Annotated in this window: 37 protein-coding genes (1 of these 37 running past the window's edge); 2 read left to right on the top strand and 35 right to left on the bottom strand. The window is 43.3% G+C overall.

Features of this window, described 5'->3' with window-relative positions; all coding sequences use genetic code 11:
- The coding region (locus H9565_RS14585; RefSeq protein WP_215440718.1) for an alpha-hydroxy acid oxidase at positions 1 to 816 on the top strand (816 nt) is incomplete at its 5' end.
- Between the two features lie 32 nt (positions 817 to 848).
- On the opposite strand, the gene H9565_RS14590 is transcribed toward H9565_RS14585, so the two are convergent.
- The 14 genes from H9565_RS14590 to H9565_RS14655 all read right to left on the bottom strand — a co-directional run bounded on the left by H9565_RS14590 (position 849) and on the right by H9565_RS14655 (position 20,965).
- Entirely contained in the window at positions 849 to 2,603 is a 1,755-nt protein-coding gene (locus H9565_RS14590; protein ID WP_215440720.1) for a sulfatase-like hydrolase/transferase, read from the bottom strand.
- 467 nt (positions 2,604 to 3,070) lie between these two features.
- Positions 3,071 to 3,580 (bottom strand): hypothetical protein, encoded by a 510-nt coding sequence (locus H9565_RS14595; protein WP_215440721.1) that lies wholly within the window; start codon positions 3,578 to 3,580, stop codon positions 3,071 to 3,073.
- A gap of 89 nt (positions 3,581 to 3,669) precedes the next feature.
- Entirely contained in the window at positions 3,670 to 4,146 is a 477-nt protein-coding gene (locus tag H9565_RS14600) for an Hsp20/alpha crystallin family protein (protein WP_215440723.1), read from the bottom strand.
- A gap of 412 nt (positions 4,147 to 4,558) precedes the next feature.
- Complete coding sequence (locus H9565_RS14605) at positions 4,559 to 4,924, bottom strand: Hsp20/alpha crystallin family protein (RefSeq protein WP_215440725.1); 366 nt, start codon at positions 4,922 to 4,924, stop codon at positions 4,559 to 4,561.
- Between the two features lie 814 nt (positions 4,925 to 5,738).
- The gene (locus tag H9565_RS14610; RefSeq protein ID WP_215440727.1) at positions 5,739 to 7,556 is read right to left on the bottom strand and encodes a hypothetical protein; all 1,818 of its coding nucleotides are present in this window, start codon (positions 7,554 to 7,556) and stop codon (positions 5,739 to 5,741) included.
- 97 nt (positions 7,557 to 7,653) lie between these two features.
- Positions 7,654 to 9,306, bottom strand: coding sequence for a RagB/SusD family nutrient uptake outer membrane protein (locus tag H9565_RS14615; RefSeq protein ID WP_215440729.1), 1,653 nt, complete (start codon positions 9,304 to 9,306; stop codon positions 7,654 to 7,656).
- Positions 9,307 to 9,317: 11 nt separating this feature from the next.
- Positions 9,318 to 12,455 (bottom strand): SusC/RagA family TonB-linked outer membrane protein, encoded by a 3,138-nt coding sequence (locus tag H9565_RS14620; RefSeq protein ID WP_215440731.1) that lies wholly within the window; start codon positions 12,453 to 12,455, stop codon positions 9,318 to 9,320.
- A gap of 410 nt (positions 12,456 to 12,865) precedes the next feature.
- A complete protein-coding gene (locus H9565_RS14625; RefSeq protein WP_215440733.1) occupies positions 12,866 to 14,764 on the bottom strand; it encodes a glycoside hydrolase family 97 protein in 1,899 nt (632 codons plus the stop codon).
- 64 nt (positions 14,765 to 14,828) lie between these two features.
- Entirely contained in the window at positions 14,829 to 15,383 is a 555-nt protein-coding gene (locus tag H9565_RS14630; protein ID WP_215440734.1) for an RNA polymerase sigma factor, read from the bottom strand.
- A gap of 44 nt (positions 15,384 to 15,427) precedes the next feature.
- The gene (locus H9565_RS14635) at positions 15,428 to 17,311 is read right to left on the bottom strand and encodes a glycoside hydrolase family 97 protein (protein WP_215440736.1); all 1,884 of its coding nucleotides are present in this window, start codon (positions 17,309 to 17,311) and stop codon (positions 15,428 to 15,430) included.
- 47 nt (positions 17,312 to 17,358) lie between these two features.
- Positions 17,359 to 18,147 (bottom strand): SDR family NAD(P)-dependent oxidoreductase, encoded by a 789-nt coding sequence (locus H9565_RS14640; protein ID WP_215440737.1) that lies wholly within the window; start codon positions 18,145 to 18,147, stop codon positions 17,359 to 17,361.
- Between the two features lie 12 nt (positions 18,148 to 18,159).
- Complete coding sequence (locus tag H9565_RS14645) at positions 18,160 to 19,047, bottom strand: SMP-30/gluconolactonase/LRE family protein (protein WP_215440738.1); 888 nt, start codon at positions 19,045 to 19,047, stop codon at positions 18,160 to 18,162.
- Positions 19,048 to 19,065: 18 nt separating this feature from the next.
- Positions 19,066 to 20,226 carry a mandelate racemase/muconate lactonizing enzyme family protein gene (locus H9565_RS14650; protein ID WP_215440739.1) on the bottom strand — a complete coding sequence of 387 codons (1,161 nt, stop codon included), beginning with the start codon at positions 20,224 to 20,226 and terminating at the stop codon, positions 19,066 to 19,068.
- 43 nt (positions 20,227 to 20,269) lie between these two features.
- Positions 20,270 to 20,965, bottom strand: coding sequence for an RraA family protein (locus H9565_RS14655; protein ID WP_215440740.1), 696 nt, complete (start codon positions 20,963 to 20,965; stop codon positions 20,270 to 20,272).
- 141 nt (positions 20,966 to 21,106) lie between these two features.
- Between H9565_RS14655 and H9565_RS14660 the strand changes: the two genes are divergently transcribed.
- Complete coding sequence (locus H9565_RS14660; RefSeq protein WP_215440741.1) at positions 21,107 to 21,982, top strand: AraC family transcriptional regulator; 876 nt, start codon at positions 21,107 to 21,109, stop codon at positions 21,980 to 21,982.
- A 66-nt stretch (positions 21,983 to 22,048) separates the two neighbouring features.
- Here the strand turns inward: H9565_RS14660 and H9565_RS14665 are convergent, their stop codons facing one another.
- The 21 genes from H9565_RS14665 to H9565_RS14765 all read right to left on the bottom strand — a co-directional run.
- A complete protein-coding gene (locus H9565_RS14665) occupies positions 22,049 to 22,975 on the bottom strand; it encodes an aldose 1-epimerase (RefSeq protein ID WP_215440742.1) in 927 nt (308 codons plus the stop codon).
- 12 nt (positions 22,976 to 22,987) lie between these two features.
- Positions 22,988 to 25,606, bottom strand: a complete 2,619-nt coding sequence (locus tag H9565_RS14670; RefSeq protein WP_215440743.1) for an alkaline phosphatase D family protein — start codon at positions 25,604 to 25,606, stop codon at positions 22,988 to 22,990.
- A 20-nt stretch (positions 25,607 to 25,626) separates the two neighbouring features.
- Positions 25,627 to 27,516, bottom strand: a complete 1,890-nt coding sequence (locus tag H9565_RS14675; RefSeq protein WP_215440744.1) for a beta-L-arabinofuranosidase domain-containing protein — start codon at positions 27,514 to 27,516, stop codon at positions 25,627 to 25,629.
- Between the two features lie 51 nt (positions 27,517 to 27,567).
- Positions 27,568 to 29,976 (bottom strand): glycosyl hydrolase family 95 catalytic domain-containing protein, encoded by a 2,409-nt coding sequence (locus tag H9565_RS14680; protein WP_215440745.1) that lies wholly within the window; start codon positions 29,974 to 29,976, stop codon positions 27,568 to 27,570.
- A gap of 160 nt (positions 29,977 to 30,136) precedes the next feature.
- Positions 30,137 to 31,816, bottom strand: coding sequence for a RagB/SusD family nutrient uptake outer membrane protein (locus tag H9565_RS14685; protein ID WP_215440746.1), 1,680 nt, complete (start codon positions 31,814 to 31,816; stop codon positions 30,137 to 30,139).
- An 18-nt stretch (positions 31,817 to 31,834) separates the two neighbouring features.
- Positions 31,835 to 35,317, bottom strand: a complete 3,483-nt coding sequence (locus H9565_RS14690) for a TonB-dependent receptor (protein ID WP_215440748.1) — start codon at positions 35,315 to 35,317, stop codon at positions 31,835 to 31,837.
- 167 nt (positions 35,318 to 35,484) lie between these two features.
- Complete coding sequence (locus H9565_RS14695) at positions 35,485 to 36,654, bottom strand: FecR family protein (RefSeq protein ID WP_215440749.1); 1,170 nt, start codon at positions 36,652 to 36,654, stop codon at positions 35,485 to 35,487.
- 105 nt (positions 36,655 to 36,759) lie between these two features.
- Positions 36,760 to 37,323, bottom strand: coding sequence for a sigma-70 family RNA polymerase sigma factor (locus H9565_RS14700; protein WP_215440751.1), 564 nt, complete (start codon positions 37,321 to 37,323; stop codon positions 36,760 to 36,762).
- 359 nt (positions 37,324 to 37,682) lie between these two features.
- Positions 37,683 to 39,071 (bottom strand): sugar porter family MFS transporter, encoded by a 1,389-nt coding sequence (locus H9565_RS14705; protein ID WP_215440752.1) that lies wholly within the window; start codon positions 39,069 to 39,071, stop codon positions 37,683 to 37,685.
- A gap of 153 nt (positions 39,072 to 39,224) precedes the next feature.
- A complete protein-coding gene (locus H9565_RS14710) occupies positions 39,225 to 42,635 on the bottom strand; it encodes a TIM-barrel domain-containing protein (protein WP_215440754.1) in 3,411 nt (1,136 codons plus the stop codon).
- Positions 42,636 to 42,883: 248 nt separating this feature from the next.
- Positions 42,884 to 43,567 carry a creatininase family protein gene (locus H9565_RS14715; RefSeq protein ID WP_215440756.1) on the bottom strand — a complete coding sequence of 228 codons (684 nt, stop codon included), beginning with the start codon at positions 43,565 to 43,567 and terminating at the stop codon, positions 42,884 to 42,886.
- A gap of 237 nt (positions 43,568 to 43,804) precedes the next feature.
- Complete coding sequence (locus H9565_RS14720) at positions 43,805 to 44,785, bottom strand: ROK family protein (RefSeq protein WP_215440757.1); 981 nt, start codon at positions 44,783 to 44,785, stop codon at positions 43,805 to 43,807.
- A gap of 17 nt (positions 44,786 to 44,802) precedes the next feature.
- Positions 44,803 to 46,137, bottom strand: a complete 1,335-nt coding sequence (locus H9565_RS14725; protein WP_215440758.1) for an FAD-dependent oxidoreductase — start codon at positions 46,135 to 46,137, stop codon at positions 44,803 to 44,805.
- Positions 46,138 to 46,160: 23 nt separating this feature from the next.
- Positions 46,161 to 46,943: an SDR family NAD(P)-dependent oxidoreductase gene (locus tag H9565_RS14730; RefSeq protein ID WP_215440759.1), complete on the bottom strand. Its 783-nt coding sequence runs from the start codon at positions 46,941 to 46,943 to the stop codon at positions 46,161 to 46,163.
- A gap of 69 nt (positions 46,944 to 47,012) precedes the next feature.
- Positions 47,013 to 47,819, bottom strand: coding sequence for a sugar isomerase domain-containing protein (locus tag H9565_RS14735; RefSeq protein ID WP_215440760.1), 807 nt, complete (start codon positions 47,817 to 47,819; stop codon positions 47,013 to 47,015).
- 7 nt (positions 47,820 to 47,826) lie between these two features.
- Positions 47,827 to 48,579, bottom strand: a complete 753-nt coding sequence (locus tag H9565_RS14740) for a GntR family transcriptional regulator (protein ID WP_215440762.1) — start codon at positions 48,577 to 48,579, stop codon at positions 47,827 to 47,829.
- Between the two features lie 97 nt (positions 48,580 to 48,676).
- The gene (locus H9565_RS14745; RefSeq protein ID WP_215440763.1) at positions 48,677 to 49,333 is read right to left on the bottom strand and encodes an RNA polymerase sigma-70 factor; all 657 of its coding nucleotides are present in this window, start codon (positions 49,331 to 49,333) and stop codon (positions 48,677 to 48,679) included.
- A gap of 315 nt (positions 49,334 to 49,648) precedes the next feature.
- Positions 49,649 to 51,268: a sulfatase family protein gene (locus tag H9565_RS14750; protein WP_246560675.1), complete on the bottom strand. Its 1,620-nt coding sequence runs from the start codon at positions 51,266 to 51,268 to the stop codon at positions 49,649 to 49,651.
- A 20-nt stretch (positions 51,269 to 51,288) separates the two neighbouring features.
- A complete protein-coding gene (locus tag H9565_RS14755; RefSeq protein WP_215440764.1) occupies positions 51,289 to 53,556 on the bottom strand; it encodes a hypothetical protein in 2,268 nt (755 codons plus the stop codon).
- Positions 53,557 to 53,651: 95 nt separating this feature from the next.
- Complete coding sequence (locus H9565_RS14760) at positions 53,652 to 55,757, bottom strand: alpha-galactosidase (protein ID WP_215440765.1); 2,106 nt, start codon at positions 55,755 to 55,757, stop codon at positions 53,652 to 53,654.
- Positions 55,758 to 55,937: 180 nt separating this feature from the next.
- Positions 55,938 to 57,671, bottom strand: partial view of a right-handed parallel beta-helix repeat-containing protein gene (locus H9565_RS14765; RefSeq protein ID WP_215440766.1) — the 3' portion only. It continues 585 nt past the right edge of the window; 1,734 of the gene's 2,319 nt are visible here — the last part of the coding sequence; its start codon lies off the right edge, out of view — the gene reads right to left on this strand; the stop codon is at positions 55,938 to 55,940.

The raw sequence follows: 57,671 nt of genomic DNA on the forward strand, positions 1-57,671 counted from the left end.
AGCACCGTTACCACGATGGATATCGAACGGGCCAGCGAACTGACAGAGGGCAATGCCTGGTTCCAGCTATACAATCCGGCAGAAGATGCCCTTCGCGACGATATCATAAACAGGGCCGAGGCCGCCGGCTGCCCCGTACTGGTACTGCTCTGCGACGTGCCCACCTTTGGCTACAGGCCACGGGACATCCGCAACGGGCTGGCACTGCCCCCGAAAATGTCGCTGGCCAATATCCTGCAGATTCTGGGCAGGCCCACTTGGGCCATGAACACCCTGAAATACGGGCAGCCCACTTTTGAGACCTTGAGGCCCTATACGCCCGAAGGCCTCAACCTGAAACAGTTGGGGCAGTTCATGGACAGAACCTTTTCGGGACGGTTGAACGAGGAAAGGATAAGGCCCATCCGTGACAGATGGAAGGGGAAACTCGTGCTCAAGGGCGTAGCATCGGAACGGGACACCCAGGACGCCATTCGCATGGGGTTCGACGGCATTATCGTTTCCAACCATGGCGGAAGGCAGCTGGACGCCGCACAGTCCACCATTAGTTCCCTTGCCGAGATAGCAGGGAAATACGGTGACCGGATAGAGATCATGATGGACAGCGGACTGCGTTCGGGACCCGATATCGCAAGGACCATGGCCAGCGGGGCAAAGTTCACCTTTATGGGAAGGTCCTTCCTCTACGGGTGCGGGGCACTGGGAAACAAAGGCGGCGACCACACCATTGCCATGTTAAGGACCCAGTTCAAACAGGTCATGGACCAGCTATGCTGCGAACGCGTAGAGGACCTACCTAAACATCTTATAAAATAATATAACCTCAGCCCCAAATATTTTCGGGCGGTCTACTCTATATTTTTCTCAACTACTGCACTAGGCTCATATCCTATTCTATAGGCTTGTGCCACTACTTTGCTTCCCTCTGGAATTTGAAACGGTTGGCTATAAACCTGCCATACTTTTGGAGTTGTTCCTTCTTTGCTTATAATTTTATATCCTAAAGAAACACCATTGGTAGCACTACTAATTACAACTGTATTCTGATTAAAGGAAATTTTCGGTTCCAAAGTTACCGGTTGGCTGTCAGCTCCATTCCACAATTGCCCAATTAACTCCCTTTCTGGCAGATTAGGGTTGTCCCCTATTTCTTGGAGCCAACTATCCATTTCCGTACTTAATTCTTCTAACTTTTTACGGTAAGCAGGGTCTTTGGCCAAATTGTTTATCTCATGCGGGTCCGCTTCACAATCATACAATTCTTCCGGTTCCTTTTTTTTCCTGAACCAAAGGCTCTGTATACTATCCAATTTTCCCTCATCATGCATACGTAACATCTCCTTCATTGTTGGAATCCTTTCTCTATACTCAACCGGCAAATAATAGCCTTGGTCAGGCCTATAGTTTCTTATGTACTTAAATTGATTGTCACGTACGGCTCTGATTACATCCGTAAAACCGTCAAAACGGTCTGCGGCGCCATGAATATATTTTCGTTTTTCCTTCGATTTATAATCCCCTAAAAAGGCTTTTCCTTGCATATATTTTGGAGGTTCAACACCTATTAAAGAAAGTAACGTAGGGGCAAAATCTACAAAACTAAGCAACTGATCATCTTTGGTTTCCGAATGTTGTTTATTAGGAAACCTTATAATCAATGGCGTATTTAAGCCAGAATCGTACACTAACCGTTTTTCCCTAGGTAACGGTCCACCATGATCGCCATAGAAAAAGATTATAGTATTCTCTAAAAGGCCATCATCTTCCAGCTGCTTCAATATTGCGCCAACCTGTCTGTCCATTTCAGCTATATTATTGTATGCTTTCCACATATCACGACGTACCGTGGGTGTATCCGGTAAATAAGGAGGAATAGAAAACTTCGTATCCTTGGACAAATGCACAGGCGTCTGCTGTTCCGTCATACGGTCGCTTTTCCAGGTATATGTTGTATCACCTGCATGATAATGCCTTGTTTCAATATTTCTAAACCCATAAGGTTCGAACAGCCCAGATTCATGCGTATCCGTAAAATTGAAAACCGAAAAAAACGGTTGGTCATCCCCCCTATTTCTCCAATGCGCGTAGGGACTGCTCTCGTCCCAACCGGTTTTAGGGGCTTTAAATTGATAATCTTCTTTATTGTTATTTGAGCAGTAATACCCATTCATACGTAATAACTCACTAACCATACGAGCTTCTGCTGGCGGAACCGCGCCGTAAGAAGGTAATCCGGTCTCCTCTGTATATGAAGTGGTACGCATGTGGTTGGCCCCGATACCTGACGGGTACATCCCCGTTGTAATAGCCGCTCTACTCGGAGCACAAACTCCTGATGTGGAATATAAATTAGGATATACAACACCCTCTTTTGCCAAACGGCTCAAATTTGGAGTAACAATTGTAGAGTCTCCAAAAGAAGGAATGTACGGCCCCATGTCCTCAGTAACCAACCATAGAATATTGGGCTTTTGAGGTAATTCCGTTTTAGATGTTATGTGAAGAGTTTTTTGGCTCTTTTTACTTTCATTTTTACAACTAAAAAGGATAGTACATATACAAATGACTGTTATATTTCTGATTGATATTGCAATGCTATTCATAGTACAGGTCTTTGAGAATTACCAAAGGCATTAAAAATATAGTTGTGAACTTTTATTTGCCTTTTAATCGATTCAAAACGAAAATATAGTTATAAAAACATATACCTATCCTGTAGTGTCTAGCCTTTGGTCTAAATTTTCATAAAACAAATTATATGACTGAAAAATTTCTGCCACCATGAACTTTCCTTTATATTCTTTTTCCCAAAACTTCCTCCCATATGAGAAGACATTAGGCTAGAGAATTAGTAAAAAATAAAGAGTAAAATGCGGGAGTACCCAAAATTTGAACTGAATTAACTGTCTAATTCACTAAACTTTTTTAAAACTTAAAATGTGATAAAAGCCAAAGACGAAAAGTGTTAAAGGAAAATAAAAATACTAAAAAAGGCACGCTTTTAATTCTCAATTAAAAAAGTCCAGCAAAGAAATGCCGGACTTTTCAACTTAATTGTTCTTCCTCTTATCTACTGCCGTTTTGTTGAATCTTTATCGTCATCAGCCTCTATTAATGGTTTATACCGATTTAAAAAGTGTTTCTGCATCGCTTCCATTCGTTCGTGCATTTCGTCAATTCTCATAAAATCTTTTCCAAAATCACTTTCAAAAAAATCATCGCTAAAGAAACGTCTGGTAAAAAGTGAATCTTCTTTAAAGAAATCACCAAACCCTTCTTGGTCAAAGTTGAAGCTTGAGAAGTTCTTATAAAATCTTGATTGCATTGACTTTAGAACACTATCACGGTCAAATGAGGCAAGCTCATCCAGATTGCTGCCAGACGAATAAGAGTAGATAGAATCATAACGAATTAAGTTTCCCGCTTCATCAAACTCCTTATTAATTTTCCAGCTACCCATAGGTGTAGATGTCGTATTTTCTTTATTTTGAGCTATGTGTTCATTTCTGCTCTCTTTCTCTTGACTATTGCAAGCCGTGCATAAGAAAGCTGCCAATAGCATCACAGTGTATTTTTTCATCTTTATAATATTTACGGTTATACAATCCTATTTTAAATATAAAAGATAAGAAAGGCCGGCATTGCCGACCTTGAATAAGCCATTTTAGCTTATGAAATTTTAATACTTCGTGGCGGTTTTTGTATAGCTTCTTCCTTTTTTGGAAGGTGAATCGTGAGTACCCCTTCTTTATAACCTGCCTTGATTTTATCTTCTTTTACCGTTTCAGGCAATGTGAAAGAACGTTTAAATGAAGAATATCCAAACTCACGTTGTATATAATTGTCATCTTTATGTTCATTACTTTCTTCAACTTCACTGGTAATTGAAAGTACCTTATTGTCAATATCAATTTCAAAGTCGGATTTTTTGAGACCTGGAACGGCCATATCCACAACGTAAGCATCTTTAGTTTCTCTAATGTTTACCTTAGGCAAGGTCATTCCTAAGTTAAAATTAGAGGTAAAAACCAAAGGAAAATCTCTATTGAACACTTCATCTATCCAAGAAGACCAACTTGGGAGGCTAAGGTTGTTATAATTTGAATTAGCAAAACCTCCATTTTTTACATTCACTAGATTACTCATAGCTTTAAAATTTTTTAGTTAAACTTCATCCAAATGTGTGTACATTAAAAGGCAAAATAAATGCCAAGTAAAATTTGTTCTGTCAAAATTTCAAAAACTGAAAAAATGACATATTACACTGATATTTAAAGAACTAAACTTTCTATAGATAATAAATAGTATTTTATAAATGCAGAAATGAAAATCTGATGTTCTACATGAATTATTTTAAAAACCGATCTAAAAAACTATTCTCCCTAGGAATAAGCAATACCATTAAGACGAACATGCTAATCAACCCTAGAAGCAAAAAGAAATTTCCATAAGGGTAGTGCCAAAGCTTTAGGGATGCCCCAAAAACAGTAGTAAAAAAACAAAACACCCCCAACCCTATTTGATATTTGGTTTTTTTCATAACAAAGCATATTAAGGGTTAAGCCGTATGTAAAGCCAATATTCGCTGCAACTCTGGCTTAAGAGTAGATTTAAATAATGTCAGAGTCAGCACTCCGCTCTTAAAGATTTGCTTTCCTATTGCATTGTATCCAGATTTGGGAAGATAGAAGTCGCAGACTAGAGGAAGCGCAAATGGCTTGCGTCCGTCATCATTTCCGATGAGCTTGAGTCTAAGCTTGTCGTTCTTGATTTCAACGCTATAGTTGTTAGGCTTTAATACGGGGGAAGCGATACGAACTTGAATATATTCATCTTGCACGTTCATATCAAACTTTTCTAACCGGAAACGTTGCTGAGCACTTTCATGATTCATTGCTCGATTATCAATAGCTTGTGTTTGCATAACAGAAGATATTTAATATTAAACAATAGATTATGAAACTCACCCATTGGTGAGCTGAAAAACAAAATACTTAATTTTCTATTTACAAAAAATATACCAAATTTATTGACAGGTACCAACTGTCAGTTTATGGTAAAATCAGGCTAGTATATCTACTTCTATTGCGTCATCCTGTTTTCTGGGAAAAGAGCTTTTTTAATAATATTGGACCATCTGTGAAATGAATCGCTTTCACTTTACCAGCTATTTGTTCAGCTTTTAATAAGCAATGGGTTTATTAGTCTAGATACTATTGGAATTTAATCCTTATTTACAGATAAAATGCAAGTGTATACAAACTTGTCATGGCTATGGTTTTTCATTAAAAAAGGTTAAACGAAAGTATAATTAACTTAAAAATTTAATAGAAGTTGAAAACTATAAATTTAGTAACTGGTTATTTGAGCAGCTATTCTAGGAGATTTATTTTCTTTGAAAACAAAAAAACCAGTTCATTTCTGAACTGGTTTTTGTCGGGGTGGCAGAGTTAACAAAAATCTACACAATACCTTTAAAACCAATATTTTACACTTAATCAAATGAAAAAAGGACATCAATTAAGACACTAACGAGAGCATTCAAAGCTTTCAATAAAACAAATCTAGCGAAATGATTTCAAATAATAGTATTTCATAAAACCTAAGACCTTTTAGATAAAAAAAGAGAGACTTTACTAGTATTCACAGAATACTCCATAATAATACCCAAAAAATTTGATTGCAAAAGTGATATATATCGTATTTCTTTTCATTATACAGTTGAGATATGTACTTTATTAATACAAATTATTGATGTCTTTGATCAACCTACCTCTAGTCTCCAAATCAAGGCCGTGGAGACCATTGAATTCTATCCATCCATTCGAAACGCCTATCGCACTACCTGTTTTTTTGGCCAGATCAATTTGTTCATCCCACATTTTAAGGAAATGCCATGAGCAGGGTACCCAAGGTTTTTGACCTAGGGCCGCCTTATATCTTATTGGCTTTTCCCGGTAAAGCGGATTACCAAGCAATTTTGGATATGAGTGGTCCCCTCCATCTGCATCGGCCCACATGACTATATTAGAACCACCACAATCACTAGTAATCAAGGCCTTGCCCTCTCCGAAAGAACGAATCAAATTACGAATTTCTTTGAATAAAGGTATACTGTAGGTAGACAAAGGTCCCTTACGATCAGGATGGTGGTCATACCCTAGACATACAAAAGTCTCATCGAACACAATAGCATCCGGATCCAGTATTTCCATAATATATTCCACCTGTTTCAGCAAATGATTTCTCCAATCCTCAGCAGCAAAAGACATCCACCAATTTTGCTTTACCGTGTCGGGGCCGACCCATTCAAAACCCTTTTTTTCGCCGTTAGGGTCAATCAAAATAGAATCTTGAAGAGAACTGAATAATGGAGATCCCTCATCAAAAAGAACGGTATGCATATAAACCCCCGCACGGGAACCCATTTTTCGTGTAGCGCTTATACGATCTTTCATTTTTTGTATAGACATGTGGGCCGGGCCGGCCGCGTCTCCTTGCATGGCCAACCAATCTTTACGATTTGGATCTAAAAAATCTCCTATATATGGATAATATCCATGCTGCGTTGCCAGTCCTATTTTGAAGTCCCTAAAATGCGAAATATCAGCTTCATATCCGTCGCCCCTTAAACCGTATTGACCTTTGGCCGATGATAAGAAATCGTAATAATGTACCTTTACGTCATTCAACCAACCAATAGGTTTCAACTCATCGGTGTGGGCTAATTTGTGGAATGCCTTCCATGCCGTATCCGCCTCTCCTTTATGGCAATGTAGATAACATTTCAATTCCAATTTTTGATTCGCTTTTATTTCAATTGTGCGTTTTGCTTCCCAACCGATTTTTTGTTCACCATCCTTGATTGTCCCGAATCGATAGGGTTGGTCAGAAGGTGTAAAGAGGGCAACTTTCCACTTTGAACTATCATTTTCAATATTAATCACCGGAGCCAATAGCAAGGCTTTGGTCTTTCGCTCATTTGGGCTACTGGCCATAGGTTCCAAATAATGACAACTAAAACTGCCTTCGCCTATTTTTTGCTCGCACTCCTGTAAAAAATCGTCACTACCAAATTCTGCATGTCTTGGATCTTTATTAAGTGCTGTAGCAGATATAGGTATATAAATCTTTTGTTTGTCTACTTTAGTAGAGGGTTGTGCCGCAGTTGTAAAGGCGACGTCTATAAGGAGGTCATCATGGCCCTGATTTTCGATTGAAAGTGTTGCCTCCAATACATCTTCACCCAACAAACCAGATGTTTTAAGTCGATGTGCCAGATTCAATTTTAGACTTAGCAAGTTTGCGCGGTCATTTTCTGGATTTAGGGCCGTTCGATGCCCGCTATCGGAAATACGTATATTGGCATTCAAGAGCCCTAACTGTTTCGATCCCACTAAGGGAGTATTATCACAACTTACTTGATGAAATAATCTGTTGACACCTATTTTTTCCCATTTAATTTTATTCTTAAACAACGAATCAATCGTGGGATATGCAAATAGTGACGAACCTACCCCAACTCCTGACAACGCAATAAAATCCCTTCTTTTCATGTTTGTTATTTTTTAAATTTTAAAAGTCATTCTATCTAGAACCTGTATTTCATCTTGAACAAAGGGAAATACTAAAGGAACTTCTATTGTCAGATCATCAATACCCCGGGTTCTGTACCATATTCGGGTTCGCATCGATTTCCGCCTGAGGAATAGGCAACAGATAATTACGGGAAGGCAGAAAGACCCTTTCCTCCAAAATTATACGTGTACTTTCATCGTCTAGGGTAACCTCTCCGCTTACTGGATTGACCGAACCTGTACGGCTACCGTATAAGGGACCTGGAATCACTTGATCGCCAATATCCCAACGCTTAATATCGTAGTGGCGTAAACCTTCAAAAGCAAGTTCTACCCGACGTTCACGGCGAACCAGTTCCCTTAGTTTTTCTTGGCTATCATAAACCGCCCGATCCACCACCGGCATACCTGCACGAACCCTTAACCGGTCAAGGGCATCGTAAACATCATCGTTGATTTGATTGCTCTCTATGGCCGCTTCCGCGTAGGTCAACAACATTTCCCCAAGACGGAACACCACGACATTTACATCACCGTTCAACAAGTCCGCCGTTGGTACGATCTCGGCATATTTATTGACCCCATAACCACTATTCGGTCCGACCGCAACGGCATGGAAGTCGTTACTTTCCGAATTGAAGGGATCAAAGAACCCTCCACTCCATTCTACACCGGCATGGCGCACGGTCATGCTCAATCTTGGGTCTCGATTCTCAAAAGGTTTATCGGGATCATAAACCGAGCTAGGGTCATCGATTGTCTTGCCATCTATGGTTTCATAAGCATCTACAATACTCTGTACGGCATTGATAGAGGACCATCCCCCATCTTCGCCCGACAGCAAATGTTGCATTACACTTGAAGGGAATTCATTCTGTATATGCTGAACCGCCATTATCACCTCTTTGTTCACTCCTTCATTTTTTGAAAGGAACATGTCGTAATAGGCGGTCGGCCCATCTTGGTACAATTCGTACACGCCCATGTCGATTACGGCCTTGGCATCTACCATTGCCTCCGGGTACATTTCCTCGTACAATTCTAGCCTTGCCTTTAACGCCAGTGCCGCTCCCCTAGTGGCATGTCCGCCTGACTCAATAGCATCTTGCACCGGTAAGTCAGGGGCAATTTCACCCAATTCGCTAAGAATAAAGGCTACAACTTCCTCTTTTGGGTCACGTGTCAAATTCGCCTCTTGCGGATCTGCAATACTGGCGGTAACCAAAGGTACATCGCCATACCACATCACTTTTTTGAAATAGTCATAAGCCCGTAAAAACCTCACTTCGGCCTTGTACCTACTTCTTTTTTCCGCATCCATTTCAACCCTATCGATATTCTCCAAAAAGGTGTTGTATTTTGTGATTCGGTCGTATTTGAAAAAATTGTGCATATTCCTATCGGATGGATTTACCTGTCCGTTTCCCGATGTTTGAACACCGTCCCATATAAATTGAGAGTATCCGTTATCGGTCATTAAATCCATAAAGTTGATATTCCACGAAGATTCCCAACTTGAACTTTTCTCGTTCCAATCAAAAAAATTGGGGAATGCATCCGTGGTCTGGGTACCATATGCCCCGACCAAGGCGAGATCGGCATCGTTTTCGGTTTTCCAAAACGTAGCATCTGAGAGTTGGTCTTTAGGAGCTACATCCAAAAAATCTTTTGAACACGACCCCATTAAGAATATCAAGGCAATTCCTATTAAATGTCTATTAGATATCATGATGAAAAATTTTAAAGATTAATTACAATACCTCCGCTGAAAATTTTGACCGGGGTATAATTTGTCCAGGCATTATCAGGGCTTTCAGGATCAAAGTCCTTTGAGAATTTTGAAATGGTAAATAGGTTCTCGGCACTTAGGTACAATCTCAATTTGGAGACGCCCAAAGTTTCTAAAACCGCTGTTGGCATATTATACCCTACCTGAACATTCTTTAACCTGAAATAGCTAGCATCCCTAACGTTGAAGGTCGAAGCCTCATAGTTGTGCCATTGATTGATATGGGTAATCGGATACGCTGCATTAGTGGTTTCAGGAGTCCAACGATCTAAATGTCTCGCTTGTGCCTTCCCTCCGTTTACAAAGGGAAACTCCACCTGATCGTTCAAAAGACCATAAACATCCGCCGCACCGATTCCGAACATAGACAGGTCAAAGTTCTTATAACCAAAACTTAGGTTCACGCCATAGGAAGTTCCCGGTATATCACTACCCAAGACCACTCGGTCGTCGGCATTTATTTCCCCATCGCCGTTTTGGTCCTTAAACTTCAGATCTCCTTTTTGGATGGGCGCCCCTACCACTTTTGGGTCGTTCAAGACCTCTTCGTCGGTTTGAAAGAATCCGATGGACTCATATCCGTAATAGGCGTTCCAAGGAGATCCCTCTTCCCGTAAACGATCATTGCTCTTGTCAGGTTTGGCGTATTTTTCAACATTATTATCGTTGAAGCCAATGTTGAACGATAAATCGTAGGTAAAGTCGCCTTGAATCTTTGATGTACCTATAACGAATTCAATGCCTTTATTTCGCATTGCCCCAGCATTAACCAGAGGTGCGGGCAAACCGAATATTTGTGACACCGGTACCGGAGTTAGAATATCCTCTGTTAACCTGTTGTAATAATCGGCAGAAAACTGCACCTTACCTTCTAATAAACTTAAATCCAAACCTAGATTATAGCTGGTATTGGTTTCCCACGTCAAGTTCTCGTTTACGGCAACGACCTCGGCTACCCCATCGGCCACTTCGTCGAAAAAACTATAGTTGACACTAGTTGCTATCTTAGGTATGTATTCATAGTCACCAATACGATGGTTCCCTAATTTTCCCCATGAAGCCCGAAGTTTGAAATTATTCAACCAAGACGCCTCGGACAAAAAAGACTCTTGTGATATTCTCCACGCAGCCGAAACGGAAGGGAACAATCCCCATCTATCACTTTTTGCGAATTTTGAAGAACCATCGTAACGCAAATTGGCCTCGAACAAATATTTATCGTTAAAGGAGTAATTGGCCCTTCCGAAAAAAGAGCGGAGCGTCGATTCTACTCCAAACCCCTCTGTAGATTGACCTTCTTTTGAACCGGCGTTAATCTCGGTAAGTTCGTTATTAGGCAAATTGATCCGTGACAATCCGTCAAAATCGCGAGTAAAGGATTCTTGCGATGCCCCGGCAAGAAAATCGATACTATGGGCCCCAAAATCCTCTTTATAATTCAGGATGGCCTGTGAAGTGATGTTTCTGAACCGATCCAGTTCATTTTCAATGGAATTTGCCCCACTATTGGTGCCGTCGCCCCATATAAATTGTTTGGTGTGCCTAGATTGGTCGTCAAAATTGAAATCCGCTGCCAACACCCCTTTTAGCGTCAGGCCTTTGGCTATGGTAAATACACCGAACAAAGTAGTCAACACGTGCGTATCCTTGGTCGTATGTTTTCCGCCTTCTTCTATAAGGGCGATAGGGTTGTTATTGAAATAATGGTTCCACGAACCATCGGCCAATTTTACCGAAATATTGGGAGGGGTACGGTGGGGATAAACGAAAAAATCACCATTAGGCCTATTGATCTCCCTTTGGGAAATTGATGTATTCAGCCCTAAGGTAAAGGCCTTACTAACCTTGGTATCGAGGTTGACCCTAAGGTTGTATCGATCAAAATTAGTGTTCTTTACAATTCCTTCTTGATTGAAATATCCGAGTGATACCAGATATTTTGTGTTTTCGGTTCCTCCCGAAACACTGATGTCATGACTTTGAACCATGCCCGATCCGCGATACAGCAAATCCATCCAATCGGTATCGGCAAAATTTACCGGATCCGATCCCGTTCTCAACTTTTCAAGGTCGGAGTCGCTGAACTGTGGTGTGGCCCCTTCATTCACCAAGCCTTCATTCCTCAGTTTGGCATATTCGTAGGAATTGAGAAACTCAGGGGTATAGGTTGGCTTTTGCACACCTGTATATCCCCTGTACGAAAAAGAAGGTTTCCCTACTTTTCCCCTTTTGGTCGTTATGAGGATTACCCCATTGGCCGCCCTTGTACCATAGATGGCCGCCGAAGCCGCATCCTTTAACACACTGATATTATCAATATCGTTAGGATTAACGTCATCCATGCTAGACTCTATTCCATCGACCAAGACCATAGGGTTGGCATTGTTCATTGTACCTACACCCCTAATACGGATTGAAGCGCCGTCCCTACCGGGCTCACCGGAAGATTGAAGCACCGTAACACCGGGCATTTGACCTTGTAAGGCCGAAGAAACGTTAGTAACCGGTCGATTTTCCAAATTTTCAGACCCCATTGTTGCTACGGCCCCCGTAAGGTTGACCTTCTTTTGGGTTCCAAAGCCGACCACTACCACTTCGTCCAATCCGGCCGCGCTCTCTTCAAGGGCCGCACTTATATTGTCCCGCCCATCGACCGTTATTTCCTGTGTAGCAAAACCAATGTAGGAAACAATTAAAATTGCATTTCCATCGGTAAGCTCCAGGGTAAAATTTCCATCGAAATCGGTCTGGGTTCCGTTAGAGGTTCCTTTCTCCACAATACTCGCCCCGGGCAGTGGTTGTCCACCCGTATCGGTAATGGTGCCACTTACTTTTAATTGCTGCCCAAAAACACTTCTTGCTATGTCTGTACTATCTGAAGTGTGGGATCCCGTATCGGCAACGGAATCCCCTACGCCTTCGTAAACTTCATCTTCGGGGTCTTCGAAGATTTTTTCGTTTTCAAGGGTACCCCACTCGATGGGGTTATGATACCCCATTGCCTGTAATTCAATGAACGAAACTGTCAACAATATGACGAGCCCAGTTCTCGAACCATAGTTCAATTCTGATAAAGTTGGTATTTTCATATCTTTACTTGTAGTTATTTATTTTTTGTACTGTATCTATCGGGAGTATTGGTCTATTTCCCGATTATTTTATTCCTTCCTGTTGCAGAAATAAAGTCGTCATTGTGATCGCTTTGCTAGTCAAGTTTTTTTCTATTTATTCCATAGGCCTATTTTTTAAAGTGTTACTTTTTAAAATTCACGGGTTATACCGTTCTATAAAACCACTTATGTGTTAGCTGGTCGGGAGCCCTCTCAAGCCTGGGCATATACTGGCCTGTCCTATGACTATTTCTAAGCTTTTTTAGAGATTCAAGTCTATGAGGTTAAGGCAAAGGGTAGCCTGACAGCGGAACGGGAAGCTCCGCTGTTTAAGTCACATTGATCAAGAGATTTTAAGATTCTTCGATCGGTCTAAGTAAATTCAAAAATTATTTGGCGCCAGTTTTGTAGGTAATATGAATCGCCATTCCATTATTGCCAGCTATCTTTCTTTGGATAGTGGAGGTATTGTTGACCTCCAATCGCTCTATACCTACCTTGGTTTCGGTATCGACCGAAGGGTCATCGTAATAAACCGTAGCGATATAGGCCGTATCATCGTCAAGAAAATCCAAGGGAAGGCTTACGTCGTTTGCAGACTGGCCGTTTATTGTTCCTATGAACCAGTCGTTCTTACTTTTTCTGGCTATAGTACCCAATTCCCCTACTTCTGAGTGAAGTACTTTGATATCGTCCCAAACGGTCGGTACGTTATCAAAAAACTCCAGTTCGGGCACTTCCTTAATGATGGATTTTGCCCCCCCTGCACCGCCACTATCCAAAGTTGCGGTTTCCGGTCGATCATACCAATACAGCCATAACAAGGGGCTATATAGGCAAACGGTTTTTGCCAATTGTGACGCATGGGAACCCATTTTTTCGGTAACCCTTGGGGCAAAATAACAGACGGTATTGTCTCCGGCCCCGGCAATCATACGGGTAAACATGGTCATTAGGGTCTGTTCGTTCGACGGACTCTCTTCATCTCCCCGAATCCCTTCCATGGTCATAAGGTTAGGATACGTTCTCGAATACCCTACCGGACGGTAGTCATCGTGAATACTCAATACCATTTCGTGATCCGCGGCCTTTCGAACGGCCTCGTGCATCCAATTGGTCCAGTATTGGTCACCGGTTCTCACGAAACCGTACTTTATACCCTTAATGCCCCAACTGCGATATAGGGGCAGAATATCATCCAGTTGTTTTTCCAATTGGTTACGGTTGACATATACCATAATATCGACCCCCTGTTCTTTGCCGTAGCGAATGACTTCCGGCATATCAAGCGGTCCTGTTGACCTTTCAGGATCGACGGTAACGGTCGAAGCATCAGCTTCTTTTGTAAATTCATTACCATACCATCCGGCACTTTCTATCACATATTGGATATTGTGTTTTACCGCAAAATCGATATAGGCCTTTCCCCCTTCGGTAGTCAAGGTAAGGTCCCTGATGACCTTGCCCGGTTTCATCCATGAGGTATCGGCAATTTTATTAGGTTCGTTCAAGTTCAAGACCAAATAATTGTTCTCTAAGATTTCTCCCGCAGTTTTGCCTGCCATTACAAAACGCCATGGGGAAACAAAAGGATGGTCAAAAGTCACTTCTCCCTCAATATCGGCTTGTAGCGTATGGCTTCCATAAGAATTGAGTTTCATTCGCGAATAGTTGATTTGTGCCGCTTCGCCAATGGCCAGGTACAAGGAGTCCGATAGGTTGATTAACAAAGGGCGCTCCATAGATTCCTTTATTTCGTCGACAGGAGTTTTTTGGATTACGCCTTGGGAAACCCGTGTGGTATAAGCGATAGCTCCCTGCTTTACCGAAAACTCCGTTAGTTCCTTTTCAATAGTGACCTTTTCCTTATTTTCAGGGAACTCATATCGAAGGGCGATGCCTTCATCATAGGCGCGAAAGCGAAGGTTGTAAACGGGTTCTCCAGAATCCGTCGCTATTTTGACCAAGGCTTCCGAGTACTTTTCAGGATATTCGGTTTTGGTACCATAGGGAGGTTTCCAAGTAGCATTTTGCATTTTGGTTTCGATTAAAGTCGCTTTCAAGCCTTCCGTTGGCAGGCCATCTATACCCAAACCTAGCTTAGATGCTTCAATAATGCCAATGCCCTTATAATCTATATGGTAAATGGCTTCGGATTTTTCATTAAGATAAAAAACCAATTTATAGTTTCCATTAGGACTCTCTACCTTGATTTCGGAATTGGAGCACGAAATGAAGCTCAGGGTCAAAATCAATAAAAGGGGACGAAGCAGTTTTTTGGTGTTCATAGTAAGATAATATTTGTTTTGCTGTTAGATGAGTTTGGTGTTCGTAAATCAAATAGGGCCAGGGTTAATTCACTTGGTTATTTTCAACCGCCAAATTTGATTTTATAAATTTTAATGCGAGCGTAATCTGATTCTCTACCGTTTTAGGGCTGACTTCCATTTCTTGTGCAATTTCCTTTACCGAAAGACCATCGAACCGACTCTTGGTAAAAGTTTCCCTTCTTCGTTCCGAAATTTGGGCAACAACCCCCATGAGGTTGTCCATTAAAAAAGTGTAATCGACCGAGTCCAAAGTAGAATAATCAACAGTTTCACGGTCAATTTCCGAGTCTATATAATTTTTGCGGGCCGTTCGTTTTATAAATGTCTTTTTAATCAGGTTGAACCCTATAGTAAAGATGTAGGACTTAAAGGAGCATTCCGGCTTGAGGTCGGCTTTCTTTTTCCATATTTTGATAAAAACATCTTGAACCAAACCTTCCGCTTCCACGTGTGATTTTAAATATCCAAATGCAAAGTGATAGAGTCTACTCCTATATTTTACATATAGCGCCTCGTAAGCTTTTATATCCCCGGTTTTCAAATTCCCTACCAGAACTTCATCCTTTTCTTCCATCATATTTTATTTTTGCTTCGTTCAGACACTCTTACCTATAACCTACACTATTGCCCACCTCCTTCTAGCACAAGTGTAAAACCTCCATTTTTCCTTAAGGCCACCTTAAGGTTCCCTTTTTCCGTCAATTGCTTTTTTTCGCGTTTCAGCTTGTCTTCATCAAGAGCATCTTGATAGACGATAACCTCTTTAGGGCCTGAAACTATTTCAGAAAGGTCTATGGAGAATTCCCGTTTCCCCACGGCGCTTATTCCGCCTATATACCAATCATCTCCCTTTCTTCGTGCCATAACGCAGTACTCCCCTGGGTAGCCCGCCAACAATTTCGTTTCGTCCCAGGCCGCGGGTAAATTCTCTAGAAACTTCCTTCCCGGTGAGTCAAGATAGGCCTCGGGGATATCGCACATGCCTTGCCAACCTGATTCAAAGACTACCGAAAGTGCCAATTCATGGGCCATTGTAGTCGTTCTTAAAGGGGTTGAAAATGCCACTGGGGTATAATCCATACTCCCCAGTACGTTTCTCGTAAACGGCAAGGTAGCGTTGTGGTAGGGTGTCAATCCCTTGGCCCCATTGATACTTAGGTAGTATTCAGAACCTTTTACGGCCTCATAACTCATAATATGGGGATAGGTACGGGCAAAACCTCTGGGTGCCTGGGCTCCGTGAAAACTTAGCATGAGCTTATATCGGGCCGCATCCTTGATGATCTCTTCCAAGATCCTTCTTGCCTTTTGCGAATAGTCATTGATAAAATCGACTTTACACCCGACAATACCCAACTGATTGTACCTTCCGAAAATATCCTTCCTTTTTTCCGGGGTATCTAAATTTTTAAATTCATCCCACCCATAGCACTTTACACCTTTCTCAAGACCATAATCCACTACATCTTTTACCCAAGGGGTCGTTTTCCAGTCATCAATGGCATGGGCCGGTGAATTAATAAGGGGGACATCGAATTCTATATACCCCCAACCCATGGTTGCCGAAAGGTCGATGTACTTTTTTAAGGTTTCCGGGGAACTATTGGCGAGATTATCTCCCCACCAAGGAAATGAAGTGACTCCGGCTTCGACCCATGGAAAATCGGAGATAGCCGATGGCCGGGCCAAATGGTCCACCATAGAATTTTGGGCGATGGCACTAAGTTCCTTGCCCATCATCAATATGCGCCAAGGCGATTTAAAATTTGCCCCGACTACATTTTTACCTTTCTTACCTCCCGGATATATCAGGTTCAATTGATCTTTGTTGAACATAGCTCCTGCCAAGGGAAAATTGGAGACATCCGATTCGGATGCCAGCATCCAACTACCAGAATTTGATTCTACCAAAACAGGGAAGGACAAGGCTTTGTTCTGTACGGTTTGGCTCCCCGTTTTCTTTTCAAAAATATTCTCGTCCCCAGACTGGTAATCGATAGACCATAATGCTTTCAAGCCTTTAAAATTGAAGGCGGACATTTCTTTGGCAACACTTGTTTCCTTTTTGTTTTCCAGTTCATATCGAAATGAAATGCCTTCGTTAAAAAGCCTGAATACGACCGTAAAGGATTCGTTCCTGGCATTTTTAAAGGTGTATCGCGATTCAGTACAGTAGTTTTGCCTTTCTTTCTGTTTACCCGTTACCATCACATAGCGCTCATCAATAAGCTTACGTTCATGCTGGACAAACTCTAGTTGATCGGAAAAATGATGTTCGTTATCGGCCAAGACAATTCCTAGGGGCGAGGCCTCCAAAACCGTATTGTCGAACAGTCTGGCGGAAAAGCGTAATGCCCCGCTCCCCTCGTCAAGTTTCAAGAAAACTTCAATGTTTCCATCAGGGGAAAAAGATTTCGGCATATCCGTTTTTTTCACCGCTCCACACCCACCGATAACCAGTAGAGCAAAGAGGAAAGTGCCCATTAAAAGAAATCTTCCATTCATAACAATCGTTGTTTTTTAATTTTATATATGCCTTTGCCTTAAAGTGCTCAGGTATCTTGCATTAGTGCGGACCTTCCCCCGTCCATTAGGTATGTGGTTCCGTTCATGAATTTTCCGTATTCACTACATAAGAAAGCGCAAAAGGCACCGACCTCATCGGGCGTTCCGATCCTTCCGCTCGGGTGAAAGGCATTGGTTCTCTCGCGTTCTGCCCCTGGGTCGGGAAAAGAGTCGAACCAAGTTTGAGTTCCCGCAGTCTCTATAAATCCCGGAGCTATGCCCACTGCCCTTATCTTTGGCCCCCATTCAATGGCCAAGGACTGTACCAGTCCCCTTAATGCCGTTTTGGTGATGTTGTATGGAAAACACCCCGGTATGGTGGAAAAAGCATGGTTTGAGGTGATAATAACTATGGTTCCATTATCGCTCTTGCTCAAATGGGGTTCACATAATTGGCTTATTTTCCAATGTGATCTCAAATTCAGGTTCAGGTTTTTATCAAAATCCCCATCGCTACATTCCTTACTGCCCTGAAAGGAATTCGCCCCTGCATTGGATATCAAAAAATCGATTTTCCCAAATTTATCTACGGTACGGTCCACTAGTTTTTTTAGGTGATCATCGTTGGTGACATCGGTTTTGGTGTACAGGGTATCCCTTCCGTATTCGGCCCCTTTGCCGTGGAAGCTTTGCACATCGGCATGGGATTCTTCCCTTCTTCCACAACCTGAGACGACACAGCCGGCTTGGGAAAATATGGCGGCTATTCCAGCCCCTATACCACTTGTCACCCCTGTGACCAGTACAACCTTATTCTTTAAGTCTATGTTCAGCATATCGATATATAATTAATGATTAGGGCCTATTGATTCATTAAAAAAGAAGACCTCCGGACCTCCGACAGGAAGGTCTATGGCAAAAAGGCTCCCACTTAATGGGTATTCGGCCAACTGTGCTTCGGTAAGTCCCTCTCTTGCCGTCGTGATAAAAAGTTTGCATTGATCCCCACCTCCAAAAGCACATGATGTTACATGTGGGGCCGGTAGCGTTATCTTTTGGATAAGCACCCCGGTATCGGGGTTCCATCGGGATACCGCGCTTCCGCCCCACAGCGCAATCCATACCATTCCCTCGTTATCAATGGTCATTCCATCGGGAAAACCAAATTCTTCAGGGATGTCGATTACTTTTATAGGATTGGATATAGCTCCTGTTTCCACATCGTAGGAATAAGCGACCACTTTTCTTGTCGGCGAGTCTATATAGTACATGGTCTTATGATCCAAACTCCAAGTAATACCGTTTGACACCGTAATATGTTCGGCTCTTTTTACATAGCCCATGTCTGCCTCGATACTGTATAAAGCCCCCGTTGCACTTAGGCCTTGGCGACACATGCTTCCTAGCCAAAAGCGGCCTTTTGGATCACACTTGCCGTCGTTAAACCTATTATCGGGTTTGTCTTTTTCGAGTTCTAAAACGGAGGAAAACCCGCCTGTCTCGGTATCCAGTTCCACTACGCTATTTTCTAAGGCTACCAACAATCCTCCTGAACGAATGGGCGCAATAGTGCCCACATATTCGGGAAGCTTAAAAGTCTGGTTGCTTCCGGTCTTTGGATCGGTAGCATATATTTCCTTGCCATAGATATCCACCCAATAGACCTTATTCTCCTTCGGATGCCAAAAAACACCTTCACCCAGTGTTGCTGTAGTATTTAGAACGGTTTCTACCATATATCCTTAGTATTTTTATTAAATGTAATACCCTTCCTTGTGTTTCCGTATTCCAGGGTGTTTTTCCATTTCGCTCTCAATGAGGTCCACCCCTAATCCCGGTCTATCCGAAATTACCAGTTTACCCTCTTGAATATTCAGGGGGTGGCTTATCACCTCATCCCTCCAAAGCACATCATTAAAAATAAACTCTTGGCGGAAGAAATTGGGAATAGAAGCACAAACATGTGAACTCGCTAATGTAGACAATGGTCCATTGGGGTTGTGCGGGGCCACCAAAACATTGTAGGCTTCCGCCATTGTAGCCATACGTTTCATTTCACTAGGCCCACCGCATCTCGTTATATCGGGCATGATAATATCGGCCACATAGCTCTCCAGAACATCGCGTATTCCATAGCGCGTATAGTGCCTTTCCCCAACACAGATAGAAACCTTAGGGTCGATGCGCTCCCTAAAGGCCCTAAGCGTCTTGGTACTTTCCGGTCCTGCCGGCTCTTCAAACCAAGCGATATCCAAGGCGGCAAATCGTTCGGCCATGGCCACGGCTACCTTAAAATTCAACATGGCGTGCGTTTCGATCATCATGTCCATATCCGGACCGATGGCCTCACGAACGGCCTTGCTGATATTAAAGGCCAGATCTTGTTGTGTTTTGGTAAGGGAAAGCTCCGTAGCAAGGTCATCCCCGTAAAAATAATTGGTGTGCGCAAAGGGATCAAACTTCAATCCGCTAAAGCCGGCCTCCTTTACTTTTTTGGCTTGTTGCACGTAATCTTCGGTATTATGCCCCCCTCCTATGAACCAATAATTGGCGTATAGCGGAATTTCCGTTCGGTACTGGCCGCCTAACAGATCGTACATGGGAACGCCCAACACCTTGGCCTTCAAATCCAAAAGGGCCATATCAATGCCACTTATCGCACACATACTGGCGCCATAAGGTCCGACCCAATTCAAATCACGATAAAGTTTTGTCCATATAAAATCGGTACGCATGGGATCCAATCCTATAATTCGCTCCCCAAGTTCGCGGGTAGCGGCTTCCACAATCTGGCTACCGGGCCAGTTCGTTGCTTCGCCAACACCGGTATGCCCGGTATCGGTATATATCTTTAATAGTGTCCAGTTATACTTTACCCCTTCTACCAGCCAAACTTTTACTTCGGTTATTTTCATTATACTATATTCGAATTATTTATTTCGTTTCTACCATTAAAGGCTACATGATACCATATGTATTCCATGCATCTACGGCGCTCATTCCGTCTTGTACCGCTTTCAACACTTTTCGTTCGCCCCTTGCTTTTTCAAAGGCCCGTTCAAAAACTTCCTTTTCATGTTTTTTAGGTACAATACAGACCCCATCTACATCGCCTACCACGATGTCTCCGGGTTCGATTCGTACCCCTTCTATTTCTATAGGCACCCGAAAATCGATTACCCTGCCCCTGGGCCCTTGGTCTTGCGCATAATTTCCATAGGAAAAAATAGGCATGTCGAGATCCAGCATTCCGTGGGTATCCCTTGAATAGCCATTGACCACGGCACCGGCGGCACCGAGTTTTTGGACGCGGGTCATCATAATTTCCCCGATCAAGGCATAGTGGTCAGAGGCTCCCGTACATATATAGACCTCATTTTTTTTTAAGTCATCCAAAGCCTCGAGCATTAGGCCGAATGGTTTTTTCAATATAGGATTGTTCGTGAAAGTCGGGGTTTCCTCAAAAGTATCGGCCTCGAGCACGGTCATGGCCCGTCCTACTAACAACATCTCAGATTTAAGCGGCTGTATTCGGGCCGGTAAAAACTGATGGTACAGTTTCATCTTATCCATAGCATCCCCAACTACGGCCGTAAATAATTCTTTTCGCGCCGCCGCGAACAATTCTTCATCTGTCAGATCAGGTACATTCATATACTCTTTATTTTAAGAATAGGTTAGAAACTCAAAGCTAATCCACAGGAGCGCTCCACACCTACACATTATTCACAATAAAATACACTATATTTACATTTTTATAAAAAATGAGGTTAAATTTTGACAATATAAACGATTATGAAGGCTATTTCACAAAAAATCACATTACCCTCAAATAAGGCTTTCGAAATTAGAAAGGACGAATTGCCTCATTTTTACAATTCATGGCACTTTCACAGTGAAATTGAGCTCACCCTAATATTAAAAAGTAAGGGAAGGCGTTTTATCGGTGATCATATCGATCAGTTCTCGGCCGGCGACTTGGTCTTGATTGGGCCTAATCTACCCCACCTTTGGCAGAACGACGCACCCTATTACGAGAATACTTCGGGCAATTATGTTTCGGCAATAATCATCCATTTTGACCCTGAAATTTGGGGAAGCCGGTTTTTGACCCTTGAAGGCATAAAAGCTATAGACGACCTGCTGAAAAAGGCAAAATACGGTATTCGCATAGATGGCCCCACCCGAACGGAAATCAGTGCAAAAATCGAGAAGTTGACCCATGTTCAAGGTTTTGAAAAGCTAATGTTGTTCTTTGAGGTGCTGAACGATATTGCAACGAATACCGAACACCAGGTCTTGGCCACTTCTGGTTTTGTCAAATCGTTCAATAAAGGAAACGACGAAAGACTGGACAAGGTGTACGAGTACGTTATGGAACATTTGACCGAAAAAATAGATTTGGACGAAGCGGCAAAGCTGCTAAACCTTTCCAAGAGTGCATTCTGTAGATTCTTTAAAAAGAAGACCCGAAAAACATTTTCCCAATTTGTCAAGGAAGCGAGAATCGGATATGCCTGTAAGCTTTTACAAAGCAACGAACTGTCGACCAGTCAAATCTGCTATGAATGTGGGTTTGACAGTTTCACCTATTTTAGTCGCTCGTTTAAAACAATCACAGGAAAAACCCCTACCCTTTACAGAAACCAATACAATTTCAATTCAGATTAAAAGGATACACCTTTGGTTATAGGGCATTAACCATTGACTCAAAGTATGGTCTATTTTATGTCTTCCCTAAGCTTTGACGGTAATATCAAATTGTAACTCCCATACCTCGCTAGGCTTCAAATAACGGCTTCCCACATGATTGTTAAACGCATCAGGAATACAAGTGCAGGGTTCCAAGGCTATACTGTTTCGATGAGGAGGAATATACACTTGCATATACGGATATCCCTTTGTACTAATTTCTACCTCCTTGCCGTTCACTGAATTTATCAGTTTTACTTTTGAGACATTCCCTTTTTCGAAAACAAAACAATGATTTAGTTCAGTAGCTCCAATAGGCTTCAAATCGGAAGCGCCAAAGGTATCTACCAATTCACCTGTCGGAACCAGATCATGATCAATGACGTAATATCCTTGTTGCCCCATTTCCAAGCTATAGACATCCGCTTTTTCAGGTGCCATAAAATAGGGATGCCACCCATGTCCCACCGGGGCCGTATCACTACCTAAGTTTTTAATTACCGTGTGGATCGAAAGCGTATTACCGGAAAGCTGATAGGTATTGGACAACAATAAATCAAAAGGGTAGCCCCTATGGTCGTGTTGATATCGGTATTCCAATTTTACCCGACCATGACTTGCCCCTATATCGACAACCTTGAACGGGCGATTATAAATTAAACCGTGAAGGGCATTTTTATAGGGATGATCATTGAGCGGCAATGAGAATTCTTCACCATCAAAAGTATAGTTCCCTCCTTTGATCCTGTTGGGAAAAGGAAACAACTGTGCCCCGGCATAGCCATTTACGGTAAAATCTTGAAATTCCTTTGCATTACGTGCCCCCAAAAGTACTTCCTTGCCCTTACAGACAAAAGAATTAAGGCTTCCCCCATAATCGGGTATAAGCGAAAATGAATTATGAGTTTCACTATCGATGCATTCTAAAATAGTATGACCATCGATTCGGGTTCTTATGATGTCGTATTTCATTTATTATAAAAATCAGACGGTCATATTGATTTTCAAGTGTTTGAGCGGTTCCCGCCCGGCTTTTACTTTGTATTGCTTCCCAAGTGACGGGCTACCTATAATTTCCAAGGAAATACTATATTTCCCCTTGGCAAATACCCTTGGGCTATACGTATTGGAAGGCAATCGCAATACATATAACAAAGTGCCGTCTTCTTCAAACACCTTTAATAAGGGAAGCTTTTCTGAAGTAATATGCAATTCCGGCAAAAACAGATCAGCCTTTGAAAGGTAATTGTCTTCCTGCTTCACGGTTATCGGCCAACCTGGGTATTGTGCGTCGCTTTGTAAGGGGTCGTAGAAACGTTTATAGCAATCGGTCCGTATGGTGCGTTCTTTTTTGTTAAAGCTCACTATACCGTAGCCACAGGCCCGGTTGTGCAAAATAATAGGTTCTTTGTGCGAGTTATACGGATTGCCTACAGCCTCTACGGTAATCTTATTTCCAAATCCATCGATATGGTCGCCCGTGTAGGCAGGTTTATCATGGCTATGTTCTCTGCCATCGACCGGAGGCCAGAACCTTCTCGGCCAAACATTGTTTAGTGCAGGACCGGTATAAGCATAACCGCAATCGCCAAATTCGTCTACCCCATATTTGATAAATGTACTTAGATGCTGGTCTCCCGCGATGTGAAAGGTCATGGCTTTTCTGATAGTCTTTAAGGCTTTGTCCCTTTTATTTTGGGGCCAGGCGTTACTATCGGCATCTACGGTCATCACATCCCCTTCAATGTATTCCCCTTTTTCAGGCACGTACAAGGTCGGCACCATGGTTTCGCCCGTATTATTGTCTTTGGGCAAGGTTGCGACCGCGGCAAAAATGGTCTGTGACAAAAGGGCCTTCATCTGGGTGTCTTCTTGCCAGTCTTGTACCCAATCTTCAAGGAATGCCTCTTGGCGTTCCCCCAGTAGGTCGGCCTCTATATTCCTGTGTTTTTTGATATCGAAATTTTCGCCCACGATAAAACCGTTATAGACTTCGGCCTCGGGCGGTAATACCATTTTTGGGGCCGATTTAAACTTACGGTCTTCCAAAATGGCAAAACTCAGCCCGGCATAATCCCATTGTGTATAGTATACATTGATTCCTTGTTCTACAGGCCTAGCATCGTAGGGGTCGGGCAAATGGGCGGTCTGGGTAAACTGAAGGATATTCACCCACTCGGGATCCATTTTATATCCTCCCGTATCCTGGGCATCTGAACCGTAGCCCAAACTAGGGTCCGTATGGCTTCCTCCTGCCCCCCATAGGTTGCCTTGGTACACATCGTGGTCATCGGTGATGACGGCGCAGGGTTTATGCCGGAACACTTCGCGGTACGACCAACCGAACATCATCCACTTTCTTAAAAAATCAAGACAGCGTTTATCGAAATCGCCCGTAAATTGCGATCCGTAACCCCCGTTCCGCTCATAAAACTGATCCCCGAGAAAAGCACATATATCGTAGTCTAGTTTACTCAAGGCCTCATGGATATCACTATCGGGAAAACCGTAATCGGCATTGCAATTCAATACGGCCAATTTAAGCTCGTCTTTATCCTTGGGCTCTTCGGCGATAGTCCCTTCATAGTAGTATTGAAGAACCCCATCTTTTCTGGGCAATTCTACGGCAATACGATAGGGCACATCCTTGTCCCCTTCCCAATTGTCAATTACAAAAAGTTCCGTTCTCCCGGCATGCGTCAAGCTTATTTCCTTTTCTACGGCCCATCCGCCTTCTTTTTTAAATTCCAACCTTAGTTTATGTCCCGGTATTTTTTCAAATGGGGCAAACTGTCCCTTAAGCTTTAATCGCTTTCTATGTAAGGTGTATTGGGTAAAACAAATGGGTCCGAATATCTGGTCCTCGTTTTCATACAGTGATGAGGATTGAATGGTCCAATCGGAGAAGGCACACGATGGGCGATCTTCGGTTAGGCCCTTCCCTTGAAAATCTGCCATAAGGGCAAAATTGCCAAGTACCTCCATTTTTTGTACGACCAAGTCCTTGCTAAGGAAGAGGGTTTTATTTTCTGCCAACACTTCAACTTGAAGGTTCTGGCTGTCATTTGACCCGAGGGAAGTGCTTACCGATAAGGTAAAGTGTTTGGGCAGCTCCTCGAATCCCGTTTCGATTATCGCCTCGCCCACCTTTAACTTACCCTTTGGTGTCAGCCCTACAACCAATCCCTTTCCAAAAATGGCAGACCTGTAATCTTCAAAATCGCCTTTCCCCCCTAAAAGCATTCCTACGCAACCCTTGTTCAATTGCTGTATTTCAGGGTTTACCACTTCAATGGTGACCGAGGTACGCACCCCGGCATCGCCGTTGTGGTTTTGAACCGTCAGCAACTGCAAGTTTCTGTTCTTTGCCGTTATATTACAAAGCAACCTGCCGTCACGTATTTCCCAGTCTTGCAACCTGTTTCCCCAATATTCGGGGCCTACCCACTTCATGTCGTACCACAGTTCCCAAGCACTCTTAAACTGTACGGGAACATTCTTCCCCAATTCCTTTTTAAAAAAACTAGACATCCCATAGCCTGAAAACGCCATAGGTATGATCGCTCCCAGCGACACCGTCTTTATATAATCCCTACGTTTCATGTTATTTATGGTTTAGTGGACTAATCCACATTCAAATAATTTCCCGATTTATCTACCAATTCATCTTCTACTTCTATGCTGTAATCGGGTATTTTGAAATAAATGAATTCGTTATCGGGATCGGGAAATTCGGTCAGTTTCAACCTAAATTCATGTTTACGATCTGCCTTTCCACTATTGTTTTCCCTCCAACCGCTAATAAAAAGGGCTGTACCATCAGGACGTACCGAATCGTCACTTTCAGGGCCGCTCAAGGTACTCGGGTCCAACAAAATCCTTCTCAGGTCGTAAAAGGAACGCTTCCCGTTTGCAGTAGCTTCCGGATTCTTATCTAGGTTCAACCCATAGATTATGGGGCCACGCATAAGGGCCACCCGTCCCGAATTTCTTTTCCTTCCTTTTATAAAACGGATATCCATAGGAAAATCTAAAACTACCTGATCCTTCGAAGTCCATTCCCTCGTAATATTCACAAAAGTCCCCGGCTTGATTTCTCCCGGCCATTTTTCGCCATTGACCGTAATAGTTGCCTCCTTGGCCCAAGAAGGGATCCTCAAGGAAAGTGGAAAGGTCGATGCCTTGTTCGGGGAGACCGATAGCTCTACCCTTCCCGAGGTCGGATAGCTGGTCTTTTGTTGCAAGTCTACCGTAATACCGTTATCGAGCTCAAGCTTTGCTTCGGATTGGGCGTATAGGTTCACGGACACCCCATCTTCTTTCGACCGATAATATACCATTCCGGGCAGTTCGGAAATAATCCTTCTAAAATTGCCGGGGCAGCACATGTATTCCACATCGTAATAATGACGCTCGCCCTCAAAGGGGGTATAGTAGCGTAACTTTTCCCCGTCTGGCGATTGGGCGCCAAAGAGTCCGTTATACACGGTTCTTTCAATGAGGTCGCCGTATTCCGCCTTTCCGGTTAAACGCAGCAGGCTTTCATACACCCTGGTTTGATATGCCGTGGCACAGGTCTCCCCCAATTCGTTTTCGCCATCTTGGTCGTCGGTCCAAATCTCACGTTGTCCGGCACTTCCCGTAATGGTCAGACCATCTTCCGCCAAGAAAAACCGCATGGCATTCTCGGTCTGTTGCAAGAGCTCCTTGTTTCCCGTATACCGGTAAAGTTCAATTTGTGCCATACACATGGCAAAATAGGCGAACATATGTCCGCTTACCCCAGGTCTACGGCCGATCTCGATCTTGGTATCCCATTGGTACAAAGACTTGGTCTTTTCCGAAAAATTGAGGAAGCGTTTTTCGCCCGTGGTCTTGTACAGTCTGAAAATGGCCCAATCGATTCCCGTGTCGAGCACGTGCATATCTACTTCGGCGGCGTAATCATCGGGCATTTCATGCCAATGTTCCATAATAAAATCCGCCGTCTTTATGGCCGCTTTGAGCGAGCGTTTGTTTCCGAACAATTCGTAGTCGGAAGTTAGCCCGTCAATAATAAAGGCCATTTCATGGATATCCCAATTATCACCACCGCCTTGGCTGTTCCACAGTCTACGTTCCGGCTTATAAAATCCAGAATACCCATTTTTTAGCTGTTCGTAAATAACCTTATCGACGATCTCGTTCTTTATTTCTATCATTTTCGGATCATGGGAATAGGCCGCCAATCGTACGGAGGCATCTATAAGCATTCCCATACCGATAAAGGCCCCTACCACTTCGGGTCCGGTTTTGGCCTTGAAATGATCGGTGAAGTTTTTATCGAGGTGGAGTTTTTTGATGTTGTTGTCCATGGTCACATCAAGTCGCCTTCCGATTTCGCCTTCTATCTTGACGTTCTTGACTAAAACTTGATGAAACTCATCCGAAACTTTTGCCGGTACAGCATCTTGGGCATGGAGCAGAGGTATACATACCGCTACTAAAGCAATGTAAACAAGAGTACTTTTCATTATCTTATGGTTTAAATTTTTACTATTCATCTATCCTTATAATTTTGTTGTTCAGCGCTTCCCCAAGCTTATCGTAAAGGTCTTGGTCTCTCCCTCTTCAAATGAAATTTCCAACGCTTCGCCTTTGCTTGTAAGCGCTTTCCCCGAGCTATCCTCGCTGGTCCAAGTGGTATGATAGCCTCTGATCAATAGATTGATATGCTGCTTTTTATTGGAATAAATGGAACAGCGGACAACACCCTTGTCAAAATCCCAGGACAGCTCCTTTACTCGAGCTTGGGTACGGCACGCTATATTTGTGATTTTGCCCACGGCGATATCTTCCTTCCATGCGGGCAACAACTCAATAAACCCAGGGCGAGAGTATACCAAGGCTTCGGCCACTACGGTGGGCAAACTACAGAGTGCATCGGAGTTAAAAATTTCGAGATTCGGATTATGGGAGGTAAACATTCCCCTGTAAATAAACTTTTTAGACAGCATATAGCTCAAGTTTTTATACAGTAAATCGGCCTGTTTCAGTCTTGCGCCGATCAGGGCCCGATGCATAAGTCCATGCGCGGAAAAGTTGCCGGATTTTCTCTTATTTGCCGCTATTATGGCCGCATCAAAAAGCTCGGGCGTTTCTTCTGGGTTAATCTCATGTCCCGGCCACACCGGATAAAAGTGCGATGCGTGGCGATGGTCATAATTGTCCTCTAAATTGGGGGCGGCCCATTCCTTTAATCCTCCAATATCGTTGATAAGGTAAGGAGGAAGCTTGTCCCTTAGTTCCTGTAATTGCTTTCTCCTTTCTGATTTAATGCCCAAATTATCGTACACGGTAATCAGATTGGTAAAAATCTCCTTGGCTACGGCAATATCCATGGTAGCGTTTATTACCCCGCCCACCTTTAAGTTTGACGGTGTATTTTCCGGAGAATAGGAAGGAACGAAAACAAAATTTCCCTTACTGTCCTTAACGGTGAGGAAGTCCTCATAAAAGAGAGCCGTCTTTTCCATCATCGGCAACAAGCGTTCCTTCAAGAACTTCTCATCCCCTGTCGTTTGATAATACTCATAGCATGGGGAGAGCAGCCATCCTGCCCCTGACACCCAAAACTGACCCGGAAAGGAGGCGTTAAAATGGGTATGCAAGCCCCTTCTCCCCGAGGTCCTGAATCCTGATAAATACCCTCTGCAACCGTAAATGTTCTTAGCATTTATTTCCCAATCGGGGGCAATCCGCTCCAACATTTTCATATAACTATCAATCGCCTCGGGCATGTCGGTAATGTTCGCCGAGGAAATCTGTAGGTTGACATTGGCATCGGTGGTAAAGTCACCCGACCATTCCGGTCTCCATTGCCCGTTCCATATCCCCATTAGATTGGGCGGATTTTCGCCACTCGAAGACAATAGGGCGTACCGCCCCATATAGAACATGGTTTCTAGAAATTCGGGAGAAATACGATCGGGATTTTCAATCTGTTGGGCAATCAGTTCCTCTGTCGCGTGCCGCACCGAATCGTTGGAGTAAATATCAAAGTCTACCCGGTTAAAGATTTCTTGGTGGACTTTAGCGTGACGCGATAATAAGGATCCATAGTCTAGCCCAACTTCGTTTATGGCTTCCTTGGCCTCTTCAATTTGGCTTTTTCCAAAATCTTCCAATGGAATTATTTTACTGATCAGCAGTACTTCTTCCGCATCGCGAATACTCAAAACGCTGTCGTTTACAGCCGTATGCCCTTGGTTAACAACGACCTTGGTAAGCACGTCATAACCGCGTTTGTTGACCCGGTAATTCACGCGGAATAAAAGCCAATCGGGACTTATCGACCGCGTAACATCGGACACCCCGTAGGGGACTTCTTCCCTAGTGGCCCAATCTTCCGGTTTTGCCCCCTGCATATCCATTGAGATTTCGCAATTGATAGCCCCATCACCGCCAATTTTTTGAACAATGACATGGTCTTTTCTGCTCACAAAAGATCGGCGGTCAAAACGCTGTCCGTCATCTTTCCAACTTACCACCACTTCCCCCGTTTCAAAATTTAGGCTTCTTCCGTAATCCTCGATAGAATTGATCTGGGGTTGTTGGATGTTCATGACAAGGGCCGGATGGTACGGATCCGTCCATAACAATTTGGGGAGTCCTTCATCTTTTGCCCTATCAATGGAATAGTTAATGGCCCCTTCATAGTCGCCATTCATCAACATTTTTCTGGTCTGCGGTAAGTACTTCGCAATATTCGGTGGCTCTACATTCTCATTTCCGATAGGCTCATAGAGGAATTCGTGATTAAAGATGACCTGTTCATTTTCAGGTTGACCAAATACCATTATGCCCATTGCCCCATTACCACTCACGAGGGCATCTTGCCACATATCCGCGGGTAGCATACTATATATAGCTTTGGAATAGATTTCTTTCTTGTTATCGTCTTGACGGTGACAAGAAAGAAATATTATGGCCACTATAAATAATTTGACAATGTTGTATTTCATCATATTTTCTTTTTCCGGTTTCCTTCAATACCTTACCTGTTCAAAAACCCAATGCGCCTGAATAAAAATTTAAATATTGGGGCGATAACTATCGCCCCAATTTTAATTGTAAAGAGCGGTAAAACAAGGTTTACCAACCCGGGTTTTGTTCCAACTTTGGGTTTATATTGATTTCCCTTGTAGGCAAGGGCCTCAAATAGTGTTTTCCAGCGTCGAAATAACGTCTTTCAGAAGGCTCTACAATAAGGAAGCCATTCGCATCGGTTCGGCTCTGGTAGTCTTCCTTGAGATAGATGTTCTTATCATCGTCATTGATGATAATAGGGTCGGTACCCCATTGTGAACCAACTATTTTGATACCTAAGACGGTCTGTGGTAAAACCTCTTCGGCGATCTTCCATCTTCGCAAGTCGTCGTAGCGATAGCCTTCCAAGGCAAGTTCAACCGTACGCTCCCTTCGTATCTCCTCCTTCATGTCCAATCCGTTCGAACTAACAAAGGTGTTTTTTAGAGGAAGCATGCCTACCCTATCACGGATTACATTGATCGACTTATCTAAATCGATATCACTGATACTACCGTTCTTTTCGTACAAGGCTTCCGCATAGATAAGCAATACTTCGGCATAGCGGATTACATGGGTATCCCATCCGAATTGGTTCTGTTGGGTGGTATTCCCAAACTCATTTTCAGACCTGTATTTATTGGTCATATAGCCCGTATTCCCATTTCTTGATGGGAAAAATGGCCAACTTTCAATAGGTTCCGGAAAAAGTGACCAGACCACGGAACTACCGGGACGCACAAAGGTCATTTCCATACGGGGATCACGGTTTTCGTATTCCGAAGTCCTTGTATCATACCCATTGAAGTCATCCGATTTATCGATGGGGAGTCCATCGGTACATAAGTATTCATCGGCCAATTTCTTGGTAGGGATATATTCCCCACCTAAAATACGGTCACTGAAATTCTGACCGCGTACGTTCACCTCATAGCGACTGTCCAATATACTCTCTGGAGAGTCGTCTCCTTCCTCGATAAAGAGGTATCTATAACTTTCGGCACCCTTACCCGTAAACAGGCTGAACTCATTACTATCGATGACCTCACTGGCCGATGCAATGGCTACATCTAAATATCCACCATCACCAGCGCCGTGATATTTCCCCCAGGTTCCTTCAAAAAGGGCGATTCTAGCCTTTAATGCCAAGGCGGCACCTTTGGTAATCCTACCCACGTCAGCTGAGGCAAGACTTGATTTTAAAGGCAGGTCTAGACTAGCATCGGTAAGGTCTTGTAGCATAAAATCGACAGTTTCCTTTCTTGTGGCCCTTGCGTCGTACAATCCTTCCGAATCGATATCGGGAACATCCTTTATCAAGGGAACTCCCCCGTACAACCTAAAAAGCATCCAATAGTTCCAAGCCCTGAAAAATTTAGCTTCCGCAACAAACCTTTTTACATCGGCATCCTCTAATTTTCCAGAATTTTCCGCTTCGGCAAAAATCTTATTGCACTGACGAATGTAGGTATAAGGGGTATTCCATTTACTATCGGTATCAGAAACCACATAGGTTCCGTTACTTATGGAATTATCGGTGAAATAAGCGATTTCAGACTCTACATCGGCTTCTATCTTTTGCTGTGACAGCGAATAGTAAAGGTTGTTGGAAGCCAATTTAAAATCGTCGGCAGTCTCCCAGAAGGTGGCATCTGAAATAGAGTCAAGAGGATATAGATCCAAGTCTTTGGTACACCCGGAAATTAGCAAAACAACCAAAATAATATAATTATATAACTTTTTCATTTTTCTATTTGTTAGGGTTTAAAATTTCAGGTCAACGCCCAGTGAAATGGTTTTGGTAAATGGGTAATTCTGGTACGTCTTGTTTCTACCCGCGAACAAACTTTCGGGATCATAAGAATTGCCCCATGTGCCCTTACTAAAAGTAAAAAGGTCATCGGCACTTGTATAAAGTCTAAAGCTCTCCAATCGCAATGATTCACAAATCGATTCCGGTAGGTTAAAGGCAAGCACCAAGGACTTGACCCTTAGGTAGGAAAGCTTGTTTACCACCCGATCGGAATATTTGTAGTTCCAGTCCCTTAGTTCATCCCATCCTACACCACCGGGGATAATTCTAGGAAATTCGGCATCGGTTCTTTCGGGCGTCCATGTTTTTCCGTGAAAGTAGCTTATAGAAGGGTGCCATACGTAGTACAAGGGCATGCTAGGTACACCTTCCCTAATACCGACCCTCTTGCCGACTCCCTGAAAGAGCATGCTAAAGTCAAAGTTCTTGTACGATAAACTGATGTTCGAAGAATACGTATACCTAGGGTTGGTATTCCCTAAATACTTCATATCGCCCGTGGTACCCGCTTCGGGGTTGCCGAATGCCGTAATTTTTCCGTCACCGTCCAAATCATTGTACATGGCATCGCCAATACCGATATTCTGAGGAACGTTTTCCAATTTTTTGTATTCGTCCAACTGCTGTTGATTTTGAATAAAGCCATTGGATTCAAATCCGAAATACGAATTTATGGGGTAGCCCTGTCTTGTCGACACCAATCCTTCGGCATAGGAATCGTTTCCTTCCAGTTTGGTCAGTTTGTTTTTGGCATCACTCACGTTGGCGGAAATGGAATATTTAAAGTCGCCCTTGGTATCGCTCCAACCTATGGAGAAATCCCATCCCTTGGTTTCCAAATCACCGATGTTCAATGTAGGGGCCGTACCACCAAGGGTTGCTGGCAAGGTTACATTGACCAACATATCGCTGTTCTTCTTTACGAAATAATCGAAACTACCGGCCAACCTTGAATCAAACAAGGCAAAGTCGACACCGATATTGGAAGTCTCTATCGTCTCCCATGTACGCGATTCGGAGGCTATACTGGCCACCGCACCTGGCAAACCAACATTGGGCGAGCCCAGTGGATAGTTCCCCGATACCGTAATAAGGGGAATGTAATCGTAGTTACCGAAACTTAGGTTTTGGTTTCCCGATTGGCCCCAAGAGGCCCTCAATTTTAAATCGTTGATTGTATTCGAATTCTTTATAAAATTCTCCTCTCCCAAATTATATGAGGCGGATACGGCGGGAAACAAGGCACTCCATCTTTCGCTGGCCGCAAATTTTGAACTTCCGTCTATTCTTGTGGTTACATCGACAAAGAATTTACGATTGTACGAATAACTGAACCTTCCGAAATAGGAGTTCAAAGCCCAATCGGTCAACGACCCCGTATAATCCATAAAGGCGACATCGGTCCTATCGGCCAAGTTTAGGGTAAATATGTCGTTCGACTTAAAGTTATAGCCCGTTATACTTTGGCTTTCATATTCGTTCTGCTCGTGCGAGACACCTCCCATCAAATTAATACGATGCTTTTCGAACAAGGTTTTATTGTAATCTAAGTATACCGTATATGAACCATAGGTGTTTTTAGAATTGAAATAGGTCGCGGAATTCGGGTTGTTTCGCGTACCGAAGGTTTCGTCGTCCCAATTGATCAAGTCGAAGGTACGGTTAGAAGCATTGGAATCGTATAATTCGAAATTCACCCCTACTTGCGTTACCAGCTTTAAATCATCGGTAATACTAAGGTCGGCCTTTAAGTTGGTTTGAAATTTCTTTAGGTCTGAGCTTTTCTCTCCGTTTTCCTCTAATAATTGTATGGGATTCTGATAGTTTTGATACCAGTAAAACTGGCCATCGGGCGTATATGTAGGGGCATAGCTCCACATCAGGTGTGCACTTTCTATGGCGCTTCCCAAAGCCGATGGTTCCTTTACCACATTGTTATCGAATGCCGTACGTAGGTTCACCTGTAGCTTGTTCTTAAAAAGATTGAAGCCGAAATTCACCCTAAGGTTGTACAGGTCCGATTTTGATACGCCATGGGTGATGACGCCATTGTTCGATTTGTAGCCTGCCGAAATCAGGTAATCATGATTCTCTTCCCCACCTGAAATCGATAGGTTGTGCATGCTTTGGGTTCCGGTTCCGTAGATTTCCTTCAACCAATCGTGGGAGCCATAAAATCCTGGATAGTTTTCCAAATACTTCATCCACCCATTGCCCGGTTCGGGCGCAGCGTTGTTTCTGATTTTATCGAATACTTCTTCGGTCACCCCGGGCTGCCCGATGTTACGCATTCCCTCATCGTACATTTCCGCCATTTGCAAGGTGTTGGTCATTTCGCTTATGTAGGTTGGAATATTGACCCCATAGTTATAGGAGTAATTAACCGACAAGCGCCCTTTCTTTCCCTTTTTCGTGGTCACCATCACCACCCCATCGGCCGCACGCGCACCGTAGATCGAAGCTGCCGCATCTTTTAGAACGGTAACATTTGCAATATCATTAGGGTTTATGGTGTTGAGATCTCCGGGAATTCCATCAATCAAGATCAAAGGACTACTACCCGCTATGGACGATGCGCCCCGAATATTAATGGAGTAGCCTTCACGCCCCGGTTGCCCGCTACTTCGAGTTACGGTAACCCCTGGCATGGCCCCTTGCATGGCATCCAAGGTGTTGATCACCGGACGGTCTTCAAATATTTTATCGCCTACTTTCGACACCGAACCTGTCAATTCCCCTTTTAGCTTGGTTCCGTATCCCACAACAACGACTTCATCCAAACCCGAGGCACTTTCCTCCATTTGTACACTTACCGAAGTCTGTCCCTTTAGGCTGACCTCCTTGGTCGCGAAGCCTATGTAGGAAATCACAAGTATGGCATTTTCATTGGCCACGTTTATGGCAAAATTACCGTCAAAGTCGGCCGTAACCCCGTTTGTAGTGCCCTTTTCCACAATATTCGCCCCTGGAAGCGGTTCTTGGTTCGCATCCAACACGACACCCTGTACTTGCCTTTGGACCACTGTGGCTACCTTCGATTTATCTGGCACGACTCGCGTTGTTTGGGCTTTGGAAGCATCGACCTTGATTACAATCTGCTTTTTCAAGATGACATAATTAATGGGCGTTCCCTTAAAGAGTATGTCCAATATTTTCGCTACCGGCTGATTGGTAACCTTGACCGAGACCAATTTCTTTATATCCAATTTTTGGTTATTGTAAAGAAATTTGAAATCCGTCATCGACTCTATTTCCTCAAAGACCTGGCGTATTTCTACCTCGTTCAGGTCAAGGCTGATCTTTGTTTTTTGCGCGTATCCGTTAGCCTGTACGGAGAAAATAGAGAGCATTATAAGAATTGCCGAAAGTTTCATTCTTAAATTTAATTTTAACGAATGGGCACTGTAGGTACCCATGCCAGTACATTTTTCCATATTTTTGTAAAGTTTTTTAGTTGACTATTAAATAGTTGATTATCGTAAGTCGGGAAATGTTAGCGCATTTTCCGATTTTTTTTGTTCGATATCCACCTATTCGATTTTGTTCAATTCACTTTTTTTTTGGTTATTTCATAGGCACTTGGTATTAGTTGGTTTTGTGATTATTTTGGTGGGAAAATGATAATATGGTTATCTGTTATTTGATATTCAAAAGGGGTTTCGAGCGTAAAGGAATTTAACACATCGTCTATGGTCTCTACATCAAAGGTGGCGGTAAACACTTGGCCATTTAATTTTTCATACCTATTCTCTATGGTCACGTTATAATGCCTTTGTAGCTTTTCTATAATCTGTTTAAAGGAAGTACGCTTTAGTACCAACACCCCTTTTACCCAATCGGTATACGTATGGGTATCGACTTTCTCAAAATCTATCTGTTCATGGAACTTATCCCAGTCGCCCTTGTATCCGGGCTGCAATAATGTACCCTTCGCGGTCTTGTTCCCTTTTTGCGCAGGATAGAGCATTACCGACCCCTCCACCAAAACGGTACTCACTTTTCTATCTAAACTATAAGACGATATATTGAACTGGGTGCCCAAGACCTGAACATCCATTCCTCCTGCACTTACAACAAATGGGTGCCTTTTATCTTTGTATACATTGAAATAGCCTTCGCCCGAAAGAAAGACTTGTCGGTTTTGCCCTGGTATAAATTTAACGGGATACTTTAGGGAAGACCCCGCATTGAGGTGTACTATGGTACTATCGGACAGGATCAGTGTAAATCTTTTACCATAGGGCACTTTTAAGGTGTTATACGAAAGTTCCGTGGCCTCCCTATGTATGGAATAGTCCAATTGTTCTTCCACCTGCTTTACCAATACGCTTCCCTTTTTGTTGGTAATGGACTTTATCTCGTTGGGGGAAATCACCTTGACTTCACCATTGCCCAGTTGTAAGGTAATGGCATCGGTCGGTGTCACGGGGCTATCGGTATCGGTGCCATATTTCAAGTAGCCCAGACCCAAGGTCAGCCCCACGATAAGCAGTGCGGCATATTTCAATGGAAACCATTGGAAAGAACGGAGCTGGTTTTTCCTTTTTTGCGTTTGTGAGCGCGCTACGATACGGTGCCAATCCGCATCGATATCGAGTTCCAAAACCTCTGAAACGTTTCCTCCCTTCTTTTCAATAGCTTGAAGGCGTCGAAACAAGGATCTATTTTCCTCGGAATCATTTATCCAAGCATCAAAATAGAACCGTTCTTCATCGGTAAGTTTGTCCTTTAGTTTTTTTACTATAATCGGGGCTATATCCATAGTCTTCATTCCGTTCGATCAAGCTTAAAAATTGATCGCTTTGGTATATGACCCAGAAATAATAAAAGAGGGTGATGCTATTTTGAGAAAAGTTTAAAATTTTTCCAGCAAAAACTAAAAAACCACAAAAAAGAAGATGATGTAATGCGCATTTCTTAAATTATTTCGCAAAATCCGATATGCTTTTTTCATTTGGGTCTTTACCGTATTCACCGATATCCCTAAGGAATCGGCGGTAGAATTGTATTTCTGGCCCTTTACCACACAAAGTTCAAAAACGTTCTTGCATTGGGGAGGAAGTTTTTCGAGCGCATCTTGCACCTTCAACCTCAGTTCATCATCCGGCTCCTCTTTCTCTAAGGCGATTATCAAGGCATTTTGATTTAAGGGCTCTAATTTTTTGGAACGTTCCAAATGTTTCAGGCTTGTATTCTTAACGGCCCTCCAGATATAGGCCTTAAGGTTTAAAATTTCGGCTGCCTGATCTTTGACCAAGATTTTTACGAACACATCTTGAACAATGTCCTTTGCCTGGTCCATACAAGCCACGTAACTATAAGACAACAAACAGAATTCACTATAGCACTCCTTGAAAATAACCTGCACCTTTAGCCGTATACCATGTTCGTCTTTGGTATCCACTGGTTTCCGTAAGGAGCTATTAGCTGTTATTTTCATTGATTCCATCCGTTTAGAGATTTAAAGGAATAATACATCGGTTAACCCAGAACAACAAAACTTTGGCCTACCACAATTCTATGTATACAAACTTATGATGGCGCGCATTAGCTTTTTTTTTGCGGTTAGGTACTCTTAACTTATCAGTTACCTACGAATGAGCATAATTACCAAAGTCGTTCAAATCGAAAGTGAATTATAAATAAACTGATTTTCCTTGAAATTTCCTCTTTTTATAATGAATAGTGAAGTCATTATAAAACAAGCAGAAATTTATATTTCTCTAATCTTAAGTACGCGGAAAAAATTACATCAGTATTATTTCTTTTAAGACTCCCCATTTTATTCTCTATTAAAAATTAAACTTCAAACATTTTTTCAATCTCTTCCAAGGATTTATTCTTTGTTTCAGGAATTCTATACTTTACGAACAGAAAACATAAAACACAAATGCCAGCAAATAACCAAAACGTGCCATATGCCCCCATTGCTTTATTCAACATTGGAAAGCTGTACGTTAACAAAAAGCAAGCTACCCATAGTCCTGTAGTTGTCAATGACATAGCTGCTCCCCTTATACGGTTTGGAAAAATTTCGGATATTAGCACCCAAAAGACAGGTGCCAGTGTCAATGCATATATGGCAATTGCAATTACTACCAATACTACTAAAACAAAACCCTTTAAAGCAAAAAAGTAGAATAGACCTATACAAACATACAATAGCCCCAGCCCAACAGAACCTAATAGCCATAGGTTTCGTCTCCCCCATCGATCAATGACCCGCATTGCTATTAACGTAAAAATCAAATTCACAATTCCAGTTAAAATAATATTAAAAAGAGCATCGCTCACCCCATATCCCGCACTGGTAAAAATTTCTTCCGCATAATTAAAGATGACGTTGATACCGCACCATTGTTGCAAAAAGGCCAGTACAACCCCGGTAATCACAAGTTTTTTGTTTTTCCCCTTGAACAATTGAGACAAGCTCACCTTACTTTCAGCACCTATAAGGTTTTCGTTTATTTCCGATTGGGTCTGTCGCGCATAATCGTCGCCACCTATGTTCGATAGTATTTTCAGGGAAAGTTCCTTTTGTGAATTTTTCGACAACCACCTAGGGCTTTCCGGAATGGCAAAAATCAAGATAAAGAATAGGAAGGCAGGCACCAGCTCCGCCCAAAACATCCATCGCCATCCCATCTGACCGTTCCATGACTCAAGAATTTGGATGTCGGAGGCATTCTGCACCACAGGATCGGCAATGCCGTAGTTGATTATCTGCGCGGCCAATATCCCTACTACTATGGCCAATTGGTTCAAAGAAACCAATCTCCCTCTATAAATCGATGGGGATACTTCGGCAATGTACATTGGCGAAATGGTAGACGCCAGACCAATACCAAGTCCCCCTAAGATCCTAAAAACGATGAATACGTTAAAATCATTGAACCAACCTGTACCAAAAGCAGAAATTACAAACAAAAATGCGGCCAGCCCCAAGGGTTTCTTTCGACCGAAACGCTCGGTTATTTTACCTGCGAAGGCGGCCCCAACAATACATCCGATCAGGGCACTGCTCATGGCCCATCCTTGTAAAGAAGGAAGGTCGGCGATCTCAAAAAAACGTTCGTAAAATGGTTTGGCCCCACCAATAACCACCCAGTCATAACCAAAAAGAAGGCCTCCCATTGCCGAAGTAATCGATATAAAAAAGATATATCTAAAATTGAATTTGTGCTGCATATTATTTTATATGATATTAATACGTATTCAAGTACTTACTAAATTGCGGTCACCAAATTATAACACCCTAAACCGGATGTTCACCGATCGGTCAACCACCTATTCCAATTTTAATGAAAACGGGCCTTCAACAAACACGGAAACTAAGGCTGATCAATGCCTGACCCTTTTGCCATTTTTATAGGTAGCCGGGTCGACATCCCAAGTATTTTCAAATACTTTTTTCCTTACCGTTTCATAGCCTTCACACTTTATTTCAAACAGACATTGTGCCGGTCTTTTGTAATATGATATATCCTTAAATATCACCTCGCCTTTTTTTGCCTTTTGCGAATACGTATCCAGTAATGTCCCGTTTTTATCGTAAACATTCAGCGTGACCTTCTTATTGCTGTTCTTGATCAGTTGCCCTCCTGCCTTAAAATTCAAGAATACCGTTACATTATCGGGAATCCAACCTCCATCTGAATCCAACTTTACCTTTTCTGGAGGATTCATTCGGACTTGCATCTCTCCCTTTTCCGATTTCGTAACCATGGTATTCCCTCGAATGTTTTTAAATGAAGCGTTTACTTTGATCTCACCTGTTTTATAGGTCGAGTTAATATGAAACAATGCATTCCCGTTTTCGAATGCGATACTGTCCTTTTTCATGCCGTTATCGCTCAAGGCCTCTCCTTCAATATCTATGATTAAAGGTGATGCTACGTTGAGCACCCTTATACCATTCGCATCATATACTTGGCCCAAGAACTCCTGTTCGTTCTCTCCATCGGCGACCAGTACCGTATTTTTAACCGACATTTGTAAGCTTACGGGTTTCCCATAAACCGGAATTTTATGTGAAACCGTTTCTATACCGTCACCTTTCACCGTTATTTTTCCTATTCCAGGACTATCCCCAGATATTACGGAAAAGTTCGCCCTTCTATCTACAACATCAATTTGAAGCTCCCTAGAGCCATCACCAAAGGCAATCGGACCTTCTAAGGAAACACCAATAGTTCCAACAGCTTGTTTTACATTTTGAAAATGCATTACTATTTCCGCCTTGCTAAAACTGTCCGCAGGCAAGGCCGATATATTTGATTTCAATAGAGGTACAGGTTTCGATGGAAACTCAATTTTAATTTTTCTTGCCCTCTCTGTTGTTTGCGCATGGGCTTTCCAAAGAATTCGTTCATACTTAGCTGTGGGTGGTATTGTTGCCAACGGATCAACACCTTCGGTTTGTAAATCGAACTTCCACCCCTTATCTAATTTTATGATAGCCTTTTTGGCCTTGGCGTCGAAGTACCATCCATTATTCGAATCGTTATATTTTAGGTCGTCGCTATTTGCGAAAAACATCAGTTCTTGCCCATCTACCTGTATACTCTTTGGTTGGGTCAACGTATGCGTCTTGATCACATAACTACGTTTTGAAGGCATGTTTTTATAGCTTCCTTCTCGTCTCGATATATTTATTTCAACCGTGTTTTTCCCTTCCTCTGAAGTAATTTTGGTTAACGCATGTTTTCCTTTTTCGTAGTCATAGGAAATACCATCATCTTCATATAATTCATAGGAGGATTCCTTATACGGATACACATCCAAGACTATTATTTCATCTTCCGTCTCCCCTATATAGTTATTTACCTGTCCCATGGGGATAATGGCACCGGCCTTTACGTATAATAATCCCCCCATATATTCCGGCCATTCACCGTCAACGTATTTTGCTTCTTCAATTTGGTGCACCTCGCCAGACCAATAATCGACCCATTTACCTTCGGGAAGATAAGCACTTCCATAATTACCTTTTTGAGACCCTGTCCAGAAATCAATCTTTTCGCCATCAGGGGCGTCATCCCAATCACTTAGGGCCAGTAAAAACCAATCGCCCACCATAAATTGCGATGCCATATTATAGGTATTGGGGTCTTTTGTATAGTTCAGAACCATCGGACGTTCTATAGGAAGTGCCGTCTTATGCGATTGCCACAAAGACGAATAGAAGTAGGGCACCAAACGAGAACGTAAACAGGCATATAGGCGATGGCTGTTTTCTATTGATTCCGAATATAGCCAAGGTTCACGGTAATAGGCCCAACTATCAACCACCGAAAACGGTGTAAAAAAGCCCTGATGCCATCCCGCGGCATACGGATTTCTTATATCATAGCTGACCATGGCGTGACCTGAAAGACTTGCATTTAGCATTCCGTTGGAGGCCTGAAAATCTCCGGCCCATTGAAAGGGCCAACGATGCGAGGCCACCGATGCATTGTAGGCATGAAACATAACGATAGCCCTTTCGCCCGTTAACTTTCGATACTCGTCAAAAAGGGTTTCGCTATAAAGTGAGTTGGCTACATTATTGAGTTCTTCGCCATTCATCAATACATCTTTAATTTGATTTTTGGCTAAAATGGGACTTAACAGTTCTGAACTCAAAATACTTCTGGGATAGGGGTCATCTTGCTTGAACATCTTCACACCAGAATTTATAATGTTCTTTCGTTTCGCAAACCACTTTTTTCGCACTTTCGGGTCTGTAACATTTTCAATAGGTGCAACGCCAGACTCCCATAAATCTAACTTAAACCCCATATCTGCCAACTCCTTTATCATATGTTCGGGATTCGGAAAGCGTTTTTTGCTCCATTTCCAATCCATAGAATAGGCTACTTCTTCCCATCCAGGCTCAAGGGCCATAATGTCAGCCGGAATTTCCTTGGCCCGAAATTCTTTGGCCACATTTATAAAATCTTCACTATTGCCGTAATATCTCAAACGATACTGTAGCCCAAACGCCCAACGCGGCACCATCTGGGTTTTGCCCGTCAATTCGGTATATCGATCGAGCAAATTTGGAAAATCGGGGCCATATATGATATAATAATCAATGAGCCCCCCATTGGAAGATATGCTGTAATAATCACAGCATTCCGCATCGGTTTTATTGGTAAAATCAAAGTGTTGATTGTGAACATTGTTAGAATAGAAAGCATAGCCACGCGTACTCATAAAATAAGGCACAGTCGCTCCTTTCCATCGATATTCCCTCTTAAAGGTTAATTTTTTACCTCGAGCATCCAAGGTGCTTCGCATAAACCCAAAACCAAAAAAATGTTCATCGGCGGGCATATCGAAATTCAAGATATTTCCCTTTCCCGTTTGTGCTCCCAAGCGTTTATTTTCACGAAGGATAAGGCGTCCCTCTTTGTCGGTTACCTCAATACGAAAAGCTTTCTTTTCTACTTTAATATTTATTTTGGAAGTGGTAATGGTATAACTATCGGGATTTTCGTCTACATCAAAGGCTTCGCTTAAAAAATCGTTCTTGACAAAACCCAATTGTTCCATTGCAGAGGTTTTAAATAAACCATCCGTGGAAATCTGAACCCTTATCATGTCACTTGAAAGAATACTGAGCTTTGCCTTTTTTCCATCGGCGCATTCAAAAACAAGGGCTTTGTCAGTTTGCTCGTATGAGATTACCCCGCCAAGGGCTTCTTGGGCAAGACCTTGAAAAAAAGTCGTAAAAAAAGCCAAAAGAAGTATTGTACTACGTTTATTCATGTGCCAGGAATCGGTTAAGAAATATTAAATGTTACTAAAAAAATTATCGGTAAAGGTTCTACTTATCACTGTATTGCTTTCTAATCAAGACGGATAGCAAGCCAAATGGCCCCCTAACTACTTTTCCCATTCCTCAAGTGTTCGGTTGATTTCCTACTTAGCGTCTCTTGGTACTTTTGTTACTGTTTTGATTTTGGCCTCACTGGCAAGGGCAGGAACCCCCTGCTTGAAAAAAGTGCCCCATGTTTCTATTTGAAGGCTTGCCTGACTTTCTCGGTCAGTGCTTCAACGGCCTTATCGCAAATCTTGTTTCCATTTTCAATATCGGCGAGACTCGGTTTTCCGTTAATACCGCCCGATTCTGGATCCAACTCGTATCGTGAAGCTATTTTATACCACGGTTTATTTACCTCAAAATCACGTACGGCTTCCATTTTGGAGGGTGTACCCACAGCCATAGCGACTTCTGTTTCCCCCTTATCCGCATGGTGAATACCCGTTATGCCGCAATCGCTCCACCAGTTCCAACAGACCCCTTTAAAATCTGGATGTGATTCCCATATTTTAAAGAAAGCCAATTCGCAGGCCGTTTTATTGGCCCCATGTCCCGTTATAAAAACGACTTTCTTAAATCCGGTTTTATAGAAACGCAGTATCAGATCTTGAACTATGGCCATAAAGGTTTCGGCGGTCACCCCTAGCGTACCAGGATAATCGCGCATTTCATCCGCAAAACCATAATTTACGCAAGGTGCGAGGATCGCCCCCGTATTTTCGGCCACTTTCCTGCTAAAATAATTGGCGGTATCGATATCGACGCTTGTAGCCAAGTGCGGCCCATGGGCCTCCACCAACCCTAAGGGAACTATAACCGGTATAGCCCTATCTAGTTTTCCGATCTCTTCTGATGTCAATTTTAGCCACTCTTTCATTTGCTCACATATATAAATTACTGTTAGAAACCACTTTCTGTTTACTCGATAATCGAGATTAAATACTCCAAGGCTTGCCTCGAAATCAAGGTGTATTCCTTTTAATACCGCTCGGGCTTGCCCCGAGATAGTTTACTATGGCTCCAAGATTTTCCTTCTATTTGAAAAAAAGACATATATAGATTATATCCTAAAAAGAGGTCTAGCCCCTAACAGGAAGGTCATAACCCTGCCGATTTAGTTCTTAGTGGAAAGTTTCTCCCTTAACATCGCCGCGGCACCATAGACGCCCGCATGCTCTTTTATGATAGATATCTCAATGGGGACGCCTTGGTTTTTCGGATAGCGAAATACGCGTTTATTGACTTTTTCCTGTACATCGTCTAGAAAAAGGTCGGCCGCCAAGGTGGCCCCTCCGCTCAATATGATTTTTTGGGGACCGTAGGCATGGGTGGCATTGATAAGTAGTACTGCCAAGTGTTCCTTCCACAATTCCAACTCCCTTCTACACAACTCATCTCCATTTCTACAAGCTTCCGCTATTTCCTTAAAACCTATACGGAAGGAGTCTTTAAAATAACTCTCGGACAAGACCGAGGGAAGGCCTCTTTGAATTGCCGTCTTCACTTGGTTTACCAGGGCGGTTGCCGAACACAGGGTTTCTCCCGTACCATAATTTCCAGTCAGGCAAAATTGTTTATTGCTGGCGTCCATCACCAGATGCCCCATTTGAATACCGAAATTAAAATGCGGGTCAACCAAAATCTGTCCGTTAATGATTACCCCAGAACCAATGCCGGTACCCAAGGTAACGACCACTGCCCAATCGACATCTTTGGCATTTCCGTAATATTTGGCCGCATAGGCTGCCAAACGCCCATCGTTCTCTGCAAAAACGGGGAGGTTAAAGGCCTCCCTGAGCATAGGCACTATGGGAAATCCCTCTAGTCCTTCAAACTTTCCCGGCAATAAAACTACTCCCATATTGAGATCAACCGGACCTGTAAGCCCCAATCCAATTCCGATACAGACACCATCTTCTTCGGATTTGGGCAAGCGATCTTTTATCAATTCCTTTACCACTTCGAGCATAGCATCGGCTCCCAAATGCGCATTTGAATTTACTTCTTCGGAACGATATAGTTTCCCTTCCGAATCGACAATTCCTGCCTTTATTCGGGTACCGCCAACATCTATTGCTATTGTGTAGTCTTTCATTCGCATAATTTTGCCCCTTATTGGGGAGCATCTACCAAGGCGCCTTGTTTTTTCAAAATCGCCCTTAATTCATCCGTATCGATATCGATAGGAGCACATCCTTTTTGCAATGCCATTGACGAAGCCACACCTGCGGCCTCCCCCATTACCATACACTGCCCCATAGATCGCACACTACTTTGTGCAACATGGTTGGCCGAGAAGCATCGTCCCGCCACCAAAATATTACTACTTTCCAAAGGAACGAGGGTACGATATGGAATTCCCACCGTTTCCCCATTGGGAATATACTGCCAGCGAACGCCCTCTCCATCGTGATGGTCTTCCATTGGCGCACCGCAAAGTCCGATCTGGTCTTTGAACTTACGGGCCCCTAAGACGTCTTCGGCCGTCAGTCTATAATGCCCGTGTACCCTTCGGGTTTCACGAACCCCTATCTGAACCCCGAAAGTGGAGAGTTCCGACTTTTCATAGCCTGGAACATATTCCTTTAAAAACCGAATATACTCCAAAGCCTGCAATCGCCCTTCCATTTCGGCATCGGACCATAATTTCGGGTCAGCGGCATTGATAACATTTCCATTGACGTCTTTTTTGTAGGAAGACAAGCGGGTCATAATGGTTGCCGTCATATGATCTACGGGTGTGATATGGTCGCTACCTTCCTTTCTCGGTAAATTAAACCGTCCCGTAGCGGCAGCTTTTTCCATTAAAGTATTGATTTCCGCCTTGGATATCGTTTTTCGTTTGACTAAATCTACATTGATCATTTTAAACGTGGTAGTCAAGGTCTGCGCCGGATCGATAGCCCCTGCCAATTCGTAAGGGATTCCGGCCTGATGGCAAATATCCGCATCACCGGAGGCATCGATCAGTTGTTTGCATTTGATATATTGGAGTCCGCTTTTTGTAGCCACGACCAAACCGACGACCTTGTCGCCATCGGTTACCGTATCTTGTACCCAAGCGTTTAGCAGGATTTCGACCCCAGCGTTTTTGGCCAGTTGTTCCCATACCACTTTGAGATATTCCGGATGGTAGGTAACCCCGGTACCCGCCCCGAAAGAATTCGGGCGTTCCAAATAGGCATTGTAGCCTGCCAAGCCTTTTACAACATCGTTGGCAATACCTCCCACGACTTTGGCCGAACGCTCCCCGGGTGTATAATACCCGTAAAACGTATCCAATACGGCCGTGCTGGTACCTCCCAAAAAGCCTAAGCGTTCCAATAATAATACCCTTACCCCTCTTCTACCTGCCGCTATGGCCGCAGGGCAACCTGCGGAGCCCGAGCCTACTACAATAAGGTCGTAACTATCGGATATAGGCAATGATCTGTTGTATGTTTGCATAATTTTACTTCTCTTAATTTTGATCAGGAAATACTCCAGCCTGCATCGACCTTTAGTACTTCCCCTGTAATAGATTTGCTTTGATTACCTAGAAGGAATATGGCGGACGAAGCCACGTCTTTGGCATCCATAACCCCTCCTTCAAGAGGTTGTTTCTCTTTCATAAAGGCCGTAATGGCCTCGTCTTGGGTGGCCCTGGCACTCATTCGCGTCAATGCCAGTCCGGGGGCGATCGTATTTACGCGAATCTTGTTCAGCGCATACTTTGATGCCATAGAGGTACTCATACTGATTATGGCCCCTTTGGCGGCGGCATACCCGATCGTACTGAAAAATTTCGGTTCGGGAGACAGCCCTAAAATGCTCGACATATTGAGAATACTTCCCCTCAGGCCATCTTTATCAGGGTCTTGAGCCAACATTTGCCGTACTACTTCCCGGCACATTCTATATTGGGTGGTTACATTGGTCGTCATGGTAATGTTCCATCCTTCTTCCGTACACTCGTGTACCGGACCATCACCAAAACGTCGGCCACTAATTCCCGCAACATTGAAAAGTCCGTCTATACGTCCGTATTTTTCAATACAGGCCTTTACCAAGGCGGGGGCTACCTCTGGATCGACCAAATCGCCAACGATATAATCGGCATCAAGGCCATCTTTTCTTAGCTGATCTTGAAAGTCTTGGCAGCGCTCGGCATCACGTCCTATGTAAAATACCTTTGCCCCCTTTGCGAGGACCATCTTAATGGTTTCCGCTGCAATACCGGAAGAGCCTGTTATAATAAAAATCTTGTCTTTCATTTCTCGGGTCATTGTGCCATTTGTGCACAGTGCATTCAGTTTTTCTCAAATGGCCGGGCCACCCGAGGGTTATTGAATCGGTTGTACGCGGTTGGGGTTATGGCTGGCAAGGGCATATCGCTTTCTTTGATCATCTAACCATTCATCATAATTGTCGGTAGTATCGGCGATATGCATATTCCGCAACACATAGTGTTTTACCCCTCTCTTATCCAGCTCCTTAATGGTCAATTCATTTAGGCTTTGTGTTACCGAAATGGCACCTACCGTAGACAGGGGACATACATTATAGCGATCCGTTTTACCTTGAAACTCAACCGACAGGTCACCGTTGGGCATGGAGTTATCAATAAAATAGCCATTGGGGTTCTCTTCCAGAATATGGATCAGGTTCTTACCCCCGCTATGGCGTGGCGTAATCTTGGCCGATTGGGTCGCGCTGGCAATACCTATAATTTTTAGACCCGGATATTGCTTACTAAACTCGGCGGCCATGTCAACCGCGGCAGGGGTCGTGCCCGTAGCGGTAATCACTACAAGCACATCTTTAGGGCCGAAGTGGATTTCCTTTAAAAGTATCTTTCCTATGCCCTCAACTTTTTCGTAAAACTGGTCTACCCGAATACCATTGGCCCCGGTGACGTCATTAAAAGTAGTAATGGCATCGGACAATATGGGCTTAAAGCCCGTAAGTGCCCCCATACGTATGACCGTCTCCTCTACGGACTGACGGGAGTGCCCATTTGCATATAAATGCACCAAACCTCCACTTTCTATAGCGTCGGCGTAAAATCCGGCTACCTGTTTTAATAGTTTTTCTTGTTTTTTTAGACCTTCCTTCACTATATCTAGTTGATCTGGAAATGTTAGGCTCATAGTATCTTTATTCGGTTAATAAGTTTCGTAATATTTCGGTGTCTACCGTTTTGTTGATTTGTCTGGAACGGTAAACGTAAGAATCGGCCGCAGCAATGATGCAAGACGACTCATAAGGCGTATCATCTTGCAGATACGATGTTCTTTCGATAACCAAAACAATGGGCGATTTTAGTTTTAAGATATTGATCTCATAAGCGGTAGCCTCCCTAGCATATACTTCCTCATCGGCCGAAACACCGATAAGTCCATAATTCTCTTTCAAATAGGTATAGATCGATTCCTCAAGTTTTATTTCTTCGTTAAACCCAGGCACCAAGTGCATTGGCATTTCATTGTACATTAAACAAATAGGCCTATTATCAATCAATCGGAGCCGTTCTACATAAACGGTTTTCTGACGGGCCTTTAAACCTAGAACTGCCGCAACCTTATGGGTCGGAGCCTTTTTTTCTATTTTCGTCCAAGCCGTACTCGGTACCTTCCCCTGACCGATTATAGAGTCCGTCCAACTCGATACGCCCACATGGCTATCGACAATTTGGGGCTTCTTGACGGTTGTGCCCTTTCCTGCCTTAGATTCTACGTAGCCCATAGCTTCCAATTCCTTAATGGCCCTTTTGACCGTAATCAAACTAGTCTCCGTTTCTTTGGCGATTTCAGATTGGGTGGGAAGTAGATCCCCTGGATTGAATTCCTTCTCTATCTTCTTTAAAAGGTAGTCGTAAACCTTATGATATAGTGGTATTTTATTCTTCAAATTCCTGAATTTAAATGTGTTTTTATCAAAATACCGGAATTTACGCTAAAAAATATAATAATATGATCTACCATGCCCTTCAATGTCTCCGTATTCACTAGCAACTTAATTCGGTCGGTTCAATTTGGGCCAACTTGACCTTCGGCTTGGCCTTGTACCGTTTAGACACCACATCGATATCCCAATGCGCCTTGATGAATTTTAAGGCTGCCGTTATTTGGTTCTCCACGGTTTTGGGACTAACGTTCATTTCCTTGGCGATTTCTTTCACGGGAAGACCATTGAACCGACTCTGGATAAAGGTTTCCCTTCTCCTTTCCGGCATTTCGCCCACTAGGTTATTTAACCATTCCATCATAAAATTATATTCGATTTGGTTCTCCGTAGAAAAATCAAACCCGTGTATAATTTCCTTTGAATCAATATACTTACGCAAACGCTTCCTCTTATTGAACACCTTTTTTACCAAATTAAAGGCAATCGTAAAAATGTACGACTTAAAGGAACATTCCAATTTTAACGATTCACGCTTCTCCCAAACTTTTACAAAAACGTCTTGCACTACTCCCTCCGCCTCGATTGGCGACTTTATATATCCCAAGGCGAAATAATAAAGTTTGTCGCCGTAAATCTCAAACAACTTGGCATAAGACAAGGCACACCCCAATTTTACCTTCCCTACCAATAAGCGATCCGGAGTATCTGTATGTACAGCCTCTAATTGTTTTGTCGGAAGGGTTTGGGTTGCTGGCATTGCTTTTATTATTATTTACTCAAATATTATAATAATATATTATTTGAGCAAATAAAAAATGAACTTTTATTAAAAAATAAGCTCAACATCTGTTAAAACAACAAAATTACCTCTTCAAAAATGAACAATTGTAAAAACGAGGTAATGACAGCCTAGCAAAAAGCGCCCGTAACCTTACCCAAGAGCGCTTGTCTGAAACTTGCATTCGGCCCGGCCCAAAACGCAAACGTCGTTCAAGGAGGTGTCGGATACAGGTATGCGGTATAGGGGCTTATTCTAAAGTTACGGCCATGCAAATATGCTAGTTTGACCTATTTATTCGTCATTCCAATGGCGGACTATAATCTCTTGTAAATGGGGATATTTATCATCTTCTTCATTCAGTTCTTTTCTCGTGCTTTTCAGCTCTGCCTTCATTTGTTGAATGATGTCTTGATATTTCGGATTTCCGTACGCGTTGACCAGTTCCCCGGGATCGTTTTTCAAATCGTAGAATTCCCATGCAGCGGGAGTAGGTTCCACTTTATTGGAATGTTCCTCATCATTCCAATACATAGAAAGGCTTCCTTCTTTTTCTAGGTTATGGTATCGTCCATAAAAAAAGATCAACTTGTAATTTTCACTCCGTAATCCGAAATGTGCAGGTATGTCGTGGTGGACCATCTGCATCCAATAGCGATAATAGGTTGCGCTACGCCAGTCATCGGGCCGCTCCCCTTCCATAATAGGTTTTAGGCTTTTCCCTTGCATATAATCGGGAACCCTTCCCCCGGCCAGTTCAATCAAGGTAGGTGCAAAATCGGTGTTGTTGATCAGATAACTATTTCGTGAACCCGCTTTTATCTTTTCTGGATATCTCACGATAAAGGGCATATGTATCGATTCTTCATACATCCAACGTTTATCCTCAAAGTCGTGTTCACCCAGCATCATGCCTTGATCCGAGGTATAAACGATGATGGTATTTTCCCAAAGCCCTTCTTTTTTTAAATCCTCAAAAAAACGGCCCAAATTATCATCGACCCCTTTTACACAGCGCAGGTAGCGTTTTAAATACTCTTGGTAGGCGGCACTTGTTCGCTCTTTTTCCATAGGCAGACTCCCCGTCTTGTATATATCCACATAATTTCGGTTCGGGTGGCGACTCGAGATCGATGAACCGATAACGTGTAGTAAACTATCATTTTTTCCCCGTGTAGCCTCAGAGCCCCAATGAGGTTGATCGTAGAGGCTTTGGGGCTCAGGTATTTTTACATCTTCAAGATACGACGCATACTTAGGGTTAAACTCAAACATATCATGAGGTGCCTTAAAATGATACATTAGGAAAAAAGGTTTTTCGGGGTTCTTCCGATTATGCACCCAATTCAAAGCTTGGTCGGTGACCACATCGGAACTATGTCCTTTGTATTGCACCGTATTATCGGGCCACTTTCCTTTATCTTTAGCCCTAAACTCTGGATCAAAATATGTGCCCTGCAGAGGAAAGACCTTATAATAATCAAAGGCCTTAGGTTCTTGGTGCAAGTGCCATTTTCCGATCATGGCCGTTTCATAGCCCAGTTTTTTGATTTCTTGGGGGAGGTATTGTTTACTGGCGTCAAGTTCGTTCCACAGATCGAGAACACCGTTGGTCTGACTATACTGACCCGTAATGATCGAAGCTCGACTTGGCGTACAGATACTATTGGTCACAAAGCAATTTTCAAAAACCATACCCTCCTTCGCCAACGCATCTAGGTTTGGCGTAGCCCCCAGATCGGCCAAACGACCTCCATATATTCCCGTTGCCCCGGCAGCATGGTCATCGGTCATGATAAAAATGATATTGGGTTTCTTTTTATCCTGCGCGACGGAAAGCTGAACCATAAACAAGGTACAGATCACCCCTATACCCTTAAGCGTTAAAACAGAATTACGTTTAAATTTTACCATATTTTAGATACTCCCTTTTTTTATATTTCAATCTTGATCATAGCACAGCCCCGTTTGATGGGAGTTTCGATTTTCAGTTCCCCAGCTTTTACGCTTGTCTCTAGCACTGTTGGCTGTTCGTCTCCAGGATAATAGGCTACCACCTTTAATCCTTCTTTCACCAACTCTTCTTTTCTTACGGTCACCTCAACAGCTTCCCCTTTGCCGGCATACATCACCGGAATGCTATACCCACCATTGGTCTTGAACAGATTTACCTTTGCTTCTCCCCTGGTAATAGCGATTACGTGTGGCTCGAACACCCATTTCTTTCCTCGCATTTGGTCGAACAAGGGGCCATAGTCCAAATACACCTTATCGGCCAGATCCGAAGGTCGCATGGAGTGGTCGTTCCCCGGAAACGGCGCCATGGGAAAAACGCCCATGTAAATGAATTTTTGAATTACCTGATCGGGATCGGGAAGCAATTGCTTGTCGGTACTCATCCAACCCAAGGTTGGCTTTTGGTTGCCCAAAAAGGCAATGGCATTCAAGGCGGAACCGGAATAGGTGAACTCATCAAAAATACCATCTACATATTTCAGCTGCTCAATACGTTTCACATGGTTGTTCACATAGATAACCTTATCGGCGTCGTGAAATATGGGATGCAGCTTTTCCATAATATCCATCCACGACATAAACAAAGACCCTACGGGTTGTCCGCCCATCCAACTTACCCCGTCATCGGTACTATGGTTATAAAAGCGGGTCCAATCCATTCGGTCAATGCAAATTCCAAAGGAATCCGGTATTCCCTCGACCGTACGCTCGGCCTGTCCGACCAGAAACTTTTGATAGCTTTCAACACCGGGATCTAGGGCTATTGCCTTTTCCCAAGTAAAAAATGGATCTCCGGGCTTTACGCTATATATGTCTTTATCTAAAACGGCCTTCTGCTGTTTAGGGGCAAAAAGTATAGCATCGGCCAAGTTCTCGTAGAGGTAGTCGTTTGCATCTCGCCAAAGCGGTGTCTCTTTTGTCCGCGTAGATTTTGGCCGTGGATATTCGATTTGCGTACCGAACTCCGTTACATTGAAGTAGCTCAGTACATAAAAACCGGCATCCTTCATCTTTTTGGCGTAGTTCTGCATAATAGGCATTGAAGTGGTTTTTCGGGCCACTTTGCCCCTATTGCGAAAACGGACAAAACTTGACCATTCGGTGGTCTCATCGGCCGGAGGGGCGAACATGCCCATATACGGAAAATCAAAAGAAGCCCTCCAATTTACCCTGAAAGCCATCTTCTTCATCTTTTCTACGTCAAATGAGACATCGCTATTGGAGTATGCGCCCGTACCTGCTATTTGATCCGCCAAGGGGTTGACGGGCTGAAAATAATTTTCATAACGGTTTACGACCCAGCCCAAACTACTGCGCCAATCGGCTTGGTGGGGAACGATATCCATAGCGAAGCCCAGCTCCTTCCCTTTTCCCAATCTGTGATTGTATCTTGAAAAAGTAAGCTCTCCCTCCTTAGTAGTCCGTACATTGATATCCAGTAAGGTATCTTCCGGCGAAAGCACCAAGCTGAGTCCTATATCATCTTTTTCCTCCCAAAAGCTTACCATGGGAATGGTTATTACATCTCCTTGAAACGGGCAATACAACAAGCCCGGATTTTGGTATTCATATCGTGGGGCCCCATAATGCCAAAGGCCATCGACCACATCTATAGGCTCCAATGGATCGGCCCAACTCATTAAATCATCTAGGTCACCTTCGCCAATAATGGCATTGGCTATCTCTTTATTATCCGTACCCCCTCCACTTAAATCACCTCTTGGATCGGCCCACGGGGCCCAAAATTTTACATTTTCGGAAGCCGGATAATTCAAGACGGTTTGAATGGGCGTAGACCAATTTTCCCCATCATCTTTGATCTGTATTTCCCAACGAATGCTATTTTCAGTTGCCCTAAAAGTTTCCGTGAGCTGAAACTTCTGTTTTGAGGTACTGTTCTCCATCGTTTTCAAGAATACGATCTCGTCATCCGATTTCTTTTCCAACTGAACATCGGTCACTACGCATCCCTTGAGCAAAGAATGCCCTGCAAGCGCTTTTTCAACCTGCCCTTTTTCAAATATCGCCTTGCTTATTTCCCCTTCCGCATTAAATTCCAATGTCAGTCCGGAAGTATGTAGCGTCAATTCTTGGGGATTCTTATCTACACATGAAAACAATAGTATTCCAAAAGTCATCAATGCACATTTGCATATTGCCCTTAGTACTGCATCTGATTTTCCCATAGTCTGTATACGTTTTTTTTAGGGAGGGAATCTTCCCCTCCTTTTATCGAAATCTACTTATGTTATAGTCTAGTCATTAAAGAACTCCTGCCTCTTTAATCGGTTTCATATTTAATAAAGCGGTAACCTGCAGGTTCAGGAATGGTTAGGATAAGATTTCCGTTCTCGACCTTCATTTCGTCAGACGCACCGGCTTTGGGTTTTTCAAGATCGGTTAGGCTTACCTTTTTTCCTTTTAGGAATTTAAGGGCTATTTTTCCTTGGGGATCCTTGTTCCCGATTTCCCTGAATATCATTAGGTAACCCACTTTTTTTTCCGGATCGGCAATTTGAAAGCCTGTCCACGAGGCATTGTTGGGTTCTTCCCCAATAGGAAATACATAGTTTTCCCAAATTCCCTTACGGTGTTCTTTATAAACCCCTATTACATCACGAAGTTCGTCGCGTTCTTCGGGCTTTAGCAGCTGTGTCAACATAAAACAGGAAGGCGCCGCCATGAATGCCGACATGGCCGCATAGGATTGGCTGTGCAAATGCGCATCGGAATACTTGGGATTGGTTCTCGAAGTGTTCTGCCAATGGGCCTGTAAGTCGTTCATGTTGTAATACTTTGCCATCATCCAATGATGTCTTAGCGTGATATAGGGCACATAGGCCAAATGTGAAGGTAAGTTGTTCTGTATGTTCTGAAAGTACATCGGGCCGACCTCACGTGCCGGACTGTACCAACCGTATCGCTGGTCATCGTATTCGGGGCACCACGATGTTTGTGTGCTATAATCGGTTTTTTTGATGAATTCACGAATCCCCTTAATACGATCGGCAAAGGCATCGTGATCTTCGAGTTTATCGAAATCAAACTTCCACGTAGCCACATTCAGTTGTTCTTGGTTCTTTATCAACTCTTCTGGGGTGATATAGCGGATGGCCGCCCAGAGGCCGATACCCACATTGTATTTCTTCGACAGTTTTTTGGTTTTCTTCCAGTTGGCATCATAGCCCACGTTGGTATTGGGATGCCATGAATTTTTGCTCTTGGTGCCCCCTTCTTGCCAACCGTCATCGATACGAACGATATCTATACCCAGATCGGCGGCCGATTTTATTTCCTTTTCGATAACCGAAAACTCAGAATTCTCCCGACCGTAGATTTTTTCGTACTCCCCATTTTGCCAATCACTGCCCCAGGTATCGATTAAAATATGCATATCTCGATCTAACCGTACAGGATAACGTATACGATCAAAACGCTTGAATGCCAATTCAGAGGCATCGCTGCCTCCCGAATACAAAATGCTCCATGTGGCCCAAGTACGTTTGAACTCCGATGTAATTTCCTTAGGCTTCAACCCCCATCCCGTTACTTCCACACCTGTGGGCGTACAATAAAAGCTGCCGGTCTGATGCCCGTATTTGTTTACCGTCTTATTCGATTCCTTGACCAAAATCAAGCCTTCATCTTCGGCCTGTACCACAAGACCGTTTGCCCAGGTATTCTGCTCATCCTGAAAAATCGGGTATCCCTTTACAATACGCTCCTTTACCATGTCATCGGTATTCACGCGGTTTCCGGGATTGTTATAAATTCCCCAATACCGCCGTTGGTTGGGCTGTGCAAAATTGACCGGAATAAACTCGTTTCTCGCAATTTTTATGGGCTGGTTCGATCCATAGGATTTATACATGGCCAAATCTTCAGGAATGCCCTCTGGCGAAAACCCGTCAATGGCCCTGACCTCGAGGGCCGTCCATATTCCCGGGGCATTGGGATAAACCCGAACCAAATAGTTCAGTTCAATGCCGGAGTCGTATCTCACCAAGGCCGTTACCAAAATATGTTCGGTCGTGAACTTTTCATCATCGGTAGTTATGCCTTCCACAGCTATCAAACGGGCCGGGGAAGCATTTTCGATTTTGGTCGGCAAATTCCAATCGCTATCATAAGGCGATTTTTCCGCGCACCATTCCTTTCCCGAACGCGTATTTTTAAAACTAACCGTCTTAAAACCAGAACCGCTCCACTCCCAGGTACGCTCCACTTTTCCGGTTGTTACCCGTAATACCTTATTTTTAAAAGTAGCCTTGGCCCCGTGTAAGGTCACCGACAGCTCATTACCGTGTGCTTCACTTTGAGCACGGACTTGAAACGAAGCAAGAACTATACTCAAAAACGTCAATAGGGCAATACTTTGAATTTTCATGATGTAAACCTTTTAATTTTAAGTAGTATCCTACTAAGGAGTCAACTCCCCTATTGAAACTTAAAATTTCAGATCAAGAAAACCATGGGGTATTCAAGCCCAGAAAAGACTCCTTGCCAAACACTGGCCTACCGATGATGCTGCCCTAAAAACAAGCTTACGGTATTTTCTATGCCGCCCTTATTTTTCCTCCCTTACCAATTTTGCCGTATCGATTCGAAGCAAGGTACCCGGATGACCGCTAACTATACCTTTAAAATGCTCCTTGACGGCCATTCTGTATTTAGTTTTGTCTGGGGTGTTTTTCCTGTAACTATCGACATACAATCCGATTTGTGCAAAAGGAATGGCCGCATGTTTTTTCTCATCTTTGAAGGCAAAATTCATTGCATCGTAATCGACAAAGTCATCGGGGGTCACTTCTTTGTTGTTTTTTACGCTAGACTTGGCAAGAGCTTCTGGAGCAACGCGATAATCGATAATCTTATCGATGCCCCGCTTGTTCGCATAGTTGAAATTATCCTCTACCGTAATATGGATCGGCCATAAGCGGCCAAACTCCAAAGTATCGCTCAAAATGGTACGCATCAAGGGGTATTTATCCTTCCATGGCGATTTTGTCCATCCTCTTTTTCCCGTATACAATTCTACGCGACCGATATAATCTTCCTTGGTTCCCTTACGATGATGATTGGGGTCTGCTGCAATTTCCTTTTGAATATCGAACATTTTATTTCCTAGGCTCTGTACGAAGTAGGCTCCCCTATCGCCTTCTAGAAATACGTTTTCCTTTACGGTATGACCGGCCCCTCCGAACATAAATGCGCCTTTGGATGCCGATTTATAGAATACATTTCCGATTACGGTCGCCCCCGATTGTCCATCGTCTAAATGCAATCCGGCACGTTCTACCTTTCCGGGTACGTGCATCAAATGATGAAAGAAGTTGTAGCGGTACGTATTTCCGAAACCGCCCAAATCAGCTCCGGAGTAAATGGCCCCGCCATCGCCTTCCTCATAACCGATATTGAAGAGTTCGTTATACTCGACCAAATGGTCGTTCCCATTAACCACCATGGCTTGCCCCAAGGAATTATGAATCATATTATGACGAAATATGTTCCCTACCCCGTTCATAACAATATTGACCTTTTCATGTTTAAAACTATCTTGATAGATTTGGCAGTTTTCCACCAAGTTATTACCTGGAGTGATCTCGTCAGGGGAACGTAGCCCCCCGCTTAGCCGCACGTGCACATCTAAATCTACCAAATCGCAACTCTTAACGGCATTGTCGGCGCCTTGAATTTCAACTCCCGCCGCCGTAGAATTGGTAATCTGGGCACCGGCCACAAGGTTATGTTCACCTTTGATCGTATACACACTGCCGCTTCCTACATTTTTAACGGAAAGTCCGATTACCTTAACATGACGGGTACCATCTAGGGCCAAAAAACCATTCGCAACCGATAAGCCTATTTGGGTGTTTCCGTTTATGGAGGTTGGCGGATAAACGAACAAGCGGTTGGTCAATGGATCAAAATGCCATTCACCGGGCCGGTCAAGTTCACATAGAAGTCCAAAAACACGAAAAGGTTTGTCGTTCTTTCTCCAAGCCCACCCATAGCCCAAGGCACGGGTCAGATGAATCGATTTCGTTGCGGCATCAGCGCCGTAAACGGGTTGGGAGCTTAACAGCCAACTGGCTTCAATAAAACCGGTTAGCTGGTTTCTGGTATTGTTTCTTTTAAGTTCGTTCTCCCATTGTTGCCAACTGCCGGCCATTTCGTCTGCCTTATCCCCTATTTGGGCCTGGGCTCCACGGGGGTCTTCCAGGGAACCTTTCCAGCCCCTGGGTTTATCTTTCGCCAAGTATGGCACATAGCCTGCACGAACCCCATAATCTTGTTTTCC

It is taken from the genome of Zobellia russellii (genome assembly GCF_018728565.1).
Lineage (GTDB): Bacteria > Bacteroidota > Bacteroidia > Flavobacteriales > Flavobacteriaceae > Zobellia > Zobellia russellii.

What these genes read in the sequence shown, in the direction of transcription:
- H9565_RS14590 (WP_215440720.1), bottom strand. Translation starts at nt 2,603, where the DNA reads ATGAATAGCATTGCAATATCAATCAGAAATATAACAGTCATTTGTATA.
- H9565_RS14595 (WP_215440721.1), bottom strand. Translation starts at nt 3,580, where the DNA reads ATGAAAAAATACACTGTGATGCTATTGGCAGCTTTCTTATGCACGGCT.
- H9565_RS14600 (WP_215440723.1), bottom strand. Translation starts at nt 4,146, where the DNA reads ATGAGTAATCTAGTGAATGTAAAAAATGGAGGTTTTGCTAATTCAAAT.
- H9565_RS14605 (WP_215440725.1), bottom strand. Translation starts at nt 4,924, where the DNA reads ATGCAAACACAAGCTATTGATAATCGAGCAATGAATCATGAAAGTGCT.
- H9565_RS14610 (WP_215440727.1), bottom strand. Translation starts at nt 7,556, where the DNA reads ATGAAAAGAAGGGATTTTATTGCGTTGTCAGGAGTTGGGGTAGGTTCG.
- H9565_RS14615 (WP_215440729.1), bottom strand. Translation starts at nt 9,306, where the DNA reads ATGATATCTAATAGACATTTAATAGGAATTGCCTTGATATTCTTAATG.
- H9565_RS14620 (WP_215440731.1), bottom strand. Translation starts at nt 12,455, where the DNA reads ATGAAAATACCAACTTTATCAGAATTGAACTATGGTTCGAGAACTGGG.
- H9565_RS14625 (WP_215440733.1), bottom strand. Translation starts at nt 14,764, where the DNA reads ATGAACACCAAAAAACTGCTTCGTCCCCTTTTATTGATTTTGACCCTG.
- H9565_RS14630 (WP_215440734.1), bottom strand. Translation starts at nt 15,383, where the DNA reads ATGATGGAAGAAAAGGATGAAGTTCTGGTAGGGAATTTGAAAACCGGG.
- H9565_RS14635 (WP_215440736.1), bottom strand. Translation starts at nt 17,311, where the DNA reads ATGAATGGAAGATTTCTTTTAATGGGCACTTTCCTCTTTGCTCTACTG.
- H9565_RS14640 (WP_215440737.1), bottom strand. Translation starts at nt 18,147, where the DNA reads ATGCTGAACATAGACTTAAAGAATAAGGTTGTACTGGTCACAGGGGTG.
- H9565_RS14645 (WP_215440738.1), bottom strand. Translation starts at nt 19,047, where the DNA reads ATGGTAGAAACCGTTCTAAATACTACAGCAACACTGGGTGAAGGTGTT.
- H9565_RS14650 (WP_215440739.1), bottom strand. Translation starts at nt 20,226, where the DNA reads ATGAAAATAACCGAAGTAAAAGTTTGGCTGGTAGAAGGGGTAAAGTAT.
- H9565_RS14655 (WP_215440740.1), bottom strand. Translation starts at nt 20,965, where the DNA reads ATGAATGTACCTGATCTGACAGATGAAGAATTGTTCGCGGCGGCGCGA.
- H9565_RS14660 (WP_215440741.1), top strand. Translation starts at nt 21,107, where the DNA reads ATGAAGGCTATTTCACAAAAAATCACATTACCCTCAAATAAGGCTTTC.
- H9565_RS14665 (WP_215440742.1), bottom strand. Translation starts at nt 22,975, where the DNA reads ATGAAATACGACATCATAAGAACCCGAATCGATGGTCATACTATTTTA.
- H9565_RS14670 (WP_215440743.1), bottom strand. Translation starts at nt 25,606, where the DNA reads ATGAAACGTAGGGATTATATAAAGACGGTGTCGCTGGGAGCGATCATA.
- H9565_RS14675 (WP_215440744.1), bottom strand. Translation starts at nt 27,516, where the DNA reads ATGAAAAGTACTCTTGTTTACATTGCTTTAGTAGCGGTATGTATACCT.
- H9565_RS14685 (WP_215440746.1), bottom strand. Translation starts at nt 31,816, where the DNA reads ATGAAAAAGTTATATAATTATATTATTTTGGTTGTTTTGCTAATTTCC.
- H9565_RS14690 (WP_215440748.1), bottom strand. Translation starts at nt 35,317, where the DNA reads ATGGAAAAATGTACTGGCATGGGTACCTACAGTGCCCATTCGTTAAAA.
- H9565_RS14695 (WP_215440749.1), bottom strand. Translation starts at nt 36,654, where the DNA reads ATGAAGACTATGGATATAGCCCCGATTATAGTAAAAAAACTAAAGGAC.
- H9565_RS14700 (WP_215440751.1), bottom strand. Translation starts at nt 37,323, where the DNA reads ATGAAAATAACAGCTAATAGCTCCTTACGGAAACCAGTGGATACCAAA.
- H9565_RS14705 (WP_215440752.1), bottom strand. Translation starts at nt 39,071, where the DNA reads ATGCAGCACAAATTCAATTTTAGATATATCTTTTTTATATCGATTACT.
- H9565_RS14710 (WP_215440754.1), bottom strand. Translation starts at nt 42,635, where the DNA reads ATGAATAAACGTAGTACAATACTTCTTTTGGCTTTTTTTACGACTTTT.
- H9565_RS14715 (WP_215440756.1), bottom strand. Translation starts at nt 43,567, where the DNA reads ATGAAAGAGTGGCTAAAATTGACATCAGAAGAGATCGGAAAACTAGAT.
- H9565_RS14720 (WP_215440757.1), bottom strand. Translation starts at nt 44,785, where the DNA reads ATGAAAGACTACACAATAGCAATAGATGTTGGCGGTACCCGAATAAAG.
- H9565_RS14725 (WP_215440758.1), bottom strand. Translation starts at nt 46,137, where the DNA reads ATGCAAACATACAACAGATCATTGCCTATATCCGATAGTTACGACCTT.
- H9565_RS14730 (WP_215440759.1), bottom strand. Translation starts at nt 46,943, where the DNA reads ATGAAAGACAAGATTTTTATTATAACAGGCTCTTCCGGTATTGCAGCG.
- H9565_RS14735 (WP_215440760.1), bottom strand. Translation starts at nt 47,819, where the DNA reads ATGAGCCTAACATTTCCAGATCAACTAGATATAGTGAAGGAAGGTCTA.
- H9565_RS14745 (WP_215440763.1), bottom strand. Translation starts at nt 49,333, where the DNA reads ATGCCAGCAACCCAAACCCTTCCGACAAAACAATTAGAGGCTGTACAT.
- H9565_RS14750 (WP_246560675.1), bottom strand. Translation starts at nt 51,268, where the DNA reads ATGGTAAAATTTAAACGTAATTCTGTTTTAACGCTTAAGGGTATAGGG.
- H9565_RS14755 (WP_215440764.1), bottom strand. Translation starts at nt 53,556, where the DNA reads ATGGGAAAATCAGATGCAGTACTAAGGGCAATATGCAAATGTGCATTG.
- H9565_RS14760 (WP_215440765.1), bottom strand. Translation starts at nt 55,757, where the DNA reads ATGAAAATTCAAAGTATTGCCCTATTGACGTTTTTGAGTATAGTTCTT.